Annotated in this window: 59 protein-coding genes (2 of these 59 only partly in view); 18 read left to right on the forward strand and 41 right to left on the reverse strand. The window is 63.7% G+C overall.

The genetic code is table 11. From position 1 onward, the window contains the following. Positions 1–372, reverse strand: the 5' end (the start) of a protein-coding gene (locus H0274_RS00980) for a TauD/TfdA dioxygenase family protein (RefSeq protein ID WP_226792283.1). 441 nt of this gene lie to the left of the window's left edge; only the first 372 of its 813 coding nucleotides appear in the window; its start codon is at positions 370–372; the stop codon falls past the left edge of the window. Between the two features lie 140 nt (positions 373–512). On the opposite strand from H0274_RS00980, the gene H0274_RS00985 reads away from it, so the two are divergent. Genes H0274_RS00985 through arsH form a run of 4 tightly spaced genes read left to right on the forward strand, consistent with a single transcriptional unit; the run spans position 513 to position 3,105 of the window. Continuing rightward, positions 513–842, forward strand: coding sequence for an ArsR/SmtB family transcription factor (locus H0274_RS00985; RefSeq protein WP_226792285.1), 330 nt, complete (start codon positions 513–515; stop codon positions 840–842). 16 nt (positions 843–858) lie between these two features. Continuing rightward, on the forward strand, positions 859–1,281 hold the full coding sequence (gene arsC / locus H0274_RS00990) for an arsenate reductase (glutaredoxin) (protein WP_226792287.1): 423 nt from the start codon (positions 859–861) through the stop codon (positions 1,279–1,281). Positions 1,282–1,291: 10 nt separating this feature from the next. Continuing rightward, positions 1,292–2,365 carry an ACR3 family arsenite efflux transporter gene (gene arsB / locus H0274_RS00995; protein WP_226792289.1) on the forward strand — a complete coding sequence of 358 codons (1,074 nt, stop codon included), beginning with the start codon at positions 1,292–1,294 and terminating at the stop codon, positions 2,363–2,365. Next, positions 2,365–3,105, forward strand: a complete 741-nt coding sequence (gene arsH / locus H0274_RS01000) for an arsenical resistance protein ArsH (protein WP_226792291.1) — start codon at positions 2,365–2,367, stop codon at positions 3,103–3,105. The genes arsB and arsH overlap by 1 nt, the downstream gene beginning before the upstream one ends. A gap of 6 nt (positions 3,106–3,111) precedes the next feature. Here the strand turns inward: arsH and H0274_RS01005 are convergent, their stop codons facing one another. The 23 genes from H0274_RS01005 to H0274_RS01115 form a co-directional block, all read right to left on the reverse strand. Beyond that, positions 3,112–3,465 (reverse strand): hypothetical protein, encoded by a 354-nt coding sequence (locus H0274_RS01005; RefSeq protein ID WP_226792293.1) that lies wholly within the window; start codon positions 3,463–3,465, stop codon positions 3,112–3,114. Positions 3,466–3,477: 12 nt separating this feature from the next. Beyond that, on the reverse strand, positions 3,478–4,053 hold the full coding sequence (locus H0274_RS01010; protein WP_226792295.1) for a tetratricopeptide repeat protein: 576 nt from the start codon (positions 4,051–4,053) through the stop codon (positions 3,478–3,480). A gap of 10 nt (positions 4,054–4,063) precedes the next feature. Continuing rightward, positions 4,064–4,837, reverse strand: a complete 774-nt coding sequence (locus H0274_RS01015; RefSeq protein WP_226792297.1) for a sigma-70 family RNA polymerase sigma factor — start codon at positions 4,835–4,837, stop codon at positions 4,064–4,066. After that, the gene (gene fliP / locus H0274_RS01020) at positions 4,834–5,556 is read right to left on the reverse strand and encodes a flagellar type III secretion system pore protein FliP (RefSeq protein ID WP_226792299.1); all 723 of its coding nucleotides are present in this window, start codon (positions 5,554–5,556) and stop codon (positions 4,834–4,836) included. The genes H0274_RS01015 and fliP overlap by 4 nt, the downstream gene beginning before the upstream one ends. Then, the gene (locus H0274_RS01025) at positions 5,553–5,915 is read right to left on the reverse strand and encodes a flagellar biosynthetic protein FliO (protein WP_226792301.1); all 363 of its coding nucleotides are present in this window, start codon (positions 5,913–5,915) and stop codon (positions 5,553–5,555) included. The genes fliP and H0274_RS01025 overlap by 4 nt, the downstream gene beginning before the upstream one ends. 2 nt (positions 5,916–5,917) lie before the next feature. Then, the gene (locus H0274_RS01030; protein ID WP_226792303.1) at positions 5,918–6,196 is read right to left on the reverse strand and encodes a FliM/FliN family flagellar motor switch protein; all 279 of its coding nucleotides are present in this window, start codon (positions 6,194–6,196) and stop codon (positions 5,918–5,920) included. Continuing rightward, positions 6,190–6,942, reverse strand: coding sequence for a FliM/FliN family flagellar motor switch protein (locus tag H0274_RS01035; RefSeq protein WP_226792305.1), 753 nt, complete (start codon positions 6,940–6,942; stop codon positions 6,190–6,192). The genes H0274_RS01030 and H0274_RS01035 overlap by 7 nt, the downstream gene beginning before the upstream one ends. Beyond that, positions 6,939–8,114 (reverse strand): flagellar basal-body rod protein FlgF, encoded by a 1,176-nt coding sequence (flgF, locus tag H0274_RS01040; RefSeq protein WP_226792307.1) that lies wholly within the window; start codon positions 8,112–8,114, stop codon positions 6,939–6,941. The genes H0274_RS01035 and flgF overlap by 4 nt, the downstream gene beginning before the upstream one ends. A gap of 1 nt (position 8,115) precedes the next feature. Further along, positions 8,116–8,559: a flagellar hook assembly protein FlgD gene (locus H0274_RS01045; protein ID WP_226792309.1), complete on the reverse strand. Its 444-nt coding sequence runs from the start codon at positions 8,557–8,559 to the stop codon at positions 8,116–8,118. Positions 8,560–8,564: 5 nt separating this feature from the next. Continuing rightward, positions 8,565–9,233: a hypothetical protein gene (locus H0274_RS01050; RefSeq protein ID WP_226792311.1), complete on the reverse strand. Its 669-nt coding sequence runs from the start codon at positions 9,231–9,233 to the stop codon at positions 8,565–8,567. A 188-nt stretch (positions 9,234–9,421) separates the two neighbouring features. Next, positions 9,422–9,811, reverse strand: coding sequence for a hypothetical protein (locus H0274_RS01055; RefSeq protein WP_226792313.1), 390 nt, complete (start codon positions 9,809–9,811; stop codon positions 9,422–9,424). A gap of 58 nt (positions 9,812–9,869) precedes the next feature. Next, positions 9,870–11,186, reverse strand: coding sequence for a FliI/YscN family ATPase (locus tag H0274_RS01060; protein WP_226792315.1), 1,317 nt, complete (start codon positions 11,184–11,186; stop codon positions 9,870–9,872). Further along, positions 11,183–11,890, reverse strand: a complete 708-nt coding sequence (locus H0274_RS01065) for a FliH/SctL family protein (RefSeq protein ID WP_226792317.1) — start codon at positions 11,888–11,890, stop codon at positions 11,183–11,185. The genes H0274_RS01060 and H0274_RS01065 overlap by 4 nt, the downstream gene beginning before the upstream one ends. Next, positions 11,887–12,267: a hypothetical protein gene (locus H0274_RS01070; protein WP_226792319.1), complete on the reverse strand. Its 381-nt coding sequence runs from the start codon at positions 12,265–12,267 to the stop codon at positions 11,887–11,889. Before H0274_RS01070 ends, H0274_RS01065 begins: the two co-directional genes overlap by 4 nt. After that, positions 12,257–13,444 (reverse strand): flagellar basal-body MS-ring/collar protein FliF, encoded by a 1,188-nt coding sequence (fliF, locus tag H0274_RS01075; protein ID WP_226792321.1) that lies wholly within the window; start codon positions 13,442–13,444, stop codon positions 12,257–12,259. Before fliF ends, H0274_RS01070 begins: the two co-directional genes overlap by 11 nt. Before the next feature lie 3 nt (positions 13,445–13,447). Beyond that, entirely contained in the window at positions 13,448–13,768 is a 321-nt protein-coding gene (gene fliE, locus H0274_RS01080) for a flagellar hook-basal body complex protein FliE (protein ID WP_226792322.1), read from the reverse strand. Beyond that, a complete protein-coding gene (gene flgC / locus H0274_RS01085; protein ID WP_226792323.1) occupies positions 13,765–14,184 on the reverse strand; it encodes a flagellar basal body rod protein FlgC in 420 nt (139 codons plus the stop codon). The genes fliE and flgC overlap by 4 nt, the downstream gene beginning before the upstream one ends. Continuing rightward, positions 14,184–14,528 (reverse strand): flagellar basal body rod protein FlgB, encoded by a 345-nt coding sequence (locus H0274_RS01090; RefSeq protein ID WP_226792324.1) that lies wholly within the window; start codon positions 14,526–14,528, stop codon positions 14,184–14,186. Before H0274_RS01090 ends, flgC begins: the two co-directional genes overlap by 1 nt. Positions 14,529–14,541: 13 nt before the next feature. Continuing rightward, the gene (locus tag H0274_RS01095; RefSeq protein WP_226792325.1) at positions 14,542–15,663 is read right to left on the reverse strand and encodes a flagellar basal body P-ring protein FlgI; all 1,122 of its coding nucleotides are present in this window, start codon (positions 15,661–15,663) and stop codon (positions 14,542–14,544) included. Continuing rightward, positions 15,663–16,241, reverse strand: a complete 579-nt coding sequence (locus H0274_RS01100; RefSeq protein WP_226792326.1) for a flagellar basal body L-ring protein FlgH — start codon at positions 16,239–16,241, stop codon at positions 15,663–15,665. Before H0274_RS01100 ends, H0274_RS01095 begins: the two co-directional genes overlap by 1 nt. Beyond that, the gene (locus tag H0274_RS01105; protein WP_226792327.1) at positions 16,238–16,681 is read right to left on the reverse strand and encodes a hypothetical protein; all 444 of its coding nucleotides are present in this window, start codon (positions 16,679–16,681) and stop codon (positions 16,238–16,240) included. The genes H0274_RS01100 and H0274_RS01105 overlap by 4 nt, the downstream gene beginning before the upstream one ends. Positions 16,682–16,684: 3 nt before the next feature. Further along, entirely contained in the window at positions 16,685–17,476 is a 792-nt protein-coding gene (locus H0274_RS01110; RefSeq protein ID WP_226792328.1) for a flagellar hook-basal body protein, read from the reverse strand. Further along, on the reverse strand, positions 17,473–18,183 hold the full coding sequence (locus H0274_RS01115) for a flagellar hook-basal body protein (RefSeq protein ID WP_226792330.1): 711 nt from the start codon (positions 18,181–18,183) through the stop codon (positions 17,473–17,475). Before H0274_RS01115 ends, H0274_RS01110 begins: the two co-directional genes overlap by 4 nt. Before the next feature lie 169 nt (positions 18,184–18,352). On the opposite strand from H0274_RS01115, the gene H0274_RS01120 reads away from it, so the two are divergent. From H0274_RS01120 to H0274_RS01140, 5 genes are all read left to right on the forward strand, one after another. Continuing rightward, positions 18,353–20,146: a sensor histidine kinase gene (locus H0274_RS01120; protein ID WP_226792332.1), complete on the forward strand. Its 1,794-nt coding sequence runs from the start codon at positions 18,353–18,355 to the stop codon at positions 20,144–20,146. Next, on the forward strand, positions 20,143–20,769 hold the full coding sequence (locus H0274_RS01125) for a response regulator (RefSeq protein ID WP_226792334.1): 627 nt from the start codon (positions 20,143–20,145) through the stop codon (positions 20,767–20,769). The genes H0274_RS01120 and H0274_RS01125 overlap by 4 nt, the downstream gene beginning before the upstream one ends. A gap of 43 nt (positions 20,770–20,812) precedes the next feature. Further along, positions 20,813–22,612 (forward strand): tetratricopeptide repeat-containing sulfotransferase family protein, encoded by a 1,800-nt coding sequence (locus tag H0274_RS01130; RefSeq protein WP_226792336.1) that lies wholly within the window; start codon positions 20,813–20,815, stop codon positions 22,610–22,612. 137 nt (positions 22,613–22,749) lie between these two features. After that, positions 22,750–25,149: a TonB-dependent receptor gene (locus H0274_RS01135; protein WP_226792338.1), complete on the forward strand. Its 2,400-nt coding sequence runs from the start codon at positions 22,750–22,752 to the stop codon at positions 25,147–25,149. A gap of 23 nt (positions 25,150–25,172) precedes the next feature. Further along, on the forward strand, positions 25,173–26,456 hold the full coding sequence (locus H0274_RS01140; protein WP_226792340.1) for an APC family permease: 1,284 nt from the start codon (positions 25,173–25,175) through the stop codon (positions 26,454–26,456). Positions 26,457–26,559: 103 nt separating this feature from the next. On the opposite strand, the gene H0274_RS01145 is transcribed toward H0274_RS01140, so the two are convergent. After that, positions 26,560–27,159, reverse strand: a complete 600-nt coding sequence (locus H0274_RS01145) for a TetR family transcriptional regulator C-terminal domain-containing protein (protein ID WP_226792342.1) — start codon at positions 27,157–27,159, stop codon at positions 26,560–26,562. Between the two features lie 36 nt (positions 27,160–27,195). Between H0274_RS01145 and H0274_RS01150 the strand changes: the two genes are divergently transcribed. The 3 genes from H0274_RS01150 (at position 27,196) to H0274_RS01160 (ending at position 30,485) form a co-directional block, all read left to right on the forward strand. Then, complete coding sequence (locus H0274_RS01150) at positions 27,196–28,365, forward strand: aromatic ring-hydroxylating oxygenase subunit alpha (protein ID WP_226792344.1); 1,170 nt, start codon at positions 27,196–27,198, stop codon at positions 28,363–28,365. 24 nt (positions 28,366–28,389) lie between these two features. Beyond that, a complete protein-coding gene (locus tag H0274_RS01155) occupies positions 28,390–30,003 on the forward strand; it encodes a phytoene desaturase family protein (RefSeq protein WP_226792346.1) in 1,614 nt (537 codons plus the stop codon). Between the two features lie 200 nt (positions 30,004–30,203). After that, on the forward strand, positions 30,204–30,485 hold the full coding sequence (locus tag H0274_RS01160) for a hypothetical protein (protein WP_226792348.1): 282 nt from the start codon (positions 30,204–30,206) through the stop codon (positions 30,483–30,485). 404 nt (positions 30,486–30,889) lie between these two features. Here H0274_RS01160 and H0274_RS01165 read toward each other — a convergent pair whose 3' ends face one another. Next, entirely contained in the window at positions 30,890–32,170 is a 1,281-nt protein-coding gene (locus H0274_RS01165) for a Xaa-Pro dipeptidase (protein ID WP_226792350.1), read from the reverse strand. A 154-nt stretch (positions 32,171–32,324) separates the two neighbouring features. Between H0274_RS01165 and H0274_RS01170 the strand changes: the two genes are divergently transcribed. After that, positions 32,325–33,344 (forward strand): hypothetical protein, encoded by a 1,020-nt coding sequence (locus H0274_RS01170; protein ID WP_226792352.1) that lies wholly within the window; start codon positions 32,325–32,327, stop codon positions 33,342–33,344. A gap of 10 nt (positions 33,345–33,354) precedes the next feature. Here the strand turns inward: H0274_RS01170 and H0274_RS01175 are convergent, their stop codons facing one another. The 6 genes from H0274_RS01175 to H0274_RS01195 all read right to left on the reverse strand — a co-directional run bounded on the left by H0274_RS01175 (position 33,355) and on the right by H0274_RS01195 (position 38,193). Continuing rightward, positions 33,355–34,443 carry an FUSC family protein gene (locus H0274_RS01175; protein ID WP_226792354.1) on the reverse strand — a complete coding sequence of 363 codons (1,089 nt, stop codon included), beginning with the start codon at positions 34,441–34,443 and terminating at the stop codon, positions 33,355–33,357. Between the two features lie 174 nt (positions 34,444–34,617). Further along, positions 34,618–34,746, reverse strand: coding sequence for a hypothetical protein (locus H0274_RS15580; RefSeq protein WP_264295417.1), 129 nt, complete (start codon positions 34,744–34,746; stop codon positions 34,618–34,620). Positions 34,747–34,868: 122 nt separating this feature from the next. Then, on the reverse strand, positions 34,869–35,864 hold the full coding sequence (dhaK, locus tag H0274_RS01180; RefSeq protein ID WP_226792356.1) for a dihydroxyacetone kinase subunit DhaK: 996 nt from the start codon (positions 35,862–35,864) through the stop codon (positions 34,869–34,871). A 34-nt stretch (positions 35,865–35,898) separates the two neighbouring features. Beyond that, positions 35,899–36,564 carry a dihydroxyacetone kinase subunit DhaL gene (dhaL, locus tag H0274_RS01185; RefSeq protein ID WP_226792358.1) on the reverse strand — a complete coding sequence of 222 codons (666 nt, stop codon included), beginning with the start codon at positions 36,562–36,564 and terminating at the stop codon, positions 35,899–35,901. A gap of 12 nt (positions 36,565–36,576) precedes the next feature. Further along, positions 36,577–37,302 (reverse strand): HAD-IA family hydrolase, encoded by a 726-nt coding sequence (locus H0274_RS01190; protein WP_226792360.1) that lies wholly within the window; start codon positions 37,300–37,302, stop codon positions 36,577–36,579. A gap of 12 nt (positions 37,303–37,314) precedes the next feature. Next, positions 37,315–38,193 carry a class II fructose-bisphosphate aldolase gene (locus H0274_RS01195; protein ID WP_226792362.1) on the reverse strand — a complete coding sequence of 293 codons (879 nt, stop codon included), beginning with the start codon at positions 38,191–38,193 and terminating at the stop codon, positions 37,315–37,317. Positions 38,194–38,495: 302 nt separating this feature from the next. Between H0274_RS01195 and H0274_RS01200 the strand changes: the two genes are divergently transcribed. Further along, positions 38,496–38,981 (forward strand): (2Fe-2S)-binding protein, encoded by a 486-nt coding sequence (locus tag H0274_RS01200; protein WP_226792364.1) that lies wholly within the window; start codon positions 38,496–38,498, stop codon positions 38,979–38,981. Next, positions 38,974–41,184 (forward strand): xanthine dehydrogenase family protein molybdopterin-binding subunit, encoded by a 2,211-nt coding sequence (locus H0274_RS01205; RefSeq protein WP_226792366.1) that lies wholly within the window; start codon positions 38,974–38,976, stop codon positions 41,182–41,184. The genes H0274_RS01200 and H0274_RS01205 overlap by 8 nt, the downstream gene beginning before the upstream one ends. A 317-nt stretch (positions 41,185–41,501) precedes the next feature. On the opposite strand, the gene H0274_RS01210 is transcribed toward H0274_RS01205, so the two are convergent. Both H0274_RS01210 and H0274_RS01215 read right to left on the reverse strand, forming a co-directional pair. Continuing rightward, positions 41,502–42,098, reverse strand: a complete 597-nt coding sequence (locus H0274_RS01210; protein WP_226792368.1) for a nucleotidyltransferase family protein — start codon at positions 42,096–42,098, stop codon at positions 41,502–41,504. Further along, a complete protein-coding gene (locus tag H0274_RS01215; protein WP_226792370.1) occupies positions 42,095–43,021 on the reverse strand; it encodes an XdhC family protein in 927 nt (308 codons plus the stop codon). Before H0274_RS01215 ends, H0274_RS01210 begins: the two co-directional genes overlap by 4 nt. Positions 43,022–43,054: 33 nt before the next feature. Between H0274_RS01215 and H0274_RS01220 the strand changes: the two genes are divergently transcribed. After that, entirely contained in the window at positions 43,055–44,050 is a 996-nt protein-coding gene (locus H0274_RS01220; protein WP_226792372.1) for an ABC transporter substrate-binding protein, read from the forward strand. 137 nt (positions 44,051–44,187) lie between these two features. Here the strand turns inward: H0274_RS01220 and H0274_RS01225 are convergent, their stop codons facing one another. Beyond that, complete coding sequence (locus tag H0274_RS01225; protein ID WP_226792374.1) at positions 44,188–45,645, reverse strand: NAD-dependent succinate-semialdehyde dehydrogenase; 1,458 nt, start codon at positions 45,643–45,645, stop codon at positions 44,188–44,190. A gap of 121 nt (positions 45,646–45,766) precedes the next feature. On the opposite strand from H0274_RS01225, the gene H0274_RS01230 reads away from it, so the two are divergent. Together H0274_RS01230 and H0274_RS01235 are read left to right on the forward strand one after the other, a co-directional pair. Next, positions 45,767–46,804: an amidohydrolase family protein gene (locus tag H0274_RS01230; RefSeq protein ID WP_226792377.1), complete on the forward strand. Its 1,038-nt coding sequence runs from the start codon at positions 45,767–45,769 to the stop codon at positions 46,802–46,804. Positions 46,805–46,919: 115 nt separating this feature from the next. Next, complete coding sequence (locus H0274_RS01235) at positions 46,920–48,044, forward strand: CaiB/BaiF CoA transferase family protein (protein ID WP_226792380.1); 1,125 nt, start codon at positions 46,920–46,922, stop codon at positions 48,042–48,044. Between the two features lie 856 nt (positions 48,045–48,900). Here the strand turns inward: H0274_RS01235 and H0274_RS01240 are convergent. The 6 genes from H0274_RS01240 to acs all read right to left on the reverse strand — a co-directional run. Beyond that, positions 48,901–49,797 carry a hypothetical protein gene (locus tag H0274_RS01240; RefSeq protein WP_226792382.1) on the reverse strand — a complete coding sequence of 299 codons (897 nt, stop codon included), beginning with the start codon at positions 49,795–49,797 and terminating at the stop codon, positions 48,901–48,903. Between the two features lie 158 nt (positions 49,798–49,955). Further along, a complete protein-coding gene (locus H0274_RS01245; RefSeq protein WP_226792385.1) occupies positions 49,956–51,002 on the reverse strand; it encodes a hypothetical protein in 1,047 nt (348 codons plus the stop codon). Between the two features lie 69 nt (positions 51,003–51,071). After that, positions 51,072–51,914, reverse strand: coding sequence for a class III extradiol dioxygenase subunit beta (locus H0274_RS01250; protein ID WP_226792388.1), 843 nt, complete (start codon positions 51,912–51,914; stop codon positions 51,072–51,074). A 4-nt stretch (positions 51,915–51,918) separates the two neighbouring features. Then, on the reverse strand, positions 51,919–52,320 hold the full coding sequence (ligA, locus tag H0274_RS01255; protein ID WP_226792391.1) for a protocatechuate 4,5-dioxygenase subunit alpha: 402 nt from the start codon (positions 52,318–52,320) through the stop codon (positions 51,919–51,921). 72 nt (positions 52,321–52,392) lie between these two features. Further along, positions 52,393–53,046: a hypothetical protein gene (locus H0274_RS01260; protein ID WP_226792394.1), complete on the reverse strand. Its 654-nt coding sequence runs from the start codon at positions 53,044–53,046 to the stop codon at positions 52,393–52,395. Between the two features lie 22 nt (positions 53,047–53,068). Continuing rightward, positions 53,069–54,555: the 3' portion of an acetate--CoA ligase gene (gene acs / locus H0274_RS01265; RefSeq protein WP_226792397.1), read on the reverse strand. The gene runs 475 nt beyond the window's last position; only the last 1,487 of its 1,962 coding nucleotides appear in the window; its start codon lies beyond the right edge, outside the window; the stop codon is at positions 53,069–53,071.

The following is a 54,555-nucleotide window of genomic DNA, read 5'->3' on the forward strand; positions in this document are numbered from 1 at the left end:
GGGTGGGACAGTGTGGAGATAGAGGACGGAGCCGAGCGGCGGTTCTTCGTCGCAGCTCATGTCGCTGTGCCACGCTTCGCCCGCGACATATTTGGAATCCGCATCGGCATGGATGGCGACGATTTCCGGATAGCCTTTTACGGACCATGCGGCGGCGGCCTTGCCGATATGGAGCGGGCCGAAGATCCGCGCAAAATCGCGGTGCGCCTCATGCGTCAGCGGCTGGTCGCGGAAGAAGATCACCAGATAATCGGCCAGCGCCTGCCGCAGGGCGGCGGCCATTTCCTCGCTCACCGGGGCAGTGATGTCCACGCCGGCGATGATGGCGCCCATGTGGGGGGTGAGCAATTCGACGTCGAAAGGCAGGTCCATCGGCAGGCTTTGCTCCGTTCTGATATGGGGCGAACCTGCCTTGTCGCCCGCGCGCATTCTTGATGGGCCACGCTCAAATTCTTTCCGTCTGTGCCAAGACGAGGCTTGCATCCGGAAAACGATTCGATATTTCTCGAAATATGGATTCGTTTACCGCTCTCGACGCTCTTTCGGCCCTCTCCCAGCAGACAAGGCTGGAGGCGTTCCGTCTGCTCGTGCGGCACGAGCCTGAGGGCCTGCCTGCGGGCGAGATTGCGCAGGCGCTGGAGGTGCCGGCCAATACGCTTTCCACTCACCTTGGCCTTCTTGCGCGGGCAGGGCTGGTCACGGCCGAGCGGCAGAGCCGCACCATCCGCTATCGTGCCGATCTGGCAGGGCTGCGTGCCCTGATGGTCTATCTTGCCAAGGATTGTTGCGGCGGAAATGCGGAACTGTGCCGCCCGCTGCTGGCCGAACTCGATTGCTGCTGAAGGACGGAAATCCGAAATGGACGTGGTGATTTATCACAACCCCGAATGCGGGACTTCCCGCAACACGCTGGCCATGATCCGCAATGCCGGGATCGAGCCGCATGTGGTGGAATATCTCAAGACGCCGCCATCGCGCGCCATGCTGGAAGGGTTGATCGAACGGGCGGGGATCGCCCCGCGCGCCTTGCTGCGCGAGAAAGGGACGCCCTATGCCGAGCTTGGGCTCGATAATCCGGACCTGACCGATGCCCGACTGATCGACGCGATGATGGAACATCCGATCCTCATCAATCGCCCGCTGGTGGTCTCGCCGCTGGGGGTGAAGCTGTGCCGCCCTTCGGAAGAAGTGCTGGACCTGCTGCCCGCCCAGAACGGCGCCTTCGCCAAGGAAGATGGCGAGCAGGTGGTGAACGCCGCCGGCAATCGAATTTCCGGCTGAGGGATACATCATGACCGCAACCGCCGCGCGGGCCCGGCTTTCGTTCCTCGATCGCTATCTCACCTTGTGGATATTCCTCGCCATGGCGCTGGGCGTCGGGCTCGGCTCCGCATCTGAGGAACTGCCTAGGACGATCGAGAGCCTTTCCTGGGGCAGCACCAACATTCCCATCGCCATTGGCCTGATCCTGATGCTGTTCCCGCCGCTGGCGAAGGTGAAGTATGAGGAACTGGGGCGGGTGTTCCGCGATACGCGGATTCTGGGCCTGTCTTTCCTGCTGGCCTGGATCGTCGGCCCGGCGCTGATGTTCACGCTGGCGGTTACGTTCCTTGGCAATTCGCCGGAATATATGACCGGCCTGATCCTGATCGGTATCGCGCCATGTATTGCCATGGTGCTAGTGTGGAACCAGCTGGCGCATGGCGATCCGCAATATGTCACCGGGCTGGTGGCGTTTAATTCGCTGCTCCAGATCTTCTTCTACACTCCCTATGCTTGGCTGTTGCTGACAGTGCTTCCGCCTGTGTTCGGGCTGGAATCGCATGTGGTGCATGTGGAATTCGCCACCATCGCCAAGGCAGTGCTGACCTATCTGGGCGTGCCCTTTGCCGCAGGCTATCTGGTGCGGCGGACCTTGATCGCCCGCAAGGGCCTCGATTGGTACGATCATCGCTTCCTGCCTGCGATCAGCCCGGTCACGCTGATCGCGCTGCTCTTCACCATCGTCGCCATGTTCAGCCTGAAGGGCGGCGAGATTCTGGCCCTGCCGATGGACGCCGTGAAGGTGGGGGTGCCGCTGGTGATTTTCTTTGTGACGATGTTTCTGGTCAGCTTCGCACTCTCGAAGCTGGCGGGGGCAGATTATCCGCGCGCGGCGGCTCTGTCCTTCACGGCGGCTTCGAACAATTTCGAACTGGCGATCGCGGTTTCCATCGCTGCGTTTGGCTTGGCTTCCCCGGTGGCCTTTGCGGCCGTGATCGGCCCGCTGGTCGAGGTGCCGGTGCTGATCGCGCTGGTCAATGTCGCCTTGTGGATTGGCCGTCGCTGGTTTGCCGACACGATGCCGGAAGGGGAGCGGGTGTAATGAACCGTCTGCGCGACCTGCCAGATCCGGCCAGCTTCCCGGCACTGAAACCGGAGTATCTCCACCGTTTGCCGGCAGAAGGGCTGGGCAGCCTCAGTCCGCCGCCGCGTATCCTGCTGCTCTATGGCTCGCTACGCGAGCGATCCTATTCACGGCTGGCAGTGGAGGAGGCCGCGCGGCTGTTGCAGCTGTTCGGCTGCGAGACGCGGATTTTCGATCCCTCAGATCTGCCGCTGCCCGATCAGGTGGCGGGTGATGATCACCCGGCGGTGCACGAACTGCGTGAGCATTCGTTCTGGTCCGAAGGGCAGGTGTGGTGCAGCCCGGAACGGCACGGCCAGATCACCGGGGTGATGAAGGCCCAGATCGACCATCTGCCGCTCGCCTATAAGGGCCTGCGACCCACTCAGGGCCGTACACTGGCCGTGATGCAGGTCTGCGCCGGATCGCAGAGCTTCAACAGCGTCAATACCCTGCGTATCCTCGGCCGCTGGATGCGGATGGTGACGATCCCCAATCAGTCGAGCGTGGCCAAGGCTTATGAGGAATTCGACGAGGCCGGGCGGATGAAGCCGTCGAGCTATTATGACCGCATCGTGGATGTGATGGAAGAACTGGTCCGCTTCACCGTGCTGCTGCGGCCGCACGCGGCGCAATTGGTGGACCGCTATTCCGAGCGCAAGGATCGCGGTGAGCCGGTGGATACGCCGGTGGAAGCGGCGGGGCTGGCGCGGCCCTAGGCTGCCCTAAACATCCCCTCGGACGCCCTTTATTGCTTCGCCGAGCAATTTCGCAGCTTGCGGATCTGCCGCGATGATGCGGTGGACCTCGCCAGCCATATGTAGGAAGGCAGGATCATTCGCTGCTGCTTCGCCGAATTCGTCCACAAGCAGAGCGGAGATCAGTGTGCGGGCGAGGTCTTCATCCGAAAGATCGTCGGCACGCAGCACTGCTTCCACCCGGCCAGCAGCGGGCGAGCGACGCTGGACGCCGGTGGCCGAACTGGCGCTGCCCTTGCGAGCGCGACCGGACTTGTCGAGGCGCTGCAATTGCTGTCGTAACAGCAGCAGCACCTGATCGACTTGGTTGATGCGGGTCATCGTGCCTGCCCGTCAGTGCCGGGTCGGGCCGCCGGGAAACTGGCCGAGCAGCAGAGAAGTGGCGGAAAGGTCGGAGGCTTCTCCTTCGCCCTCCTCCCCCTGTGTTCCGCCAGCCTTCATCGCCCTTTCGCATTCGGCCATCAGCAAGCGAATGTCGCCATTGAGCGGCTCGTTCTCGCGGTTGAGTGCGATGCCTTCCCGCATCCGGGCAAGTGCAGGCTCGAATTCGTCACGCACCAGATGGGTCAGCCCTTCCACGAATTTGCGCAGATAGGCATCTTCCGGCAGGCGCAGCAGCGGGCCCCAGCTGGACAGGGCCCGGTCCACTTCCCCTGAAGTCAGTTCGAAGAAGCCCAGCTGATAGCGGGCAATCGCAAAATCGGGCGCCAGTTCCACAGCACGGGCCAGCGCGGCATGCGCCTCGCGGGGCTCCTTTCGCCCGGCCAGGATCGATCCGCGCATGAAATGCAGGCGCGGGTCTTGCGGGAAGCGTTTCAGCGCCGCATCCACTGCCGCCAGGTCTTCCGTATCGCTGGCCTGCATCTGCCGCACCAGCGCGGCCATATCCTCGTCGCCGCACAATTCCATCTTCGTTCTCCTAACGCAGCTTTGCGGTCATTCCCCGGAGCCTGTCCAGAGCGGCCTTGTGTATTTGCGATACCCGCCCTTTGGTGACGCCCATCAGCACGGCAATCTGCTGAAAGCTGACGCCATTGCGGTAATGCTGGCGGATCACGAACTCCTCACGCTCGGGCAGGCTATCGACCAAGGCTCGTACCCGGCCCTGCAGATCGCGCCAGGCGAGGCTCTCATACGGAGTGGGGGCGGGATCGGGGATTGCGTGCAATTCCGGCTTCCGCTCTCCTTCCAGCATCAGCCCCAGGGCGATGGCGGCGGACAAGGCGGATAGAGCGGCAAGGGCATCGAGAGGCTCGCCACCGCGGTCCTGGAGCGATTTTAGCCGCTCCCGTTCGATCCGGTGGCGAAAGTGGCGCTGTGCTGCCCCTTCGCTCACCTGCGCCAGATGATTGGCGATGTGTCCCCTAATGCGCAGGCGGGCGAAGGCTTCGAACGGTACCCCTCGCGCGGCGTCGAAGCGACCGATCGCCTGTATCAGTGCTTCATAGGCCAGTTGCTCCACATCTCCGCGTTCATAATTGCCGCGGGCTCGCCGGGCGAATTGCGAGGCGGCGAGGCGAGCGGCGAATGGGCGATAATGTTCGAACAGGCGGTGGCGATTCTCCGGACCGGGATCGTCGCCGAAGCTGCGCCAGAGGGCCGCCTCCACCCGTTCCGGCCGCAGCAGCAGCTCCACGCCGCGCAAGGGTGTCCTGCCGCCGCGCTTGTCCTCGCGATAGCCGCCGGCCCTCATGTGAAACTGCCGAGCAACCCTTCCAGCACAAGGCTCCACCCGTCGATCAGCACGAACATCAGCACCTTGACCGGCAGGGATATGGTGGCCGGGGGCACCATCATCATGCCCAGCGACAGCAGGATGCTGGCCACAACCAGATCGATCAGCAGGAAGGGCAGCAGGATCACGAAGCCGATGGTGAAGGCCACGCGCAATTCATTGAGCATGAATGCCGGTGTTAGCTTCAGCAATTCGACATCTTGCGGCGTGGCGGGAAGTGGGCTGCCCGACATGCGATAGACCATCTCCAGATCGCTATCGCGCGTGTGGGCCAGCATGAATTCGCGCAGTGGCTGCGATCCGCCTTCCAGCGCTTGCGTGAGTTCCAGAGTTCCGTCCAGCAGGGGCTGGAGGCCTTTCTGGTTCACTTCGGTGAGGGTGGGGCCCATCACGAATGCGGTCATGAACAGGGCAAGGCTGGTCAGGACCGCATTGGGGGGAGTTTGCGGCATGCCGAATGCGTGGCGCACCATGGACAGAACCACCACGATCCGGATGAAGCTGGTGGTGCTGATCAGGATCGCGGGGACAATCGCCAGGACGACCAGGATCACCCCGATCCTCACTGCCTCGGTAGTTTGCGGAGCACCGCCGGCGCTCGCCGCAAAGGCGGGGCTGGCGCCCAGTGCGGCGCAGACTGCCAGCGTGGGCGCGATCCATTGCCGGGTCCGCATCATTGCGGCCCTCTCAGAATGGTGGCGCCGCTGGCAGTCACTGCCAGCAGCCAGGTCTCCCCGTCACATTCGACCAGGCATAAATCCGCCGTGGGGCTGGCCCGGCGCGTTTCGATCACGCTGATCCTTCGGGCCGATGCCTGACCACGCCGCTGGAACAGCGCGGAAGGGGCAATCGGCCCGCCGCCACGCTGATGGCGCTTGAGTAGCAGTACCGCGCCAAAGGCCAGGGCAATGCAGAAGGCAAGGGCGAGCAACATTCGCAGCCACGGGATGTCGGGGGAAGATCCTCCCGCCAGTTGTCCTGCCAGCGCCGGTGCGGGCAGAGCAAGCAGCGTAAGGGCAAAGGCGGCGCGCATCATGCCTATCCGCCGATCTCGGTAACGCGGATAGCGTATTTATTGTCCACGCTCACGATCTCGCCCCGGGCGATGACGCGGCCATTCACGCGGACTTCCGCCGCTTCCGTCAGCATGCGGTCCACCGGCACCAGATCGCCTTTGGCCAGCGCGGCAAGCTCCGCGACCGAAAGCCGGGCTTCTCCCAGGATCACTTCCAGATCGACTTCGACATGATCGATCAACCGAGGAGGCAGTTCGGCCTTGCGGGCCGGTTCGAGGGTATTTGCGTCGTCATCTACCATTGCGTTGCAGGCCTTGTGAGCTGGAACAGAAGCCCGCTTTCGCCCGGCACGAGGGCAAGCGCGCCACTGGCGGCGGGCATATTGTCGATCAGGGCATCGAGCGGGGCGGCGAGAGGAGTGTCGAGGGCAAGGACATCGCCAACCTCAAGCGTTTGAACCTCGGCCAGAGCGAGGCGGCTGCAGCCGAGCCTTGCGCCGATGCGTAGCGGCTGCGGCTCCAGCGCGGGGCTGCGCGGGCCGAGTGGCGCGCGCTTGCGGCCCGAACCGGCCCAACCGCGGGCGAGCAGCGCCAACACACTTGCCCCCGCCTCGATCCTGAGCAGCAGGTCTCCATCCGCCGATGTAACGGGCAGGGTGAAACCTTCGGCCGAATTGCCCTGAGGCAGGGCGATGTCGAGCAAGGATCCAAGCGCGGCCAGCGACCTTTCGACCAGACTCTCAATCACCGCACGGTCCTGCGGCGTTCGCAGATCATGTTCGGCAAGGCCGCGGCCCAGCAATTGTGAGCCAAGGGCCAACCGTCCTTCCTCATGCAGCGCCAGCCGGAATCCCCGACCTTCATACGGGGATGTAAAGCCGAGCATAGTGGGGCCCTGCTCCAGTCTTTCCCAGCGCGGCGGCATGCACGGCCGGGCGGCGGCGAACCATTCGCCCGCCCATTCCTGCACGCAGCGCGCCACCGGCTCCGCGGTGCGGGCATCCAGCAAGGCGCTGTCCGGCAGCCAGAGAAGGGGAGTGGCGGTCATCCCTGACCCCGGATGCCGAAGAGCTGCTGGATCATATCATTGGAGACACTGATGATTTGCGATGACGCCTGGAAGCCGCGCTGGATCAGGATCAGTTCGGCGAATTGCGATCCCAGATCGACATTGGAGGCTTCCAGCCTGCGGCTGAGGACTGTCCCCACGCGGCTGTCTTCTGCGGGCAGATATTGAACCTGGCCAAAGCCATTATGCGCGAACAACCCGCTGCTGCGCTGTTCCAGCGTCTGCGGATCGCGGAAATCGGCCAATGCGATGGTCCCCAGTGCCTTCTTCTCTTCATTGCTATAGGTGATTTCCAGCTCGCCCTTGGCGTTGACGGCCAGCTTGGTGACCGATCCCGTGCCATGCCCGTCCACCTCGGCAGCGCGCAGCGAACTGACTGTGCCGGAGGAGAAAGAGGAGACGCGGGAGAAATCGAACTCCACCGAAAGCCCGCTGGCGACTTCCTCGAAAGTCAGGGTTCGCGTGGCGGGATCGGCGACACCGGCAATGAATTTCAGCGTCTTGGTGCCGATCTCTGTCCCTTCACCATCTGTGACCTTGACAGTCCATTGATCGAATACGGTTTCTTCGCGGGAGAATTTCAGCGTCCAGAGATGCTCTTTCCCGCGCTCGTCGAACACTTTGACGTCAGCAATGGAAAATTCGGTGGCGGTGGAAGAAAGGTTGTCGGCGAATTCGATCTTCGTCGTCTCTTCCGGCGGACTGGTGCGAGAGGCATCGATGTTCAGGCTTACGGGCCGTCCGCCATTGTCGAGTACGGCCAGCCGATAATCCGTCCCGGAAAGGACGATATAGCCCTCATCATTCACCATGAAGCTGCCTGTACGGGTATAGAGCGTCTGGTCCCCGTCGAGCAGAACGAAGAAGCCCCCACCGTCGATTGCCAGATCGAGATCCCGGTCGGTCTGGCGCAATTCGCCCTGGCCGAAATTGAGCGAGATGTCCTGCAGGCTAACCCCGTGGCCCGCCTGGCTGCCTGACGAGGTGTAGTCCAGCCCGCCAGAACTGCCCGAACCATAGACATCAGAGAAGCTGACGTCCGATGCCTTGAACCCCGTGGTGTTGAGGTTGCTGACATTGTTGCTTACGGTCTTCAGCCCTTCGGAATAGGCGTTAAGCCCGCTCAGCCCGATATAGATTGATCCGAACATGTCAGTTGGACTCCCTGATCTGCGAGACCGCCCCGAGACTGATGTTCGAGATGGTCTGGTTATTGGCGGTCTGAATGGTGAGGGTAGGACCTTCCTGTCCGAAGGCGATGGACGTGACCTTGCCGGTCAGTACGGTATTGCCAGCCGGGATCTCGACAATCCGGCCCAGCAAGGTGGCGGCTTGCGAGGTCGATTGCGCCGAAACGAGCGCCTGCAGGCTCTCGGACATTTGCTGGGTTTGCTGAATCTGCGAGAATTGCGCGAGCTGGGAAACGAACTGGAAATTGTCCATCGGCTTCAGCGGATCCTGATAGGTCAGCTGGGTAAGGACGATCTTCAGCAGATCCTCGAACCCCAGGCCAAAGGCGTCCGTCGCGCTTTGCGTGGTCTGGGAAGAGGTCGCGGCGGAGGACCCTCCCAACGCATCGATCGGATTGCTGGCCACCTGTTCTACCCTTTCGCGACTTCATGGATGACGATGGCGGAGCTGCGGTGTCCGTGACTTTCCAGCAGATGGGTCAGCGCGGTTTCCAGCGCCCTGCGTTCGTTTTCGGCCAGTTTCGGCAGGCGCAGGATCAGTTGCAGGCCACCTTCCGTCCTTACGAGCTGCGCGCCAAAGGGAGAGGTTTGACCGGAAGGCATGGCCACCAGAGGCTCATGCGCTGCGCGCTGGCTGTCTCGGGATTGTGGCAGTTCCGGCAGGGGTATGGACTGGCGGGGCTCAGGCGCAGCGCCGGTGCCGGTGCCGGTGGTGGGCATAGCCCGGCCCATATTCGCCGCTGACAGCCCCCGGGCGGTCAGGGTGTCGGATGGTTGCGGTGAAAGTGCTGGCTGCTCAGGTCGATAGTGCGGTGTCTGTGGCCCCTGCAGGTCAGGCGCGATAGAAGCCACGGGAAGCTCCTTCGCGATTGCATTATCCGGGCGGGCTGTTGTGGCGCCAGGCGGTATGGCTGATGTTTCCACGCGGCTGGAAAGGCTGGGTTGAGTAAGGCTCTCCGAGTGGCCGCCGGGCAAATTCAGCGCCATTTCCACCAGCAATCTCGCGGCGCTGAAGGCCTCGGCGGGTGCGCCGGGCGAGGGCGCCAGCGCGGCAGCACGGCGGGCTTGTTCCTCCGTCAACTCGCCGTGTCGTGAGGGGAGGAAATCAGGCGTGAGATCAGGCTCCTCGCGGGTGGCGAGCAAGGACGCAAGCAGATCGGAAAATGCGCTCGCTTGCGTGCCCGAGTCAGTCCGGACGCCCGGTATAGAATTTGACAGCTGCCCCTGCTGGGGGGCGACTTTTTGCGGGAATGCCGGGAAGGATATGGTCATGCTCTTCCTCCTCTGGGCCGAGCACGCAGGCCGGCTATCTCAAGCGTGGCTGCCTCGTCGCGCTTCTCGGCTATCCGACGGGAAACCTTGCGCAGCAATGCGTGTGCCCGTTCCTCCCGCGCATGTTCCTGCCGCCACTGTTCGCGCCGCTCGGCCTCCTGCTTTTGGCAGTCGCGGGATTGGGCAGCGGTAATTTCGCTGCTGGCCGAGAGGTCTCCCAGCACGGCAAGGGCGATGCGCCATTCTGCGAAATCGAGGGCGTCGGCATCCTGCAAGGAGGCGACTTCGCTTTCCTTCGCCGCGATTTCGCGTTCCTGCTCAGCAAGTCTTGCCTGCGCCTCGCCAGTCGCAGCTTGTGCTTCGGCCAGCTCGCCCTGGCTGGCCATGGTCTTCAGGGCCTGTAGCGAGGCGACACGGCCAAGCCGATGGTGAAAATGGCAGCCGCTACGCATGGCTGCCCGCCGCCAGAATCCGGGCGAGCGCTCCGGTGGTTTCCGCCAGTTCGCTATGCTCCTTCGCCTTCTGGATCAGGAAGCCGGCCAGAGCGCTTTGCAGGGAAATGGCACGGTCGATCCGCTCGCTGGCTCCGCTGCGGTAAAGGCCACTTTCAATCATCGGCCGCGCCTCCTCATGCGTGGCGATCAGGGAATGGGCTTCTCCGCACAGCGCGCTTTCCCGTTCATCGAGGAGATCGCCAGCAAGGCGGCTGACGCTGCGAGACAGGTCAATTGCGGGGAAATGGCGTTTTTCCGCTAGTTGCCGGGAAAGAACGATATGGCCGTCCAGCACGGACTTCATCAGTTCCACCACGGGATCGTCCACATCGTCTGTCTCGCTCAGAACGGTGAACACTGCCGTTATCGCGCCGCTGCGGGCCGCGCCGCAGCGTTCGACCAGACGCGGAAGGGCGGAAAACACATTGGGGGTCAGACCGCGCGCGCTGGGCGGCAGGCCCGCTGCGAGGCCCAACTCTCGTAAGGCATGGGCCACTCGCGTGATGGAATCTACCAGCAGCAACACATGCTCGCCTTCGTCACGCCAATGTTCCGCGAGGCCGACTGCCTGCTCGATCGCGCGCAGGCGCAGGCTGGCGCTCTCATCGGCAGTGGCCGCCACCAGTGTCGATCGCGCCATGTTCGGGCTTTCCCGAAGCATGCGCCACAGCACATCCACCTCGCGGCCACGTTCTCCCACCAGGCACAGCACCACCCGGTCGCAGCGGGTCTGGCGGGCGATCTGCTCGAGAAGGCTGGTCTTGCCAACTCCGGCAGCGGCGAAGATGCCGACGCGTTGGCCCATTCCCAGCGGAAGCAGCGCATCGATGGCGCGGATTCCCGTTTCGATCCGCTCACTCTGGGCTGTCCGGTCAAAGGGGGCGAGGGGCCTGCCGGCACGCTTCTGTCGCCGCTCGGGCCAGATCGCGCCCAGGCTGTCCAGCGGGCGGGCCAGGGCATCTATCGCGCGACCGCCGAAACCCGCGCCGACGGGAATATCCTCCGCTCCCGGCGCGCGCGCTACTGTGGCGCCGAGTGTCAGCCGGGGCGGGTGACCGATTGGAACCAGCCGCAGGCGTTCCGACTCCACCGCAACCACTTCGGCCAGCATGGGCGCTGCCCCGGCGGCCTCCACCTCGCAATAATCACCCACGCTGGCGACTGGGCCGTCCGCCTCCAGAAACTCGCCATTGATGCGCAGGAGGGCCCCTGTAGCGCGGGTGAATTCTGCGCTTTCCAGGCGACGCACGAAGGGATGGGCCTTCATGGTTCCGCTCCTGCTTCTGCTTGCGCGAGCTGGTCGAAATAGACGCTCAGGCGTTGCCATTGGCCGGCCAGCCCGATGTCGAGCGAGCCGAGCCGGAGGTCGACCTTGCAGTCGCCGGGCTGGAGCGTGTCGTCGGCAATTACGGCAAGCCCGGGAAAGCGCTCCCCAAGTGTCGCAAGATCGTCGGCTGAGCGGAAATCGCGGCCGGAAACCCGCACCTGCCGTACCATGTCCCTTTGCAGGGCGGAGAGGTGATATGTCAGCGTGGCACGCAGCAGATCGGCCTGAAGCTCCGCTTCCCCGAACACGCGCTTCAGGGCCGTTCGGCTCAACTGCAGTGCCAGGGTCTCGCAATCCGCCAGGATTCTCTCCCTGGTCGGCTGCAACCTTTCCAGCGATGCGGCGAGCATATCCAGCCGGCGATTTTCCTCGCCTGCCACATGATCCAGCCCATCCTGCCGGCCCCGCTCGAAAGCCGCTTCCTCGCGCTGGTCTGCTTCCGTTTCCATCTGCGCTATGCGGTGTCGCAAATCGGCGATCGCGGCTTCCAGTTCGATACACTGCCGATCCAGCGCCTCGTCCGGTTCAGGCATGTCCGGGCGGGTCAAAAAGGGCTCGGCCTGCCGAGCTGCGGGCAAGGCTGCTTCCAGCGGCCGCAGGGCCCCCTGCATATGGGCGTCGCCTGCTTTGAACAGCCCGCTCACAGCCTGTTCCTCAATTCGCGCCATAAGGAACGGAGGCCTTCGCCCGGTATCCTGGGTGCGTTGATCCTGCCCTGCGAGGAGACGATCTGTTCCTGGCCCTCCAGCAGTGCGGAGCGCACCGCCGGGGTTAGCTGGGATGCAAGCCGGCCGTCATTCTCGCAGGCATCCAGCAAAGCGGCGAGCCATGGGGAGTAGGCACGGAAACGGCGGTTTCGCGCATCGGCATCCGCTTTTTCGCGCTCCGCAGCAGCCAGCAGGCGCTCGAAGGCAAGCCGCTGAGAGGCTTCCATGCGATGCATTATGCCCTGCTGGTCACCCACCGGCAGGGCATGCCAGCGATTGAGCCACGCGGCCATGTCAGCGGCCTCACTCTCCATTGGGCGCCCCCTCGGCCATGGCGATTTTCTCGCCAAGCAGTTCGGCAAAGCTCTGCTGTTCTTCCGGCGAAAGCCGGCTGCGGCGGCGCAATGCGATGAGGAGGAGCACGATGGGTACTGCCAGCAGGGCCCATAACCACGAACCGCCCAGCCAATCGCCCGCGATCATGTGTTCCGGCGCAACGATGGGGGAAAGCGCAGGTTGCTCCGGCGGGGCGACGACGAGTTCTGCCGGGCCGGGCGTGGCCAGATCCTCCAGCGGCCCGGTCTCGAAACGCAGGACATCGCCATTGCCCGGTTCCAGTCCGGCGGTTTCGCCAATGGCGGATTGCAGCATGTCGCGATCTTCGGTGCCCAGTTCCATTTCGGTTCGCAGGGCAATGCGAAGGCTGAAATTCCGGGCGTTCGGGGTTTCGTCGCTGCTTGAGGGAACAGCCAGAACCCTGATGTCGAACGGCATGCCGGGAATGAGCTTCTCGGCCACGCCGCGAATGCGGGCGCGGTAATATTCTTCCAGCGCCGCGCGTTCGTCGAGCTCGCCATGCATTCCGGCATCATCCACAGGCAGGGGGCTCAGCAACCTGCCGCGATGGTCCAGCACGGCCACTTCCCGCGCCGGCAGGTCTGGGACAGCGGAAGAAACGAGCTGCTGAATGCCGGTAACGCGTGCGGGTTCGAGCGTGGCGTTTCCTGCGGTCTGCAAGGTGACCGCTCCTTTGGGGCCGGCCTGGTTTGCGCGGAACAGCGTGCGTTCGGGCAGGGAGAGGTGGACACGGGCAAAGGCGATCCCGTCCATCCCCATGATGGTGCGGGCCAGTTCGCCCTGCAAGGCGCGCTGGTAGTTCACCTTTTGCGCGAATTCGGTGAGGCCCATGTCGCTTTCATTGAACAGTTCGAAGCCCACCGTACCGCCGGTCGCGACACCCGATCCGGCCACCAGCACGCGCGCACGGCCGATGTCGGCTTCCGGCACCAGAAGGCGGTGGCCGCCATCTTCTAGCCGGTATTCGATGCCCTGCTTTTCCAGCACGCCGACGATTTCCGCGGCATCAGCTTCGCGTAAGTCTTCGTAGAGCATGCCATAGCCGGGGCGCAGGAAAACGAACCAGACGATAGCCAGCACGGCGACCACGCCTGCGAAAATTCCGCCAATCAGGAGAATCTGCCTGCGTTCCATGCGTCAGAGCTGCATGTTCATGAGTTCACGATAGGTCTCCACCAGACGGGTGCGGACCTGTGTCGCGAGTTCGATGGAAAGGCGCGCTTCCTCCAGCGCGATGGTGACCTGATGAACGGGCACGGAATCGTCGAGTGCGAATTGCCGCACCAGTTCGTCCGCATGGGCAACCTTGTCGTTGACCGCATCCAGCCCGGCAGACAGCACGGACTGGAAGCTGGCGCCGCCGGTGGTGGATGCGGGGAGGGCAGGCAGCCCCAGCCGCATGATCTGGGGTGGGCCATCCGACAGGCCGAGCGCAGCGACAGGGTCCAGCGCGCTCATGCCTGTTTCCCGATCTGCAATGCGCTGGAATAGATCTGCTGCGCAGCGGCGAGCGCCACCAGATTGGCTTCATAGGCGCGGGCGGTTTTCACCATCAGCGCCATTTCGCCGGCGTGGCTGACATTGGGGTAGGACACATAGCCATTGGCATCGGCCTGAGGATGGCCGGGCTCATAGACCCGGCGTATCCCGGCACCGCTTGGCTCCACGCCATAGGCGCGCACGCCTGCGGGGGCGTGTTGTCCCTCCAGCACTGTGCCGAAGTTTCCGGCGGGGCCGGAAAGCAGTGTGAGAGGCTGAAAGCCCGTACCGTCCGCCGCGCGCGCGGAATTCATATTCGCCAGATTGAGCGCGATGATTTCCATGCGACGCCATTCGACATCCAGCCCGGTGCGGCTGATCGCAATCGCGTCCATCACTGGCCTCCCGTCATGGAGAGGCGGGCGAGCTGCATCTGGCGGCTTAGCACATCGACCAGCGCCGCGTAGCGCAAGGCGGTTTCGGAGGCGCTGGCGAGTTCCAGATCGAGGCGCATCCCGCCCTGACCCGCGCGGCTCATATCCTGTTCGAATTCGGGGCGGAGCTGGCGGACGGCCTCTGGCCCGGCTTTTGCTGCATCACGCAGCCGCCCTTCGAAATTGACGCGCAGCGGCGTGTAATTGGGCGAGTTCGCATTGGCGACGTTCTGCGAAATGGCCGAGGCGCGCAGGGCGAGCCCATCCAGCGCCTTCACTACGAGCAGGGCGGAAAGCTGGTCCATCCCCATGTCTCCTTTATTGAACCACGATGTCGGCATGCAGCGCGCCTGCGGCCTTGATCGCCTGCAGGATGCTGATCATGCGCCTGGTATCGACCTTCGCCCGGGCAAGCCCTTCCACCAGTGAACCCACGGTGGTGTTGGGAAAGCTCATCACGGCGTCATTGGCGCCCTGATCCACTGCCAGCTTCGTGTTGGTCACGATCAGGCTGGACACATCATTGGCGAAGCCTGCGATGAAGCTGGGCTGGGAGGCGTAATTTTCGGTGACGATGGTCACCTTGATGTCCCCCTGGGAGATCACCACGCTGGAAATCCGCACTCCGGACCCGGCCACCACCGTTCCGGTGCGTTCATTGATCACGATGCGCGGAGAAAGGTCGGGCGTGACGGCGATATTCTCGATCCGGGAGAGGAAGGCGGCCAGTTCGGCCGACCCGCGATCATAGGCGATCACCACCTCATCGGCATTGCGGACGGAGGCGATGGGGCGGCCGAAGCTGGCGTTGATCGCCTCGCTGACCCTCTGGGAAGTCGTGAAATTCGGTTCGGAAAGCAGGAAGGAAACGGTGCCCTGTGCGGAAAGCAGGCGGGCATCGACGGGGGCTTCCACGGTCGCGCCGCCGGGCAGCACCGCGCTGGTGGGATAGTTGCGTTGCTGCCGGTTGAGATTTGCTTCAAAATCATAGCCGCCCGCCGTCAGCGCGCCCTGTGCCAGCGCATAGGGGCGCTGATCGGGGCCCATCAGGGGCGTCATCAGCAGGGTTCCCCCTGCAAGGGAGCGGGCATCGCCGATGGAGGATACGATGGCGTCAATCCGGTCTCCGGCATTGGCGGAGGCTGGTAATGTGGCGGTTACGATCACTACCGCGACATTGCGGCTGTTGATCTGTTCCTCGCTCACCGAGGTGCCAAGGCGGGAAAGGACATTGCGCAGCGCCAGCCGCGTTACTTCGTTACGGCGCGTATCACCCGAGCCGGAAAGACCGGTGACGAGGCCGTATCCGATCAGCGCATTATCGCGCCAGCCATCGAATCTGCCCAGCCCTTTCAGCGCTACTTCCTGTGCGCTCACAGGCATCGAGACGGTGAACAAAGCCGCCAGGGCAAGCGCATAGAGGGAATGACGCAAACCCATCAGCCGATCCCCAGCAGGCTGAAGAGCCGATTGAGCAATCCCGGCTTCGCGCTGCGGCTGACGAAGCCCTTTCCGTCATAATCGATCTGGGCATCGGCGATGCGGGAGGAGGGGATGAGATTATCCGCGCTGATATCCTGCGGGCGGATGCGGCCGCGCACGGCGATTGTGGTTTCCTCGCCATTGATGAGCATCTGCTGGCGACCTTCGATCACGAGATCGCCATTGGGAGCCAGTTCCATGACATTGGCCGAGATCTGCGCCACGAATTGTTCCGCGCGGACCACTTCGCCGCGCCCGGAATAAGAGCCGCCGAACTGGAGCGAAGCGTTTTCGTCAATCCCGCCGGCCTGCAGCGAGCCTCCTGTCTGCGACTTGCGGGAGGAGTTGTTCTGCAGGCTGCTGCTGGCGCGGGTGGTTTCCAGGATCAGGATGGTCACGGCATCGCCAATGCCCATGGCCTTGCGATCGCTGGCAACGGCAGGCCAGCCGGTGCCGCGATAGAGCTGCTCGGCCTGCAAGGAGGTGGAGGGCAGCATCGCGAGAATGGCCAGCGAGAAAAGGGCAGGGCGGCTCATTGGGCGCCCGCGCCATCCACGAAGTGGGCGGACAGGACCTGCCCGTCGCCTGCTTTCACGAAGCCGCGCCGCCCCGCACGGATGGACCGGATTGCGCTGACTTCCCGTTCCACGATCACCGGGCCCGTGCGGACCACGAGTTGCAGGGTGCTGCCGGCTGGGGCGATGGCGCCGGGCTTCAGCACCAGTCTGCCGAGGTAAGTGCCGGCGGATAGATCTTCCACGGCCATGGGCGCATTCTCGCCTCGGTCGAAGGCGAGTGGCAGGTGCGGTTGTTCCTCCCGGCAGGCCACAGGCTCGGCCAACTCCGCAGTCAAGAAATCCCCCGCCGCAACTCCTTGCAGAAGAGCGTGGCAACTGCCGACCTGCGCCTGCGCAAGCGCGGGTCCGCTCAGGCAACAGGCCATGATCGCCATTATCGCGAATGTCCCCCGGATCATGGCCTATCGCCTGAGCGTGTTGGTGATGGCGGCAAGCTGGTCCGCCGCCTGAAGGATCTGTGCGTCAGCCGCGAAGGCGCGTTGCACCATCAGCATCTCCACCATCTCGGCGGAAAGCTCGACCGTGGACTGCTCCACGCTGCCCTGCACGATCCGCCCGGCGCCATCCTCGCCAGGACGGGCATCGATCAGGCGCGCGCCCTCAGTGGGGCGATAGAGCCCGTCATCGAGGCGTTCGAGAGCGGATTCCAGCTCGGGACGGACCAGCGACACCTGCCCGATCTCGGTGATTTCATCATCCGCATTGCGCACACTCACCAGGCCATCCTGCGTAATGCTGAGTTCCGTCGCGTCATCAGGCACAGCGATGCCTGCCTGCAGGGGGATTCCGGCGGAAGTGGCCAGCAGGCCGTCCTCGTTCACCCGCAGCCGTCCGCCGCGCCAGAACAGGGTTTCCCCGCCCAGCCCGGCCAGTTCCACAAAGCCGCGCCCGTCAATCGCGAGGTCCAGGGCATTGCCGCTGGGCTTGAGCGTCCCTTGCGCAAAGATCATTGTCTGCGGCACCATCCGCACCCCGGCAGAGCCCGATAGCGCGGCAGCGGCATCTGTGCCCATTCCCGCGCCCACACCTTGGCCTTCCGTCCCATCTGCACTGCGGGCCAGCACTTCTGCGAAGTGCGCCTCGGTGCGCTTGAAAGCGGGCGTGTTGACGTTGGCGATGTTGTTGGCGTGAACTTCCAGCGCGCGCTGCTGTGCCCTGAGCGCGACGGCGCCCACTTCGAATGCCCCGTTCATCGCCCGCTCCTGCTGAAAGTGGTGATCGCCTGGCCGATCAATTCATCATAGAACTGCATCACCCGCCCGCCGCTTTCGGCCTGGCGCAGGCTGGCCATCATCGCGACCATCTCGTCGCTCATCGTCACATTGGATTTTTCCAGGAAGCCCTGGCGGATCTGGGATGTTTCCGCTTCGCTCATGGCCGGTTCCGCCGCCGCGAAGGTGGCCCCGCCCAAGGCGGTAAGAGCAGCCGGATCGCCTGCCTCATAGATCCCGATGCGTGCGGTGGGCAGGCCGTCTTCCAGCACGGTGCCATCCGCCAGCACGCCGAACGAGGTGCCGGCCAGCGCCAGATCGCCGCCGCCAGCTTGTTGCAATAGGCGGCCCGAAGGATCGGCCAGCAGCCCATCCTCATTCAGCGCGAAGGAGCCGCCGCGTGCATAGACATAGGCTTCCCCCTCCCGCAGGCGGAGGAGGCCGGGTCCGTTGATCGCAAGGTCGAAGAGGCTGCCGGTTTCGGCAAGGCGGCCCTGTGTGAAATCGACATAGGTCTTCTGCGTGGGCAGCAGGCTGTCTGCATTGCCCACGTTGCCCAGCACTTCGGCAAAATTCACCTGCCGCTTGAAGCCGCTGGTGGAGGCATTGGCGACATTCTGCGCCGAGGCTTCCAGCTTGCGCTCCGCCGAAGCCAATATTGCCGAAGCGGAGTCCACGAGACCCGGCATGTTTCCCCCTGAAGGACAATTCCGTCGAGGGACTGAAAGCCGATCGGCCCGCCCTATGGGAATGCGCGACAGCTCCACTCCGGAGGTTTAGCGGCAGGGTGCCTCGTCCATCCCGGCCGGATCAGGGGCGATATTCCGTGCCTGGCCCTCGGAACGCCATTCATCCGGAATGGACGCGCCCCCAACAGGGCGGGGCCCAATCGGTAGGCTGACCGCGTCGCCGGTGCAGGCCTGTCACAGTCTGCCCGATCCTGCGCGCGCGAATCCCTTGTGCATTGACCGGCGCGCGAAACATGGCATCCCCATCGCCGGCTGGGACAGGGTAGCAATCGGCGTGATACGCGAGATATTCGAGCATAGATCGAGCCGGGTTATCGCCGCCGGGCGCATTGCCCTTGCCCTGCTGTTTGTGCTGTGGATGTGGGTCGATCCGGATCAGCCGGTGCGTGGCGACGGTCTCGCTTACGGCCTGCTGGCTCTCTATCTCGCCTATGCGCTGGCCCTGTTTGCCGTGGCGTGGGGGGATTGGTGGCTGGATTACCGGCTGACCATTCCATCCTTCCTGGGCGACAGCGCGATGTTCATGGCATCGCTCTATTGCACGGAAGGGGGGGAGGCTGATTTCGTCAGCTCCTATTTCGCGTTCTTTTCCTTCATGACCGTCTCGGCGGCCTTGCGCTGGAACTGGCGCGTCACTCTGGCCACGGCGGCCGGGCTGAGCCTGCTTTATCTGGCGATGGGCCTTTTCCTTCACCCCGGCGACTCTGTCGATGTGCTGGCGAAATATGCGCGTCGGGGCAGCTATATGGTAGTGCTCTCGCTGCTGGTGACGTGGTTCACCCTTCAGCGCGCCGCACCGATGGTCGGCAGGTTCTCGCTTGTTCCGGCCGTGCAGGGCGTATCGCCTCATGAGGCAGCCCTTGCCTATGCAATGAAGGCATCGGGTGCCACGGGCGCTGCTCTGGCCTGGGAAAGCACGGAGGAGCCGGGCTGCACTCTCTATCTGGCGGGCACAATCGACCCGGGGGTCAGGCATGTCCCGCCGGGGGTGATCGATCTGGATGCCGATGGCGATCCGATGTTGTTCGATTGCCAGCAAGGGCGGGCCTTGCGGCTGCTCCCGAGTGGAGGCTTCGTGGCCCATGGCCAGTCGCCCGGACCGGCCCTTGCGGAATATCTCGGCGCCATTTCGGGGCTTTCCTTTCCCATTGCAGGGACCACGGGGCAGGGCCAGATCGTCCTCACCGGAATTCCGGGCCTGTGCCGCGACCATCTGGAACTTGGCCGTGCCCTCGCGCGGGAGATCGGGCACGGAATCGACGAGGAGGAGATCACTTCGCTCGCCCGGGAAACGGCGGCGATGCGGCTGCGTGGGAATATCGCGCGGGATCTGCATGACAGCGTGGCCCAGTCGCTCGCCGGGGCCGGATACAGGCTGGCTGCGCTGCGGCGGCAGGCGGGCGCGGGCAAGGATATTTCCGACGATCTGGAGGCTGTTTCGCTCAGCCTGCGAGACGAGCAGGCGAATCTGCGGGAGATTATCGAGCGGCTGCGCAATGACGAGGTAAGCCCCGGCACGCGCAACCTCGGGAGCGAACTGGAACGCCTCACCAACGCGCTTGGTCGCCATTGGGGAGTTCATCTGAATTACGAGGATCGCGGCGAGGCGCTGATCGTTCCGGCGTGGCTTGCCTTCGAGATTCAGCAACTTGTGCGCGAAGGGGTGGCCAACGCGATGCGCCATGGCGAGGCCGGCACCATCTGGGTGAGGATTGCGCGGCGGGAACGAAACATCGAACTGACTATCGAGGATGATGGAAAGGGCTTTCCACGGGGCGAGGAAACGCGCATGCCGCGCTCGCTTGCCGAGCGTGTGGGGGCGCTGGGCGGGACAATAAGGGTCGCCTCCATGAATGGCGATACGAGAGTTGAGATCGAATTGCCTGTGGGAGGGCTCAAATGACTAGGATCGTGCTTGCGGACGATCATCCATTCCTGCGCGCGGGTGTGGAAGACGTACTGGGCGGTTATGGGATCGATATCGCCGCTTCGGTCGATACGGGTGAGGCCGCGCTGGACGCCATCGAGCGGGAAAACCCCGATGTGGTTATCCTGGATGTGCGCATGCCGGGGCTGGGCGGCGTGCCCGCGCTGGAGGCTCTGCGCGCGCGTGGGGATGAACGCCCGGTGATCCTGCTGACCGCCGAACTGGAAGATGCCGCGCTGCTGAGCGCAGTGAAGGCCCGGGTGGACGGCGTGGTGTTCAAGGACGGTGCGGAAGTGCGCCTGCATGAAGCCATCGAGACGGTGCTGGCCGGTGAGCGCTATATCGACCCGCCGCTGATGCAACGCGCGCTGGATCTGGCCATCGAAAGCCCGCGCACTTCGCCGCTCGCCGCCCTTTCCCCGCGCGAGCTGCGCATTGCGGAGGCGGTTTCGAGCGGTATGCGCAATCGCGACATTGCCGAGGAAATCGGGACTACCGAGGGATCGGTGAAGGTCTATCTCCACCGCATTTACGAGAAGGTGGGCGTCAGTTCGCGGACGGAGCTGGCCGTACTCGTCCTGCGGGAGAAAGGCGCCTGAGCGGGGGCTTACGGGCCGTGACCGGGCGTGTTATCGCCCGGTCATGACCGCTCACATCAATCCGGCCGAAGCTGCCCGGCTTGTCGAACAGGAACCGGCGCAGGCCGTGATGCGATTGCGCGATGCGGTGGCGGCCGATCCGCGCAATGCGGGGGCCTGGCGCCTGCTGGCGCGGGCCTTGCGCAACGTGGGACAGGAAGAGGATGCGGCGGAGGCCGACCTCAATGGCGTGCGCGCCACGGCCTTCGAGCCGGAAATGGTGGCCATCGCGGCGGCCATGCTGGAAAACGACCTGCCCCAGGCCGAGGCGCGGCTGCGCCAGCGGCTGAGGGCGCAGCCGACGGATGTGGCGGCGATCCGCCTTATGGCGGAACTGGCTGCGCGGATCGGACGGCTGGCCGATGCTGAAAAGCTGCTGCATCGCGCGCTGGAACTGGCGCCGGGATTCGTGGCGGCGCGCGCCAATCTGGCAGGCATCCTTAACAAGCAGCATCGTTATGCCGAGGCGATTGCCGAGCTGGACATTGTTGCTGCCGCGGGGGGCGATCTGGAAAGCCGCAATCTGCGCGCGGCGGTGCTGGGCCGCACGGGGGACTATGAGGAGGCCGCTCGGCTCTATGGAGAACTGACGCAGGCATTCCCCGGCCATGCGCGCATCTGGATGAGCTATGGCCATGTGCTGAAGACCATCGGGCGGCAGGATGATTCCATTGCCGCCTATCGCAAGGCGCTCGAATGCCAGGCCGATCTGGGGGAAGTCTGGTGGAGCCTCGCCAATCTCAAGACCGTGAGCTTCGATGAAGGTGATGTGGCCGCGATGGAGGCTGCGCTCGCCGGCGATCCGCCTCCGCTGGAAGAGGATCGGCTGCATCTCCATTTCGCGCTCGGCAAGGCCTATGCCGATCATGGGGAGATCGAACCGTCCTTCCGCCATTATGCCCAGGGCAATGCCATGCGTTCGGCCCAGTTGGGATATGATGCGGGGGTCGTTTCCGCGCAGGTGGACAGCGTCATCGCCACTTTGACTCCGCAATTCGTCTCGGAGCGGCAGGGTTGGGGCGATCCCGCGCCGGACCCGGTCTTTATCCTCGGCCTGCCGCGGGCAGGCTCCACCCTGATCGAGCAGATTCTGGCCAGCCATTCCCAGGTGGAAGGCACGATGGAATTGCCGGACATTCCCGCCATGGCCATGCGCGAGGCGCGCGCCATGGGCCTGCGCCCGCAGGACTGGCCCGATGCCGTCGCCGCGATGGATGCAGGCAAGCTGGCCGCGCTGGGGGCAGAATTTCTCGACCGCACGCGCATCCAGCGCAAGACGGACAAGCCGTTCTATATCGACAAGCTGCCGAACAACTGGGCCTATGCTGGTTTCATCCATCTGATCCTGCCCAACGCCAGGATCATCGACGCCCGGCGCCATCCGCTCGATTGCTGCTTCTCCAATTTCCGCCAGCATTTCGCCAAGGGGCAGGGCTTCACTTACGATCTGGCCGATATCGGAAGATATTACGCGGATTATGTCCGCGCGATGGATCATTACGACCGGGTGCTGCCGGGCCGCATCCACCGTGTGATCCATGAGGAATTGCTGGACGATCCCGAAGCTGTGGTGCGCGCCATGCTGGCCTATCTGGGCCTGCCGTTCGAGGAAGCCTGCCTGGAATTCCATCGCAACCGCCGCGCGGTGCGCACCGCCTCCAGCGAACAGGTCCGCCGTCCGATCAACCGGGACGGGGTGGGCCAGTGGGTGCCGTATGAAAAATGGCTCGGCCCGCTGCTGCAATCACTGGGTGACCTTACGGAAACCTATGGTCGCAAGGCGGGGCGAATTGTTACGGCGTGATGGCCGCATGTGGCAAAAATGTCATAGTTCCCGAAAATGGGATTTTCCAAGGCCGCGTCAACGCATGCGCTATTGTCACTAATGTAAAAAACTGGCGCATTCGCTCCTGCAGCATATGCATTATGTGGGGGTTTAAGATGCGAATTCTTCCTTCGTCCAATCGCCGTCATTTGGCCATTGCCCTCTTCGCTACGAGTTCGCTGGTCGCTGTCGCTCCAGCCTCCGCCCAGGATGATGACAACGCCATCATTGTGACCGCCCAGAAGCGGGAACAGAACCTTCAGGATGTGGCCGCTTCCGTTACCGCGCTTGGCACCGCCAAGCTGGAGGAATTGCAGGTCAACGATCTGCAGGATGTGGTGAAGTTCCTCCCTTCCGTTACCGTGCAGAGCAGTGGGCCCGGTTTCTCCCAGGTCTATTTCCGCGGTGTGGCCTCGGGCGAGAATGCCAACCATTCCGCGTCGCTGCCCACAGTGGGTACCTATCTGGATGAAATGCCCATCACCACCATTCAGGGTGCGCTGGACATTCACGCCTACGACCTTGCCCGGGTGGAAGCGCTCGCTGGCCCGCAGGGCACGCTTTACGGCGCCAGTTCCATGGCCGGCACGATCAAGATGGTCACCAACAAGCCGGATTACGGCAAGACCTATGGCTCGGTTGATCTGGAGCTGAACACCGTGACCAGCGGCGGGATCGGCGGCATTGCCGAGGGCTTCCTCAATGTGCCGATTACGGAGAATGTCGCGGCCCGCATCGTGGGTTGGTACCGCAAGGACGCGGGCTATATCGACAATATCCCCGGATCGCGCGTCTATCCCTCGCTTGAGGCGAATTACGGCACGGCGGCAGCCACGCAAACCAACGCGCCTTACGTCAAGGAAGATTATAACGACGCTGAAACCTATGGCGCCCGCCTGGCTCTGGGGATCGAGCTGGACGATAACTGGACACTGCGCCCTACGGTGATGGGACAGGTGCAGACGACCAATGGCAATTACGCCGAGGAACGTAGCAGCGCGGTGACCGGCCATTACCAGACGGTCCAGTACAATCCGGAACACAGCAAGGATAAATGGCTGCAGGCGGCCCTGACGATCGAGGGCAAGATCGGCAATTGGGATCTCGTTGCCACCGGCGGCCATCTTTGGCGCGATGACGAGACGTCGCAGGATTATTCCGACTACGCCTATTTCTACGACTCTCTCTATTACTCGCTCTACGGTTCGGGCTACATCGTTCCGGATAATAACGGCGATCAGGTCAGCCCTAACCAGTATGTCGAGGGCAAGGACAAATATCGTCGCCTGTTCGGTGAACTGCGCGTCAGTTCACCTGCCGATGCGCCGGTTCGTTTCATTGGCGGTATCTTCGGGCAGAGCCAGACCCACTATATCACGCAACACTATATCATCGACGATATTGCCGATGACATTCAGGTGCCGGGCACCGTGGACAATATCTGGCTGACTGCCCAGAAACGCGTCGATCGCGATCTTGCCGCCTTTGGCGAGCTGAGTTTCGATGTGACCGACAAGCTGACGCTGACAGGCGGTGGCCGTGTCTATTACTACAAGAACTCGCTGGAAGGCTTCTTCGGCTACAACAATCCGGGCTTCAGCTCGAACCCGCAATATCTGTGCGCCGCTCCCTCCACCGTGCCGGGCGCGCCCTGCAACAATCTGGATAAGTCGACTTCCGACACCAACTTCATCCACAAGCTCAACGCGACCTACAAGGTCACCGACGATGTGATGGTCTATGCAACCTGGTCGCGCGGTTTCCGGCCCGGCGGCATCAACCGGCGCGGTATTCTGCCGCCTTACGGCCCGGATACGCTCGACAATTACGAGATCGGGTGGAAGACGCAGTTCGGCCCGGTCACCTTCAATGGCGCGATCTATCAGGAAGACTGGAAGAACATCCAGCTGTCCTTCCTGGGGCAAAGCGGCCTTACGGAAATCCGCAATGCCGGCATTGCCCGCATTCGCGGCATCGAAGGCGACTTCACTTATCGCCAGGGCGGGCTGACGCTGACGCTCAGCGGCAGCTATAATGACGCCGTGATCCGCAAGGATTTCTGCTACATCGTCAGCGAGGATTTCGACTGCTCGCTTCCCGCCGGCAATTACGTTCTCGCCCCGGCCGGAACGCAATTGCCCGTGACGCCGCAATTCAAGGGCAATGCCATCGCCCGCTATGAATTCCCGCTGGGCGAGTGGGACGGCCACATCCAGATTGCCGCCAGCCATATCGGCAAGCGCCGCAACGATTTGCGCGATGTGGAAAATGCGCTGCTCGGCAATCTCAAGGCCTATACCACCGCGGATGTCAGCCTTGGGGTGGATGCTGGCAAATATCGTGTCGAACTGTTCGCCACCAATCTGTTCAACGCGCATGGCGTGGTGAACAGCGGAACCCAGTGCCTCGAAGGCGTGTGTGGCGATACGCTCGGCCTGACGGCGGGCGGCGGCGTATTCTACGATTACGTCATCAAGCCCAGGCTGGTAGGCATCAAGGTCGGCGCGGACTTCTAGGCCGCCCACGACGGGGAGAGCGAATGACGCAACATGGGCCGGGGCCGGGCCGCAAGCTCGGCCTGATGGCAGCGATCGCACTGGTCATGGGCAACATGATCGGATCGGGCGTCTTCCTTCTCCCCGCCAGCCTCGCGCCCTATGGCTGGAACGCCGTGGGCGGGTGGATCTTCACCATCGGCGGGGCGCTGGTGCTGGCCTATCTGCTGGCCCGGCTGACCCGCGCCGTGCCGGGGGCCGGCAGCGCAACCGGCTTTGTGGAGGCGGCCTTCGGGGAAATACCGGCCTTTCTGATCGGCTGGATCTACCTCGTCTCCATCTGGACCACGGTGGTGGCCATCGCGGTGGCGGCGGTGAGCTATCTTTCCAGCATTGTCCCGGCCCTATCCGCAGGCACGGGGCGCCCGGCCATTGCCGCGCTGGTCCTGCTCTGGGCGATGACGCTGATCAATCTGCGCGGCACCCGGGCGGCGGGCTGGTTCCAGATCGTCACCCTTGCATTGAAGGTCGTGCCGCTGGTGGTGGTGATCGTGATTGCGGGCGGCTTGTTGGTGAGTGGCGGAGGAGACATCGCGCCCTATCGGCCCGAGGCGATCAGTTTCGGCCAGGTGAGCGGAGCGGCGACGCTCACCTTGTGGGCCTTGCTCGGCTTCGAATGCGCCAGCCTTGCCGCCGCGCGGGTGGAGAACCCGGAAGTCAACGTGCCGCGCGCCACCCTGTGGGGCACGGGGCTGACCGGGTTGCTCTATCTGCTGGTCTGTTCCGCCATCGCGCTGATGCTGCCCGCGGACATCGCCGCCACATCGCCCGCGCCGTTTTCCACTTTCGTCGAGCGATACTGGGCCGCCGGGCCTGCCGCCGCCGTTGCGGTGTTTGCGGTGATCAGCTGCATCGGCGCGCTCAATGGCTGGGTGCTGCTGCAAGGGGAACTGCCCCGCGCCATGGCGGTGCGCGGTCTGCTGCCCCGCCGCTTCGCCGCGACCGACGCCCATGGCACTCCGCGCCGCGCGCTGATCGTGTCGTCCGTGCTCGCCAGCCTGTTCGTGCTGATGAATGCCAGCAAATCGATGCAGGGCCTGTTCGAGTTCCTGCTGCTGCTGGCCACTTCCGCCACCTTGTGGCTCTATCTTGCCTGTTCGCTGGCGGCGTGGAAGCTGGGCATTGCGCGGATCTTTGCTGTGGTCGGTATCGCCTATTCCCTGTGGACCCTGTGGGGCGCGGGAGTGGAGGCCAGCGCGCTCAGCCTTGTGCTGATGCTGGCGGGGCTGCCTGTCTGGTGGTGGTCCCGGCGGGAGGGGCGGGCTTAACCTCCAATTCGTCATTCCCGCGAAAGCGGGAACCCAGCAGCAACGGTGGAACTAGGTTCCCGCTTTCGCGGGAATGACGAAATTACGGAAGGGGAATAGCTACCTACCCCAGCAAACTATCCAGCCACTTTTCCGCCAGCTCCTCCGCTTCCGCTTGCGTGAAGGGCGCGTCGCCCAGCGAGAGTTCCAGCCACAGCCCGTCGATCAGCGCCGTCAGCGCCACGGAGGCGAGGCGCGTGTCGGCAAGGGCAGGGCGGTATGCGCCGATCAGCTGCTCCAGCCCGGTGCGGAAATCGCCATAGACCTCGGCGCGCACGGCGGCGATAGCGGGATCGCTGCGGGTCAGGCTCCAGAAGGCGATATAGGTGGCCAGCAGTTCCGGCGTGGAGATCGGCGGGCGGAAGCTGGCGGTCAGATAGGCCAGCAGCCTTGCGCGAGGATCATCGCCCGCCTGCGCCACCGCCGCTTCCAGCGCTTCCCCGATCTGGCGGCCGGTCCAGCGATAGGTTTCCGCGATCGCATCCGAGACGCCGCCGAAATAGTGCCGCAGCAGGCCAGGCGAGACGCCTGCTTCGGCGCAGATCGTCCGCACGGATACGCCCGCCGCGCCTTTTTCCGCCAGACAGCGCGCGGTAGCCTCGATCAGGCTTTGCCGCCTTTCATCGGGCGCGGCGCGGGTGAATGTGGCTTGCCGGGCAGTCATGGGGTTGTTATACGATCGTATAGCAAGGAAGGTGGCATGGCAACTCTGCTCCAGGAACAGACCAGCAATTCCGATCCGCTGGAAGGCTGGAGCCTGCCGGCCTGGACCTATCACGATCCGGAATTCTTCGAGCTGGAGAAGGAGCGGGTGTTTGCATCATCATGGCAGGTGGTTTGCCACGTCAGCGACATTCCGAACACCGGCGATTGGCATGGGCTGGAATATATCGGCGAAAGCGTGATCGTGGTGCGCGGCAAGGATGGGGAGGTGCGGGCCTTCACCAATGTCTGCCGCCATCGCGGATCGCGCATTGTCGATGGATCGAGCGGTTGCGCGAAGAAGCTCGTCTGCCCCTATCACGCCTGGACTTATGAACTGGACGGCAAGCTGACCGGCGTGCCGGATAGCGCATCCTATCCCGGCCTCGATAAATCCGCCCATGGCCTTGCCCCGGTCAGCATGGAAATCTGGCGCGGTTTCATTTTCGTTCGCCTGAAGGACGAGGGCCCTTCGGTCGCGGAGATGATGGCCCCCTACGAGGCGATGGTTGCCCCTTATCGCTTTGAGGAATTGAAGGCGCTGGGCCGCGTGACCATGCGCCCGCGCGATGTGAACTGGAAGAATATCGGCGATAATTATTCGGATGGCCTGCACATTCCGGTGGCCCATCCCGGCCTGACCCGGCTGTTCGGCAAGAGCTATGGCGTGGAGGCGACGCCGCATGTGGACCGCATGTGGGGCGATATGGAAGATCGCCCTTCGGAAAACTGGTCGGAACGGGCCTATCAGCGCCTGCTGCCGCCCGTGCCGCATCTGCCTGAAGCGAACCAGCGCCACTGGCTCTATTTCAAGCTCTGGCCCAATGTCGCCTTCGACATCTATCCCGATCAGGTGGACTTCATGCAGTGGCTGCCGATCAGCCCCACCACCAGCCTGATCCGCGAAATCAGCTATGTGGTCGACGATGACCGCAGGGAAATGCGCGCCGCGCGCTATCTCAACTGGCGCATCAACCGGCTGGTGAATGCGGAGGATACCGCGCTGATCACCCGCGTGCAGCAGGGCATGTCGTCGCGCAGTTTCTCCATGGGGCCGCTGTCCGACAAGGAAGTGTGCCTGCGCCATTTCTGCGCCCGCATGCGCGAAACCATTCCCGAGGCCCGCCTCGAACAGCAGCCCGCCCGAGGCTGGAGCCATGCCCGGTAAGCCCGGCGCCGAACGGAGAAGCGAATGACCAAGCGTTACGATGCCGTGATCATCGGCGCGGGCCACAATGGCCTGACCTGCGCCTTCTATCTCGCCCAGGCGGGGCTGAAGGTGCGCATTGTGGAACGGCGCAACGTGGTTGGCGGCGCTGCGGTGACCGAGGAGTTCCATCCCGGCTTCCGCAATTCGGTGGCGAGCTACACCGTCAGCCTGCTGCAACCCAAGGTTATCAGGGACATGCGGCTGGAAGCTCACGGCTATCGCGTAATCGAGCGGCCCATCTCCAACTTCCTTCCGCAGGAGGATGGGGGATACCTCAAGTTGGGTGGAGGTTTGGAAAAAACCCAGGCCGAGTTCCGGAAATTCTCCGATCACGACGCCGAAACCCTGCCTGCCTATTACGATGCGCTGGAAGTGGTGGCCGAAGTGCTGCGCGGCCTTGCGCTGAAGGCCCCGCCCAATGTCGGCGAGGGATTCCGCACCCTGATCGACGGTGCGCTGCAGGGCAGGGGGCTGGCCAGGCTTTCCCTCAGCCAGAAGCGCGACGTGCTGGACCTGTTCACCAAGTCCGCTCGCAGCTTCCTCGATAGCTGGTTCGAGAGCGAGGCCGTGAAGGCCGCCTTCGGCTTCGATGCGGTGGTGGGCAATTATGCCTCGCCCGATACGCCGGGCAGTGCCTATGTGCTGCTGCACCACGTCTTTGGCGAAGTGAACGGCAAGAAGGGCGCATGGGGCCATTCGGTGGGCGGCATGGGCCAGATCACGCAGATCATGGCCAAGGTGTGCGAGGCCAGCGGGGTGGAGATCAGCCTGGAAAGCCCCGTGGCGCAAGTGCTGGTGGACGGCGACGCCGATAATGGCAGGGCCGTGGGCGTGAAGCTGGAAAGCGGCGAGGAAATCGCTGCATCCCGCGTGATCGCCAATGTCGGGCCCAAGCTGCTCTATGACCGGCTGATTGCCCCTGCCGACCTTTCGGAAGAATATCGCCGCCGGATGCGGGGCTTCAAGGCCGGTTCCGGCACCTTCCGCATGAATGTGGCCCTGTCCGAATTGCCCGACTTCACTTGTCTGCCCGGAGTAGGCGAACATCATCAGTCCGGCATCATTCTGGCCCCGACGCTGGATTACATGGACGAGGCTTTCCTCGATGCGAAGCGTTACGGCTGGTCGAAGAAACCGATCGTGGAAATGCTGATCCCCTCCACCGTGGATTCCACGCTGGCGCCGGAAGGGCAGCATGTGGCCAGCCTGTTCTGCCAGCAATTCGCCCCCGAACTGCCCGACGGCAGAAGCTGGGACGACGAGCGCGAGGCGGCGGCGGACTGCATCATCGACACGGTGGAAGCCCATGCGCCGGGCTTCAAGGCCAGCGTCATTGCCCGCGAGATCCATTCGCCGCTGGACCTTGAACGCAAGTTCGGCCTGATCGGCGGGGACATCATGCATGGCAATATGAGCCTGGATCAGCTGTGGTCCGCCCGTCCGGTGCTGGGCCATGGTTCCTATCGCGGGCCGATCAAGGGCCTCTATATGTGCGGCGCGGGCACTCATCCGGGCGGCGGTGTGACCGGCGCGCCGGGCCATAATTGCGCTCAGGTCGTGATCGGCGACAAGGGCGGATACGGGCGGTTTCTCTGAAGCGGCCCCTTACCTAAACCGGGCCCGCCCAATCCGGGCCCGCCCAATCCGGGCAATGCCAGTCCGGGCGAAGGTGACGCGCAAAGGCCGGTGAAACCCTGTGACCTTCCGCCTTCCTCACGGGGTGGGCGGGAGGCGCGGTCTATCCGGCCGAGATGGCCGAGAAGCGCGGAATTGTCCGCCTTGCGCGAGGTGCCGACATGCTTTCCCCCATAGATCACCGGCTTGAGCAGACCGAAAAGCGCGCGCTGGAGGCGTTCCTCACCTGTGACCTTTCGTCGTCCTTCCTGTGGCGCTTTGCCGAGCACCTTGTCCCACGCAGCGGCAAAGCTGCCCGCACCGGGCTTGCCGCGCAGGCGATAGGCCGTCTCTCGCGCCAACTTCACCTGGCGCGCCGCCTTGGCGACGCAGCGGGTGATGGCCAGCGCGGCAAGGAAGGCCGCCTGCCGGGCAGGCGTCCACCCATCGGCACGGGCGCGTAGGGGCACGGGGGAGAAAGCCGGCACGCGGGAGTGGCGGGCGCGGCGGGGCGATTGGCGGGAATAGTGCTTCATCCGCCAGCTTTGGCCAGATTTTGGCGATGTAGGAAAATGGTTTTGGGAGTGGCGGGATGTTGCTCCCAACCTCCGTTCGTCCTGAGCTTGTCGAAGGACGCGGGAAACTGCTCGCCTAGCATTCCGGTTTATTGGGAAAGCTTTGGAGTGTGTCCTTCGACAAGCTCAGGATGAACGGGTGTGGGTGTTAGGTGAGAAGGTCCACGGGGTGGGGGGTGTTGGAACGGTGCATATCCCATTTTCGTCATTCCCGCGAAAGCGGGAACCCAGTTCAACGGTTGCTGCTGGGTTCCCGCTTTCGCGGGAATGACGAAAGGAGGGGCGAGTAGCTCCTACCTGTACCGCACGCCCTGTTTGATCACCCCGCTCACGCTTTCCAGCACCCGCACATCCTTCAGCGGATCGCCTTCCACGGCGATAATGTCCGCCGACTTGCCGGGCGAAATCGTGCCGAACTCGTCCTGCTTGCCCATCAAGGTAGCCGCATCCACCGTAGCGGAGCGGATGGCCTGCAACGGGCTCATCCCCCATTGGACCATATAGGCGAATTGCCGCGCATTCAGCCCGTGGGGATAGACGCCCGCATCGCTGCCATAGCCGATCTTCACCCCCATCTTCACGGCCTTGGCGAAGCGTTCGCGCTGGGCGAGAGTGGTGTCGCGGTTCTTCTGGAGCGCTTCCTCGGGCCAGCCCTCCGCCGTGCCGGTCTCGTCGATATAATCGCCGTTGAACACGTCCATCACCAGCCAGACGCCCTTGTCCCTGGCCATTTGCAGCCCTTCATCGTCGATCAGGCTGGCATGTTCGATCGAATGGGCGCCCGCGCGGATCGCGGCCTTCAGCCCTTCGGCCCCGTGGGCATGGGCCGTGGCGTAAGAGCCGTGGGCCTTCGCCACGTCCACGGCGGCGCGCATCTGGTCTTCCGTCAGTTCCGGGGCGTTGACGTCCGTATTGAGCGCCAGCACCGCGCCGGTGGCGATCAGCTTCAGGAAATCGACACCGTGGTCGAACAGATATTCGGCCTTTGCCCGCGTTTCCTGCGGCGTGGAGGAGACGCCCAGCCGCATGTCGGGCGGAAGCTGATCGTTGGGCATCACGCCGTTCAGCTCGCCCCCGCCGCCCGGCGTGGTGATATAGCCGCCCGCCACAAACATGCGCGGGCCGGGCACCCAGCCTGCGGCAATCGCATCGCGCAGGGCCACATCGGTCAACCCGCGATAGGTGCCGACATCGCGCACCGTGGTGAAGCCCGCGCGCAAGGTGGCCCAGGCGTGGCTGGCGCCGATCAGGGCGGTGGCCTGCGGCGATGTCTTGATCGGCGCGGCGGTGTCGGCGCTTTCGGTGACGTCGGCCAGATGGGTGTGCAGGTCGATCAGGCCGGGCAGCACTGTATAGGCGCTCCAGTCCACTCTCTCCGCGCCTGCGGGAACCGCTCCGCAGGTTTCGATCCGCACGATCTTGCCGTGATCGGTCAGGATGCACTGGCCCGAGAGTTCCTGCCCGCTTTCGACATCGAGCAGCTTGCCCGCCGTCACGTAAAGCGACTGTGCGGCAGCCGGGGAGGCAAGGAAGGGCAGGGCGGAAGCGGCGAGGGCCAAAGCGGTGGGCTTCATGGAGGGGAGGCTATCGCGAAGTGCCGCGCAGGGCCAGTTATTTTACGACTGTGCAACAAGGCGGTGGCACCGTGCTTTTGGACTTTGTCAATCGAGCTTGGCTCGCGGGGATTTTCGGTTAAGCTCCTCTCATAAAACATAGGGAGAGAGCGGCATGTCTGGCAGGACATTTGTTTCGTTGATTGCGCTCGCCTGCCTTGCGGCGGGCGTTCCGGCGCTGGCGCAGCAGAGCGAGGAGGAAGTGGGCGTGCCCCCGGCAAAACAGGCCGGGTGGAAAGTTCCGCGCACATCCTGGGGCGATCCCGATCTGCGCGGCACCTGGCCGCTCGATCTCGGCAATACGCCGATGCAGCGCGCCCCGCGTTTCGGCACGCGCAAGCTGATGACCGAGGAGGAGTACCAGCAGGCCGCCGATGCCGCCGCCCAGCTGCGCGGGCTGGCCGATCAGGAGGATCAGGCCAACAAGCTTGGCTCCGGCAATTGGTTCGAAAGGGGGCGCGCGCTCCGGCAGACCTCGCTGATCGTGGAACCCGCCGACGGCCGCATCCACATGAACGAGGAGGGCAAGCGCCGCGCGGCGGGGATGAAAAGCAGCTGGTCCGAAAAGGAGTTCGACGGGCTGGACGATTTCAACTCGCTCGATCACTGCATCACGCGCGGCCTGCCGGCCAGCATGATCCCCTTCCCCTATAATAACGGCGTCCGCATCTTCCAGTCGCCCGGCCATGTGGTGATCAATCTGGAACTGGTGCACGAAACGCGCATCATCCCAGTGGATGGCACGCCGCAATTGCCGGGCGAGTTGCGCCCCTGGCTCGGCTCTTCACGCGGGCATTGGGATGGCGATACGCTGGTGGTGGAAACCCGCAATTTCAACGGCAAGGTACCGATGGTGATCGTGGGCCCCACCAATCAGCCGATCCCCACCAGCACGTCCATGACCATGGTGGAACGCTTCACCCCCGTCTCGCCCGAGCAGATCTATTACGAGGCGTGGATCGACGATCCCGAAGTGCTGGCCCAGCCTTTCAAGATGGGCTTCCCATGGCGGCGTGACGACAGTTACCAGCCCTTCGAATATGCCTGCCACGAAGGAAATACGCTGGTGCGCGGCTATATCCTGTCCACCAGCCCGCGCTATGCGGAATACCGGCGGGAGCGGGGCGGGGAGTAGGACTCCCCGTTCAGCGCCTCGGCGCGAGCTTGGCGATCAGGCGGGCAAGCCAGCGGCAAAACCGTTCATTATGCAGGCAGACGCCGCCTGCCACGCCCAGCATCGCGCCCAGCACCGTATCGGCAAGGCGCGCGATGATCAGCGGGGTGGCGCTCGTCTGGCCCAGGGTGCTGGCTTCGGCCAGCAGGATCGCCAGCGGAGTGATGAAAACGGCAGCCAGCGCATAATGGCGCACGATGATCGTCTCCACGCAGAAGGTCAGCAGCGCGATGGCCAGCGCCAGATGCCATGGCTCGGTGATCAGCTGCATCAGCCCCCACACCGCTCCCAGCCCGGCCAGAGTGCCCACGATGCGCTGCAATTGCCGCAGCCAGACCGCACGTAAAGTGGCGCCCTGCAACACCGCGATGCAGCTCACCGGCACCCAATAGGGCTTGTCGAAGCCCAGCAACTCCGCAAGTGCTAGCGACAGTCCCACGAAAGCGGCCACGATGACTGCGGGGGCCAGCACCTCCACGCCCAGATCATCGGGAGCGGGCCCAAGCGGCAGGGGATCGCGGTGGCGCAGGATATGCAGCGAATAGAAGAAGGCGATACAAACCGCGCTGAGGCTGCCCAGTGCGAAAACGCCCAGATGCAGCGGCAGTTCGGCCAGCGTTCCGGAAGCATAGGCGCCGATGGAGGCCGTCATCACAAAGAACAGCGGCCCCGGCGGCCCCACCCGGTAATAGCGGCAGCCCATGGTCACCAGCAGGGCCACCGCCGCGATCAGCGGCACACGCAGGGCGGGCAGGACATGGCCGATCTGCCCCAGCGCATAGCAGGCCATCATCGCGCAGGCGGCGGACATTACCGCCACCATGCGCAGGTCCAGCCGCGTGCGCGGCAGATAGACGATGGTCATCGCCCCGATGGAGGCGATCGCGCCAAAGCCCGTCTGCCCGATCAGTGCGCCCACCAGCACCGGCAGGCCCGCCGCGAGCGCAATGGCGAAGGGCAATTGCCACGGCCTGTCACTCTCCCGCCCGGCGAACACATCCGCGATCTCGCGGCGCAGCAGGGAAGGGAAGGACGGGCGCGGGGGTTCGGCGTGGGGCATTGAGGGTGGTTTATGCGGGAAGGGGGCGAGGGTCCATGGAGCAGTGGGATGTAAGGGGACTGGCCATCCTTCATCACCTTAAATCGTCATTCCCGCGCAAGCGGGAACCCAGCAGCAACCGTTGATCTGGGTTCCCGCTTGCGCGGGAATCACGAAGGTTGGGAATAAGCTGCTTTACCCCGCCAGCCCCGCAAACATTTCGGGCCGTAGCGCGATGAACAAGGCGAGGATTCCGCCCAGGCCGAGGCCCATCAGAGTGCCTGTGGCCACGCCGCGCCAGATCATTTTCCGTTCGGTTTCCATTTGGCTCTCCCGCTGTTTTTCGGGATACTATCATGGCCGGGCCTGATTGCGCAAACGGCCCCCCAACGAAAAACGCCCCGAGGTTTCCCCCGGGGCGCTTTGCTTTCAGCCTGAAGGCTGGATCAGAAGATGCGCACGGCCACTTCGGCGGGAGCGTCGAGATATTCCTCGAGCTGGCCGTCGAGCTTGAGCAGGGTCAGCGAGGCGCCGGCCATTTCGAGGCTGGTGCAATATTCGCCGACATAGTTGCGCACCACGGTCAGGCCTGCCTGCTCCGCACGCTCATGCGCGCGGGCATAGAGCACGTAGAGTTCGCTGATCGGCGTGCCGCCCAGGCCGTTGATCATCAGGGCCACGCGGTCGCCCGACTTGTAGGGCAGATCCTGCGCCACAGCGTCGAACAGTTCGTCGGTGATGGCGTCGGCATTCTTGATCTTGTCGCGGCGACGGCCGGGTTCGCCATGGATGCCGATGCCGACTTCCATTTCGTCGTCGCCGATTTCGAAGATCGCGGTGCCCTTTGCCGGGGGAATGCAGCTGGTCAGCGCAACGCCCATGGTGCGGACATTGGCGTTCACCTTTTCGGCAACGGCCAGCACGGTGTCGAGATCGGCACCGGCTTCGGCGGCAGCGCCGCAGGCCTTGATGACGAAGAAGTTGCCGGCCACGCCGCGGCGGCCCACGGTGTAGAGGCTGTCTTCAACCGAAACGTCATCGTTGATGATGAACTGCTTGACCTTGATGCCTTCGGCTTCGGCCATTTCGCAGGCCATGTCCCAAGCCATGCGGTCGCCCTGGTAGTTGTTCACCAGCACCAGCACGCCGGCATCGGTGGCAACCGACTTGATGGTTTCATAGCAGGCGTCCACCGGCGGAGCGGCGAAGACGGGGCCCTGGCACGCAGCCGAGAGCATGCCCGGGCCGACGGCCATGATGTGCGCCGGTTCGTGGCCCGAGCCCGAACCCTGAACGACCGAAACCTTGTTTTCCGCCGGGCGGTCCGTGCGCTTGATCAGCTGGAATTCGGGGACGAATTCGAGCAGGCCCGGATTGGCCAGCAGCACGCCCTTCATGAATTCGGGCACGAAGTTGGCGGGTTCATTGACGAATTTCTTCATGAGATATTCCTCTCCGTGGAATAGACGAACGGGATCAACGGTTCAGTTCGGCGGCGGTGGGGGTGTAATCCACGCCGTAATGCTTGCACCAGTCGTAAAGGATGGTGGCAACGCCGACGATGCCCGGATCGGGGGTGTTGGCGCTGCGCTCGCCCACCTGGCTGGCGCGGCCGCGATGGGCCACCAGATTGCGGGTTTCGTCAATCGCCTTGTCGGCCACTTCGGTCACGGCCTTCAGCACGGCGGCAGCGTCGCCAGCGGGGGCCAGTTCCTTCATTTTTTCGGCAATCGGGATCAGCGCGTCGAGCAGGGTCTTGTCGCCCAGCTTGGCGCCGCCGCGGGCCATGATGCCTTCGACGGCGGCATTCACCATCGCGGCCAGCTCTTCGAGGCTGACGCTGGTCTTGTCCTTGCTGGCCATGCCCGCCTTCATGAAGCCGGTGCCCCAGATCGGGCCCGAGCTGCCGCCGACATGCTTGGAGCAGAGCATGCTGATCTTGAGCAGCATGGCGCCGATGGCGCTCTTGTCCAGCGTGGGCAGGTCAGCCTTGATCACCTTGAAGCCGGTGGCCAGCGAGGTGCCGAAATCGCCGTCGCCGGCGAGGCCGTCGAGGTCCGAGAAATAGATTTCGTTCCGGATGACCGTGTCGGATGCGACGTCGATTGCCTTTTCAACCTGTTCGATCGTGATTTCAGTCATGCTTTCTCTCCCTCAGGCCGCCGCCTGCGCGGCCAGCCTGCGCAGATCTTCGATAGTGATGTTGATGTTGGGTTCATCGCCCAGTTCGGGCACGACCTGCGCCGCCTCGGCGAAATCTTCTTCCATCGTATAGGTGCTGGTGGTGATCAGCGTGGGCAGGCCCGCGCCGGTGGCGGCCAGCAGGCCGTTACGGCTATCCTCGATCACGATGCAATCGCCGGCCGGAAGGCCCAGCGTTTCCAGCGCCAGCAGATAGATATCGGGCGCGGGCTTCTTCTTGGCCACCACATCGCCCGCATGGACGAATTCGAAGGCGGCCTTGCGCTCGGCCCCGAACAGGTCGAGCACCGCGTCGATGAACTTGGGGTTGGAAGTGGTGCATACGCCCAGCCGCACGCCCGCCTCGATCGCTTCGTCCACGATGCGCAGGATGCCGGGGCGAACCGGCAGTTCCGTCACGATTTCGGAAGTGATGCGCGTCTTCGTCTTGTGCAGATCGATGATCAGCGCGTCCTTGGCTTCATCCGTATCGGCGCCTTCCGGCCAGCCGAATTCGTCGAAATAGGCGCGCATGCGTTCCTTGCCGCCAGCTACCAGCAGCAGGCGGCCATAGAGATCGACATCCCATTCCGCATCGATGCCATGTTCGGCAAAAGCGCGGTTGAAGCCGACACGGTGCGCGTCGCGCTCCGTATCCACCAGAACGCCGTCACAGTCGAAAATCAGTGCCTTGACCATATCCGACTATCCTCAGCCCAGCGTGGAGAGGAATTCGGAACCGCGGCCCTTGCCGCCGAACTTCTCGATGAAGCCGCTGAACATCGTCTTGCAGGCCTGATACTGGGCATCCATCACGCGCAGCGGCTCGAAATCGGTGGGCTTGGCGGTGTGGTAATCGACGAAGCTCTGCACCCAGACATGCTTGAGGTTGGTCGAGATATTCACCTTGGCCGCGCCGCGTTCGATCGCCTTGGCGAAGGTTTCGTCCGACAGGCCGGTGCCGCCATGCAGCGCCATCGGGGTCTTGGTCAGGCTGTTGATCGCAGCGATGCGATCGAAGTCCACCACGGGCTCGCCCTTGTAATAGCCATGGGCGGTGCCGACGGCGCAGGCGAAGGCCGACAGGTCGAGAGCGGCGCAGAAACGCGCGGCATCTTCGGGGTCGGTCAGGACGGAATCGGCCTCGTCCACCACCATGTCGTCTTCAACGCCCATGATCTGGCCCAGCTCGGCTTCCATGCCCACGCCATACTTCTCGGCGATTTCGCGGACCTTCAGCGATTCAGCCAGATTCTGCTCGAACGGCAGTTCCGAAGCGTCGATCATGATCGAGGTCCAGCCCGCCTTGGCGCAGGCTTCGATCATCGGGATGTCCTTGCAGTGATCGAGATGCAGCACCACCGGCACCGGCGAATCCTCGGCCACGGTGCGCACCCAGCTCACGATTTCCTTGTGGCTGAAATATTTGATCGTCTTCGCGGAGGTCTGGCAGATCACGGGAGCGTTCAGCTCCTCCGCGGCCTTCACCATCGCCTTGGTGGTGTTGTAGTCCACAAGATTGAAAGCGGCGACTGCATAGCCGTTATCCATTGCGTGACGGAGCAACGGCTTCATGTTCACCAGGGGCATTCGGGTGTCTCCCTATCGAGTTGCAAAGCTTCTTGGCGCGCACAGGCAGGCGATTCGCGCCGGACTTGTTAGCCGGAATGCTCGCTCCCTGTCTCGTATTTGAGGCCCAGTGGTTGATTGAGTCCGCTTTGTCCAGACTCTAAGGCTCCGGGCTTTAACGGGGCTTAAGCCAAACCGTATCTTGTGTTGCAGCGGCGCGGAACCTTGCTAGTCTGGATGTGTTACCGTCGCGGGGGCTTTGTAACCCCGCGCGGCGCGGTGCTGCCCTGCTGGGGCGGTGGCCTTTTCAAGGGAGAAGCACGATGGCCGTCAAGGTCAAGATCAATGGGGAAGTGCGCGAGATTGACGCGCCGGAAGATATGCCGCTGCTGTGGGCACTGCGGCAGGAACTGGGCATGGTGGGCACCAAGTTCGGCTGCGGCAAGGCGCTGTGCGGTGCCTGCACCGTGCATGTCGATGGCGTCGCCACGCGGTCCTGCTCCACGCCCATCGGTTCCATTGGCGAGAGCGAGGTCACTACGGTCGAGGCTCTCGGCCAGACCGATCTGGGCCGGGCCCTGCAGGAAGCATGGCTGGAAGAAGACGTGATGCAGTGCGGCTATTGCCAGGCCGGCCAGCTGATGAGCGCAACCGCGCTGCTGTTGCGCAACCCGGAGCCCAGCGCCCGCCAGATCGACGCGGCGATGAGCGGCAATATCTGCCGCTGCGCCTGCTACACCCGCATCAAGTCCGCCATCACGCAGGTCGCGGAAAGCGGCGTTGCGAAGAAGGGGAAAGCAAATGCCTGAGGCCATCGCACTTTCCCGCCGTACCCTGCTCAAGGCCAGCGTCCTTTCCGGTGGCGGCCTGGCGCTGAGCGCCGCCATTCCGATGGTGGCCCGCGCTGCTGCCGTCACGGGCGAGGCACAGGGCACGCTGAACGCCTTCGTCACCATCGCGGCGGACAATACCATTACCATCGTCGGCAAGAATCCCGAGATCGGCCAGGGCATCAAGACCATGCTGCCCATGCTCATCGCGGATGAAATGGATGCCGACTGGGATCAGGTTAAGATCGTCCAGGGCGATACGGATGCGGCCAAATATGGCCCGCAGCTGGCTGGCGGCAGCTTCGCCACTCCGATGAACTGGATGCCGATGCGCCAGGTGGGCGCGGGTGCGCGCCAGATGCTGCTCGCGGCGGCCTCGCGCCGCTGGGGCATCGACAGCGCCAAGCTCACCACCAAGCTGGGCAAGGTGATCGATCCGGCCTCGGGCCGCTCGCTGACCTATGGCGAACTGGCGAATGACGCGGCCGGCGTGGCCGTGCCCGATCTGGCCAAGGTTCCGCTGAAGAACCCCAAGGACTTCCACATCATCGGCCGCGCCATTGGCGGGATCGACAGCCCCAAGATCGTCCGGGGCGAGCCGATCTTCGGCGTGGATACCCAGCTTCCCGGCATGGTCTATGCCGCGTTCGAGCGTTCGCCCGTATTCGGGGCCAAGCTGGTTTCGGCCAATCTCGATGTGGTCAAGGCCCAGCCGGGCGTGATCGATGCCTTCATCGTCAAGGGCAACGGCAATGCCGAGGAACTGGTCGATGGCGTGGCGGTGATCGCCAGGAACTGGTGGATCGCCGATCAGGCCCGCCAGAAGCTGGAGATCAAGTGGGATAATGGCCAGTGGGCCAGCCACTCCAGCAAGGGCTATGACGCCGCCGCACGCAAGCTGATGGCCGATGCCAAGCCGCAGGAAACGCTCGCCAGCCATGGCGATGTGGATGCGGCCTTCGCTTCCGCCGCCAAGGTGCTGGATGCGGAATATTCCTATCCCTTCCTGGCCCACGTGCCGATGGAGCCGATGAACTGCACGGCCCTGTGCCATGCCGACGGTTCGATGGAGATGTGGGCCCCGTCGCAGACGCCGCAGGGCGGGCAGACGGGCGTGGCCAAGATGCTGGGCCTCACGCCCGACAAGGTGAAGGTGCACATCACGCGCATGGGTGGCGGTTTCGGCCGTCGCCTGACGAATGATTACATGCATCAGGTTGCCGCCATCGCCAAGCAGATGCCCGGCAAGCCGGTCCAGATGATCTTCAGCCGTGAGGATGACGTTCGCGGGGACTTCTACCGCCCGGCGGGCTGGCACCGCCTGCGCGCCGCGCTGGACGACAAGGGCAAGCTGATCGGCTATGACGATCACTTCATCACTTTCGAAATCCCCGGCCCGGGCGCCTACAATCCGGCCGCCATGTCGAAGGATGAATTCCCGGCCAAGTTCGTGCCCAATCTGCGTTACGCGCAGACCAAGATGCAGACCGCCGTGCCGATGGGCGCCCTGCGCGCACCTACGTCCAACGCCATGGCCTTCGTCATGCAGAGCTTCCTCGATGAAGTGGCGCAGGCCGCGGGCAAGGATCTGCCGACCCTGCTGCTGGAAATCGTGGACGGGGCCGAGAAGGAACCGGATTCCATGGGCTTCATGGGCCCTTCGCCCGGCTTCAACCCGGCTCGCCTGCGCGCGGTGACCAGGAAGGCGCTGGAAATGTCCGGCTGGGGCAAGACCATGCCGGCAGGCCACGCGCTGGGCTTCGGCTATTACTTCAGCCACATGGGCTATTTTGCCGAAGTGGTGGAAGCCAGCCTCGAAGGTGGCCGGATCAACGTCCACAATGTATGGGCAGCCGGTGACGTGGGCAGCCAGATCATCAATCCGCATGGTGCGCTGAACCAGGTGCAGGGTTCGATCATCGACGGGATCGGCCAGGCGCTGGCCCTTGCGATCGAAATCGAAGGCGGTGCGGTGAAACAGTCCAACTTCCACGATTACCCGATCCCGCGCATGCCCGTCACGCCGAAGATCGAGGTGGAATTCGTGAAGAGCGACAATTCGCCCACCGGCCTTGGCGAACCGGCCCTGCCGCCGGTAATCCCGGCGCTGACCAATGCGCTGTTCGCGCTGACCGGCAAGCGCATCCGCAGCCTGCCGATCGATGTGAAGCAGCTGGCTTGATTGCTGATCCTCTCCCCTCGTGGGAGAGGATACGATGGCTTGGGCCTGAAAGGGCCTGGCCGCAGTTGGAGAGGGGTCGGTCCGCCGCTCCTCTCCAAGCTTTGCTATCTCTTCCGCAAGGAGACCAGTAGCTCCTGATGCTTCCTCAAGCGTCACCCTGAACTTGTTTGTGCAAGCACAGCTTCGCTTCCAGGGCCCATTTCTCCGGATATGGCTGCCGCTCGTGGGGAGGGATGGATGCTGAAACGAGTTCAGCATGACGAAATGGAGGGCAAGGCAGTGGTCTGATTATGTGGTTGCGTGCGAGACAGCCGCATTCAGCTTCCACCACCCATCTCACCCACCAGCGCCTCCAGCTCCGCCACGGTATCGACATCCCGCAATTCGCGCGGATCGATTTCCAGCACCCTTACGCCACTCGCTCGCAGCAGCGCGCCTGCGCCCCTGTCTCCGCCAAGCGCGGCGAGGGCGGCAAAGCTTATGGCCGGGAAACAGGCGGGAATGCCGGGGTGGCCGTCCGAATGGCGCACGCAGGCGGGGGTATCGGTGCAGGCATTCACCAATGCGCCAAGCGTCGCAATGCTGACCAGCGGCATATCCGCCGCCAGCAGCAACAGCTTTTCCGCACCGGCCTCCGCCGCATGGCGCGCCGCGAGAGCGACTGAAGTGCCGAGCCCTTCCGTCGCATTCGGATTGGCGAGCAACTGAGCCAGTCTCTCCGCTTCGGCTTCCCGCGCGAAAGCGGGCGCATCGGGGCTCACCACGATAAGGGGCTCACCCCGGTTCAGCGCGAGCACCGCATTCAGCGCATGGCTGCCCAGTCTCCTGCCCGCCAGCATGGCATCCAGCTTGCCACCGCCGAAGCGCCGCGCGCTTCCCGCCGCCAGCAGCGCGATGGCGACTTGGCCGCTCATTGGTGAGGGTGCAGTGCCTCATAGGCGCCGACCACATCCGCCAGCACGGAAAGGGCCAGCACCGAGGAATCGCGCGCCTTCGGGATCAGTCCGACCGGGCTGCGCAGCCGGGCCAGCGCTCCTTCCTCCACGCCGCCTGCCTTTAACCGCTCCAGCCGTGCCATGCGTGCCGGGGCGCCGCCCTGTGCGCCGACATAGAAGGCATTGGTGCCCAGTGCCCATTTGAGCAGGGCATATTCCCATTCGTGATCGTGGAACAGCAGCAGGATCGCGGTCCAGGGATCGGCGGCCCATGTGCCGTCCAGCAGATCGGCGGGCACCTTGTCGAGCGAGAGGTGATTGCCGGCCTCGCGCCATTCCGCCTCGATCCCCTGCGTAGTGGCGAGGTTTACCAGCGCCGAACATTCGGACCCCGCACCCAACACCAGCAGGCGCAGCGGCGGCATGTAAAGCCGGCTGCGCAGGAAGGCGGGATCGGCGTCAGCGGGTAGGGGCAGGGTAAGCTCCGCGCCTTGCCGGGCTGCCAGAGTGGCCATGCAGTTCTGCAGCGCCGCCCGGTCCGGCGCGGGCTCGATCAATATGTCCAGGCCCGAACCGCAGGGCAGGCGAAAGTCGATAAAGGGCGATCCCTTGCCATAACGCAGCAGCCGCGCGCCGCCATTCTGCCCGCTTGCCTCCATCGCCTCGACGGCCTGATTGGCAAGCTCGGCATTCAGGCAATTATCGGCAAGGTCGCCCGCAATCGTGCCGTCGGGCGCCACAGCCAGCTGCGCCCCGGTGCGGCGCGAGAAGCTGCCGTCGATCGCCACGATGGTGCAGAGGGCGGCAGGCTGGTTCGCGGCGAAGGCGAGGGCGTCATGATCGCTGGACATGGTGGGCCAGCGATAATCGGCTGCGGGGGTTCCCGCTACAGGCAATTGCATTCATAGTCCCCGGCAACAAAAGAAGGGGAGATCATGCTGAATTCCAGGCGAAAGGCGGCACTGGCCGCCATTGCGGCGGTTTTGACGATGGCGGCGCCCGTGCAGGCTCAGGACGATCCCGGCCCGATCGCGATTCACGGCAACAAGCAGACCTTCGAGATCGCGCCCGTGCTGCTGGCGGCGGAGAAGTTCTATCCGGGCGATGCCAGCGTGAAGATGGGCGGCATTCCCAATCTGGTGGGCGAGCCGATCATTCCCGGTTTCGGGGAGGAAGGCCTGGCCGATGTCGCCACTCACGCCGAAACGCAGGCCCTGCGCTATTCCGTGCGGCATCCGGATTTGCGGATCATCCTGAATGTCAGCCAGGGGCTGTACCGGATCGTGGCGCGGCGGTCTGTCGGGATCGAGGAAATTGCCGATCTCAAGGGCAAGCGCATCGTCACCGTGGCGCCCACTTCGGCAGGCTATTTCCTGCAACGCATGTTGCAGACGGCCGGGCTGGGTTTTGGCGATGTGCAGATCGTGCCCCTGCCTTCGGGCACGCCGCTATCCGGCATGACAGCCCTGTTGGCGAAGGGCGAGGTGGATGCCGTGGTGATCTGGGAACCGGAGAGCGAGAACGCCGCGCAGGTGCTGGGCGACGATTTGACCGAGTTCCACGGGGACGGTGTTTATGCCGAATATTTCAACCTCAACAGCACGGCAGGCAATCTGGCCGATCCGGCCAAACGAGCCAGGATCGTCGCCTTCGTGCGCGCGGTAATGGATGCGGCGGAAGAAGTGCGGCGCGATCCGGCCGAGGCGAAGAAGCTGGTTGAGGCAGCGGGCGGTTTTCCCGCCGATCAGGTGGAACGCAGCTGGAAACACCATGCCTTTCCGGCCAGCTATCCTGCGGACATGCTGGATGTGCTGGTAACGGAGGAACAATGGCTCGCCGCGCAGGACAAACGCAATCCGCGCAGCCGCGAGGAACTGGCGAAGCTGATCGATATGAGTGTGTATGAGGAGGCGCTGGCGCTGGGGAGGTGAAGGGGGAGGGGGAGGGCCGTCTCCACCCTCTTTCCCCAGATCTATCACTCGATCCGTTCGTCCTTCGACACGCTCAGGACGAACGGAGGTTGGGGGCTGGGGCTGTTCAGGGAAGGGGCAGTGTCGGCCAAGGGCCCTCAAAGCCCGCCCTGCGCCACATATTTGAGGTTCAGATATTCCATGAGCCCGTGGAGCGAGCCTTCGCGGCCCATGCCGGACATCTTGATTCCGCCAAAAGGCGTGCAGGGCAGCGAGATTGCGGCGTTGTTCACGCCCACCATGCCGGTTTGCAGGCTTCGGCTGGCGCGGGCGATGGTGGCGGTATCCTGCGCGCAGACATAGGCGCAGAGGCCGAAGGGCGTGTCATTGGCCATGGCCACGCCTTCTTCCAGCGTGTCGAAAGCGATGATGCCCGCCAGCGGCCCGAAGGTTTCCTCCCGCGTCAGCAGCGCGTCGCGCGCCACGCCTGCGACCAGGGCAGGCTGGGCGAGGCGGCTGTTGGCCGTGCCGCCACCCGCCAGCAGATGCCCGCCGCGTTCCAGCGCGTCCTGCAAATGGCGGTCCACCTTGGCCACGGCGCGTCCGTCGATCAGCGGGCCGAGATCGGTTTCCTCGGCAAAGCCGTCACCGGGGCGCAGGGCTTCGATCTTGGCCTTGAAGGCGGCCAGGAAGCGGTCGAGAATGCCGCTTTGCACATAGATGCGGTTGGCCGCGATGCAGGTCTGCCCGGAATTGCGGAACTTGGCGATCATCGCGGTTTCGATGGCGATGTCGAGGTCGGCATCGTCGAACACCAGCAGCGGGGCATTGCCGCCCAGTTCAAGGCTCATGCGCTTGACCGTGGGCGCGCAGGCGGCAGCGAGCATCGCGCCCACGGCAGTGGAACCAGTGAAGGAGAGCTTGCGCACCACCGGCGATCCGGTCAGCACTTCGCCCACTTGCTGGGCATTGCCGGTCACGATGCTGAGCGCGCCCTTGGGCACACCCGCCTCCAGCGCCAGCCGCGCGATGGCGAGCGCGGAGAAGGGCGTCAGATCCGCAGGCTTGGCCACTACGGTGCAGCCTGCCGCCAGCGCCGGGCCCAGCTTGCGGGCCAGCATGGCGAAGGGGAAGTTCCAGGGCGTGATCGCGGCGCAGACGCCCACCGGCTCGTAATCCACGGTGAAACGCTTGCCGGGCAGGGGAGAGGGGATGATCTCGCCAAGGGCCGTATCGGCATGGTCGGCGTAATATTTGATGTAGCCCGCGCCATTGTCGATCTCGGCCCGAGCCTCGCGGATGGGCTTGCCGTTCTCGCGGGTGATGATGCGGGCCAGGTCTTCGCGGTTCGCCGCGATCAGATCGTGCCAGCGGTTGAGGATCTTGCCGCGCTCCACCGCCGGAAGGCCGGCCCAGCCGGGCAAGGCATCGGCGGCGGCATCCACGGCCTGCTGCACCTGCGCCTGATCGAGCGAGGGCACTTCGCCGATTACGTCCAGCGCATAGGGATCGTCCACCGCGATCGGGGCGGCATTGCCACGGCGCCATTCGCCGCCCACCAGCGCCTCCTCGATCAGCAGATCCGCATTGTCGAGTTTCCCGCGTGTCACGCTCATGGCCTCTCCAGCTCCCTACAGGTGCAGCGCCGGTCTAGCCCTTTGGCTGCTTCCTATAAAGGGCCGTTGCACTTGGCCTCCACCTATCCATAAGGTGCGGCGGAAAGAGGAGAGCAAGCCGATGGCCAAGAAAATCCGCAAGATCGCCACCGAAGAAGCATGGTCGATTCCCGAAGTTGCCGAGGAACTGAGGAAGGTCGCCAATTCGCCCAGCCAGAGCCTGGACAAGCTGCTGGTGAAGGGCATCTACGATGCACCCGCCGATACCAGCGGCTATGGCAAGCTCGATTTCCTCTCCGGCCTGACCGACATCGAACAGCATCGCCTGCCGCAGATGGACGAATATGGCGTGGACATGCATCTGCTGGCGCTCACTGCGCCGGGTGTGCAGATGTTCGATGCCGATACGGCGATGGACCTTGCGCGGCTGGCGAATGACCGGCTGGCGGAAGTATGCCGCAAATGGCCCACGCGCTTTGCCGGCCTTGCCAGCTTCGCCCCGCACAGCCCGAAACGCGCCGCGAAGGAGATGGAGCGCGCGGTGAACGAGCTGGGCCTCAACGGCTTCATGATCAACAGCCACACCTATGGCGAATATCTCGACGATCCGAAGTTCTGGCCGATCCTGGAGGCGGCAGAGGCGCTGGATCGCTGCATCTACATCCACCCGCGCGCGGCCAGCGATACGCTGAAAGGCCCGTTGCAGGATTACGGGATGGACAGCGCCATGTGGGGCTACGGCGTAGAGGTCGGCACCCATGCGGTGCGCATGATGGCTGGCGGCGTGTTCGACGCCTTTCCCAGGCTGAAGATCTGCATCGGCCATATGGGCGAGGCAGTGCCGTTCTGGATCTGGCGCATCAACTTCATGAACAGCCGCGCCCAGACGGTTGGCCGCGCGAAGAAGACCCAGCGCAGCATGGCGGAATATTTCCAGGACAATTTCGTCATCACCACCAGCGGCGTGGAAGATCCGCTGGCCCTGCGTTATTCGATCGACAAGCTCGGCATCGATAATGTGATGTGGGCCATCGACTATCCCTATCAGCCGCAGGAACCGGCAGTGGACTTCATCGACAGCTTCCCCTGCACCGAGGCGGAGATGCATGCGCTGTGCCACGGCAATGCGGAACGGATCTTCCATATCGATCCGCTTTGAAGTTCCGGGCTTGCCTGAATCGTCATTGCGAGCGAAGCGAAGCAATCCAGGGCGCGACGCGTGACGCTCTGGATTGCCGCGGGGCTTCGCCCTTCGCAATGACGAGGTTTACTGAATGACCAGACCCGCTCCCCTTCAAGGCATCAAGGTAGTCGAATTGGCCCGTGTTCTCGCCGGACCATGGGCGGGGCAGATCTTCGCCGATCTCGGCGCGGATGTGGTGAAGGTGGAAAGCCCGCAGGGCGACGATACGCGCGAATGGGGCCCGCCCTTTATCGAGAATGCCGATGGCACGAAGGACGCCGGCTATTTCCATGCCGCCAACCGCGGCAAGCGCTCTGTCACGGCCGATTACCACAAGGCGGAAGACCTGGAGATGGTGCTGGGCCTGATCCGCGAGGCGGATGTGGTGATCGAGAATTTCAAGCTGGGCGGGCTGAAGAAATACGGCCTCGATTATGAGAGCCTCAGCAAGATCAATCCGCGCCTCGTCTATTGCTCAATCACCGGCTTCGGCCAGACCGGCCCCTATGCCCCGCGCCCCGGCTATGATTTCATCATTCAGGGGATGAGCGGGATCATGGATCTGTCCGGCCTGCCCGATGGCCCGCCGACCAAGATCGGCGTCGCCTATGCGGACATCATGACCGGGCTCTATGCCGTGATCGGCATTCAGGCCGCGCTCCACCAGCGCCAGCATACGGGGCGCGGCCAGCATGTGGACCTTGCCCTGTTCGATGTGATGGTGGGCACCATGGCCAATCAGGCGATGAATTACCTCATCACCGGCAATGCGCCGCACCGCATCGGGATGAGCCATCCCAATATCGTGCCCTATGACGGTTTCCCCACCAGCGATGGCTGGGTGATCGTGGCCGTGGGCAACGACACGCAATTCGCGCGCTTTGCCGAGGTGCTGGGGCTGGAAGTGCGGCCGGAATGGCAGAGCAATCCGGACCGCGTGGCCCATCGTGCTACTCTGGTGCCGCTGATCATCGAAAAGACCCGCCAGTGGACCCGTGACGCCCTGCTGGCCGCGCTGGAGCAGCACGGTATCCCGGTGGGCCCGATCCACGATGTGGGCGAGGCCTTGCGCGATCCGCAGATCGAGGCGCGGGGCATGGTGCTGGATATGGAGCGGCCTGACGGCACCCATATTCCGGGCCTGCGCACGCCTATCGTGTTTTCAGACGCGGACCTCGCGCTAGGCAAGCCTTCGCCCATGCTGGGGGAGGGGTAGGGCCAGCCTCCACTGTCACCCCGGCCTTGTGCCGGGGTCCAGCTTTCTAAGAAAATAGCGGGATCCCGGAACAAGTCCGGGATGACGAGTGGTGCATCATTGGCACGCCATATTGACATTGCGAACCATTTGGGTTATATGGGCCCAGTGACGGGTTGCGGGGGCGGTAGCGCTTCGCTCCTCTCCCGCGCCGGGTCGGCGCTGTCTGCAGAGCCGGGCCAGATGGACAGGGTGGATGTCAACGCCCTGTCCGGCCCGCTGGACCAGCGCCCGCAACAGATGCGTGGCCGGATGATGTTTCGCCCCAGAGGAACATCTCCGCTCAAGGGAAGGCTCACTTGCGAGCCCTATGCCTTCCCCGCCATGCAACTCAGGGCCGAGCAGACAAGTTTGCCGCGATACTTCGCCTGCCATTCGCATATCAAACAACGCGCAACAGCACCGCTCGCCAGAGCGGGCGCCTGACAGCACCGGCCCGGCCCCGTCCGCTCTCGGTTGTCCCTGCCCCCGGCGTAAGTCCGCATTCGCCAGCGGAGGGATCGGTGTGTCCGGTTCATTTGTCATCCCGGGCTTGACCCGGGATCCCGCTTTTTGGCGCTCGCAGAGGCGCGAAGGCGCTGAGTTTTAGGTTCAGGGAACACTCCCTTCTATCGTCATTCCCGCCCTTCGACGCCGCCTGCGGCGTCGCTCAGGATAAACTGCCGCAAAGCGGCAGGCGGGAACCCAGCAGCAACCGTTAAAACTGGGTTCCCGTGTTCTGCCTTCGGCAGTGCTTCGCAACCGCGGGAATGACGAGATTTGAAGTTGGCACTTCGTGTCCAGCACTCCCGGATAAAGTCCGGGAGGGCGAGTTGGGCTATTGCAAATTGATCCCCGGATTGCGCAGGATCGCGCCATTGTCATCCGCCTGCGGGCCGGGAATGACGGTGAGCGTGTGGACTGCGCGGATCTTGCCGTCGATGAAGCGGAATGTATGTGAATCCGGGCCGCCGTTCTTGCTGTCGCCGAAGCGGCAGAAGATGTTGATCACGCCCTTTTCCTCATCCACCAGATAATCGCGATTGGTGATGTAGAGCACGCCCGGCGGCATGCCGATTTCGCAGGATGCGTGGGGATCACTGGTGCGGTTGGTATAGGCGCCGCCTTCCAGCCGCGCACAGGGCGTGCCCCAGGGGATGTCAGTGAACTTGTCGGCAAAGCCATCGAGATAGGCATTGGCGCCGCGGATCATCTCGGAAGGCGGCGTCTTCTGATATTTGAACAGAGGTTCCCAGTCTTCCTGTTTGGAATATTTCAGGAAGGCATTGGCATTGAACAGCCAGTCACCCTTCCTGGTGACGAGGCTGTCCACCCGGATCACCTTGCCTTGATGCATGTAGAGCCGCGTGCCGATGATATATTGGACCGGCCCTTCGGTGACGACCAGCTCCGTAAAGGCCTTGCAGCGCTTGTCGTCATGGAAGCTCAGCGAATGGGCCACGGGCAGGGCGGTGTTCCACAGGCCCTTGTCCTGTTCCACCGTCTGCATGTCCTGCAGGTAATGCGCCTTGGGGTCGAGCGGCAGTGCTGCGAGGCTGCCCTTGCGCTGGCCTTCCACATAGGCGGCAGTCGCGGCCTTCAGCTCGTCGCGCGTACAGCTGGGCTTGTCCTGCAGGCGGGCCCATGGGCTGGGCGGCGGGCCGTTCTGGGCCATGGCGGGTGTGGCGGTGGCGGCCACGGCCAGCAGGGCGGCGGCGGAAAGAATGTGCTTCATGACTAATGCCCCTTCAAATTACGCAAACCGTCACCCTGAACTCGTTTGTGCAAGCACAGCTTCGCTTCCAGGGCCCATTTCTCCCCCGCGCTGTCATCACCCGGATGCACGATGGATGCTGAAACAGGTTCAGCATGACGAGAGGAGAAAAAGAGAGATTACCGAACGTCCTGAATCTCTTCGGAGCGGCCCTGTTCATAGGTGCTCCAGCCCGAATTGATCCCATAGGGCCCACGAATGAAGATCGCTTCGATCCGGCTGATCTGGCCCTTTTCGATCTTGAACAATTCGCCTAGCTGCCAGGTCCAGTTGATCGGGCGGTGATCGAAGAAGCCGAAGGCGAAGGCGATGCCGCGCTCCCGGTCCACCGCCACGAAGCGGCGGTCGCGAATGCCGGTGACAGTGCCCTTCAGCGCCACCTCGAACTGCTTCTTGCAGCTCATCCGCTCGCGCTTGCCGGTTTCGGGATTAGGATAGTTGGCCAGCACATCCATGCCGTTTTCGAAGCGGATGCAATCGTCGGTGAAGGGGTAGTAACCCTTGCCGTCATTGCGCTGCAGGCCTTCGAAATAGGCATTGCCCACCGCGATCAGCTCGGCGCGGCTCATGCGTTCCTTTTCGGGAATGGCCTGCGAGAAGATCGGGGCAGGCGCGCCCATCTTCTCCACCGCTTCGCCCGTGGCGGGGAAGGGATTGCTGGAACCGGTGACGGCTGCTCCGCCGATTGCACGGTCGGGCCGGGCGGCGATCTGTTCCACTTCGGTGATCTTGCCGCCTTCGATCCGCAGGCGCAGGGCCAGTCCCACCAGTTCCGGCGGGCGCGCCGCGCCGGTGGCCGAGCTGGAGGCAGTTTCCTTCACCGTGCCGAGGAAGGCGACCTGCTGCGTCTCAATATCGGGAACATAGAGCTTGTACTGGCCCACCCCGCTGGCCGTGGCCCACAGGCCCTCGCTGCCGAAAGGCAGTTCGATGCCATTCTCCGTGAAGCGGACATTGGTGGCAAACAGATCAGGATCGACCTTATGCGCCGCCATGGCCGCCAGATAGCGGTTCACGAAACCTTCCAGGCAGGCGCGCTGGCAGGTCTGGACGGGCTCTGGCACGCCTGCCACCTGCGCGGAGGCGCTGGTGGCAAGGGTGCTTGTGGCAAGGCTGCTGGCTGCAAGAGCAAGGGCGGCAATCGCCCTGCGAACAGGCTTCTTCATGATTTCCCCTCTTCCCGGTAGGCCCCTTTGCGGGGCTTATTGACTAAGTCCTACCGGAGGAGAGGTTTGCTAGTCCAGCGGTTTGAGAACCACGTGGCCGACGGCGGTGTTGGACGCGGGAACGTGGTAGAAACGGTGAAGCTCTTCCACCTTTTCGCCCAGTGCCGCGCGCATGATCAGCCACATGATCAGCTCGATCCCTTCGGAGCCGGACTCGCGCAGATAGTCGAGGCGAGTGATCTTGCGCAGATCGTCCGTTCCGTCGATCAGCTTGTCGAGAAATTCATTGTCGAAATCCGGGTTGATCAGGCCCGCGCGCGGGCCCTGCAACTGGTGGCTCATGCCGCCCGTGCCCCAGATCTGCACGTTGAGGTCTTCCGGGAAACAGGCCACCGCATCGCGGATCGCGGCGCCCAGCTGCCAGCAGCGTTCGCCCGAGGGCGTGGGGAACTGCGTGACGTTGACTGCCAGCGGGATGACCTTGCAGGGCCATTCGCTGACCCGGCCGAACATCAGTGAAAGCGGCACGGTCAGCCCGTGGTCCACATCCATCTGGTTCATGATGGTGATGTCGAAATTGTCGATCACCAACTGTTCGGCGATGTGGCCGGCCAGATCGGTGTTGTTATACACCATCGGCACGTCGCGGCGGCCCCAGCCTTCATCGGCCGGTTCGAATTCCTCGGCAAAGCCCAATGCGAAAGTAGGCACGATGTCGAGCATCATGGCGCTGGCATGGTCATTATAGCACAGGATCACCACGTCGGGCGTGTTGTCCTTGATCCATTCCTTGGCCCATTCATAGCCGTCGAAAACGGGCTTCCAATATTCGTCCTGATCGCGTCCCTGATCGAAGGCCGCGCCGATGGCGGGCACGTGGCTGGTTGCGATGCCTGCGGTAATCTTCGCCATTGTGTCAGTTCCCCTCGCGGATGGAGCGCTGGCCCTCGGGGCTGCGGCCCCCGGCGCGCATCATCGCGGCATATTCGTCTGCCGTCATGCCGGTCATGGAACCGACAGCCTTCTGGGTGCTCCACCCATCGGTGTTGGAGAGCTTTACGAGGAAGTAGATATTGCCTCCCAGCTCGATGAGCTGGTTGAAGTCGCGGTCCAGCACGGCCTGTTTCTGCTCGTCCGACATGCGGAAAGTGTCGAGATAGGCGCGCTCGTCATTCTTGAAGCGCTTGCGGTTTTCCGCATCCATTAGCGACATGCAGAATTTGTGAAGATGATAGGCCTGGCGCGAGCGCCGGGCAGTAAAGACGGTCGTACCGGGAATGTCCTCGAGATCCTCGAGGGGATATAGGCGTTCGCGCATAGGGCCTCTCCTGCAGGGGGGCGTTAGGAAAGTTACCAGAGGTGCCCGCGCCCTGCCAGAGCACGGTCAACCTCAAGTTGATGTGGGAAGGCCGCGCCAGTGGCGCAGGAGCAGGGCCATGGCAAGCGGAAAGGTCACTCCCCAGGCCGCCGCAGGCCAAATCAGTGCAGGAACGAACATCTGGAAGGCCAGAAAGGGCAGGATCGCCCCGTTGGCGATCATTACCCATTTGACTGCGCGGGCGCCGGGTGTGTCCGGCAGGCCGAAAGCGGCGATCAACGTCGCCGCGCTCATCAGCGCATAGCCCAGCAGGTCCACCGCGAAGAGGAAGGACTTATAGGGCACGAACAACAACAGCTCGATCCCCTGCGTATCGCCCGCCGCGATCCTCGGCCCGACGAAAGTGAGCTGTACAAAATAGACCAGCCCGGTAAGCGTGGCATAGATCACCGCGAAGGCCAGGCCAGACAGGGTGAATGCCCGCCGATCTTCCGGCGTCGCCTGATGCAGTGCCGCCATCGTAACCACGAAAGCCGGACCGAGCAGCAGCGAGGGCGTGAGCAGCAGCGCAATGCCCAGCGGCGTGCTGGCGGCATTGGGCCCGCCTGCCGAACCGAGCAGGCCCGCCCATTCGAAGAATTGCGCGACAATATAGGCCAGGCTGAAGGCGAGGGTAGCACCGGTCGCCCAGATGCCCAGGCGGCGGGTGGAGGGCGAGACATACATCTGGCGCGCCCTCCCTTTCGCCTCAGGCTTGTGGCCTGTTCGCCAGCAGATCGTCCACCACGGAAGGGTCGGCCAGTGTCGAAATATCGCCCAGATTGCCGGTGTCGTTCTCTGCGATCTTGCGCAGGATGCGGCGCATGATCTTGCCGCTGCGGGTCTTGGGCAGGCCGGGCGCGAACTGGATCACGTCGGGCGTGGCAATGGGGCCGATCTCGCGGCGGACCCAGGCGACCAGTGACTTGCGCAATTCCTCGCTCGGTTCCACCCCCGCCACGCAAGTGACATAGGCGTAGATGCCCTGTCCCTTGATATCGTGCGGCATGCCCACCACGGCGGCTTCGGCCACCGCATCATGCGCCACCAGCGCGCTTTCGACTTCCGCCGTGCCCATGCGGTGGCCGGAAACATTGATCACGTCGTCGATCCGCCCGGTGATCCAGTAATAGCCATCCTCGTCCCGGCGGCAGCCGTCGCCGGTGAAGTAATAGCCCTTGAAGGTGCTGAAATAGGTCTGGAAGAAGCGCTCGTCATCGCCATAGACGGTGCGCATCTGGCCGGGCCAGCTATCGGTGATGACCAGCGCGCCTTCGCAGGGGCCTTCCAGAATATTGCCATCATTATCGACGATGGCGGGCTGCACCCCGAACATCGGCTTCGATGCGCTGCCGGGCTTGAGCGCGGTTGCGCCGGGCAGGGGGGTGATCATGTGGCCGCCCGTCTCGGTCTGCCACCAGGTGTCCACGATGGGGCAGCGGCTGTCGCCCACCACGTCGTAATACCAGTTCCACGCTTCGGGATTGATCGGTTCGCCCACCGAACCCAGCACGCGCAGCGACTTGCGGCTGGTCTTCTTCACCCATTCGTCCCCCTCGCGCATCAGGGCGCGCATGGCCGTGGGGGCGGCGTAGAAGATTTCGACCTGATGCTTGTCCACCACCTGCCAGAAGCGGGAGAAGTCCGGATAATTCGGCACGCCCTCGAACATCAGCGAGGTGCCGCCGTTCAGCAGCGGGCCGTAGACGACATAGGAATGGCCGGTGACCCAGCCGATATCCGCCGCGCACCAGTAGATCGGGTTGCTGCCGTCTTCATGCGGCTGATAGTCGAAAGTATATTCATGCGTCATGCCCGCCCAGACGGCATAGCCGCCGGTGGTGTGCAGCACGCCCTTGGGCTTGCCGGTGGAACCGCTGGTATAAAGAATGAACAGCGGATCTTCCGCATTCACTTCCACCGGTGGGCAGGTGTGGCTGCCGGCAGCGATGGCATCGTGCCACCACACGTCCCGCCCATGCTCCATGTGAACCAGGGCGCCGGTATGCTTCACCACGATCACGCGGCTGACATTCTTGGCGTGGTGTTCCAGCGCCTCGTCCACATTGGCCTTGAGCGGGATTTTCTTGCCCCCGCGCAGCCCTTCGTCGGAGGTGATGACGATGGTGCTGGCGCAATCGTCGATCCTTCCGCCCAAAGCCTCGGGGCTGAAGCCTGCGAAGACGATCGAATGGA

It is taken from the genome of Fulverythrobacter ferritrahens (genome assembly GCF_020539485.1).
GTDB classification, from domain to species: Bacteria; Pseudomonadota; Alphaproteobacteria; order Sphingomonadales; family Sphingomonadaceae; genus Andeanibacterium; species Andeanibacterium ferritrahens.

Bases quoted from the DNA above. Each gene is read 5' to 3' on its own strand.
- H0274_RS01170 (WP_226792352.1), top strand. From the start codon at position 32,325: ATGTCTGGCAGGACATTTGTTTCGTTGATTGCGCTCGCCTGCCTTGCG.
- H0274_RS01225 (WP_226792374.1), bottom strand. From the start codon at position 45,645: ATGAGCGTGACACGCGGGAAACTCGACAATGCGGATCTGCTGATCGAG.
- ligA (WP_226792391.1), bottom strand. From the start codon at position 52,320: ATGCGCGAACGCCTATATCCCCTCGAGGATCTCGAGGACATTCCCGGT.
- H0274_RS01220 (WP_226792372.1), top strand. From the start codon at position 43,055: ATGCTGAATTCCAGGCGAAAGGCGGCACTGGCCGCCATTGCGGCGGTT.
- H0274_RS01070 (WP_226792319.1), bottom strand. From the start codon at position 12,267: ATGGAGAGTGAGGCCGCTGACATGGCCGCGTGGCTCAATCGCTGGCAT.
- fliE (WP_226792322.1), bottom strand. From the start codon at position 13,768: ATGAGCGCGCTGGACCCTGTCGCTGCGCTCGGCCTGTCGGATGGCCCA.
- H0274_RS01110 (WP_226792328.1), bottom strand. From the start codon at position 17,476: ATGAACGGGGCATTCGAAGTGGGCGCCGTCGCGCTCAGGGCACAGCAG.
- arsH (WP_226792291.1), top strand. From the start codon at position 2,365: ATGAACCGTCTGCGCGACCTGCCAGATCCGGCCAGCTTCCCGGCACTG.
- H0274_RS01115 (WP_226792330.1), bottom strand. From the start codon at position 18,183: ATGCCGGGTCTCGTGGACTCCGCTTCGGCAATATTGGCTTCGGCGGAG.
- H0274_RS01015 (WP_226792297.1), bottom strand. From the start codon at position 4,837: ATGAGGGCCGGCGGCTATCGCGAGGACAAGCGCGGCGGCAGGACACCC.
- H0274_RS01215 (WP_226792370.1), bottom strand. From the start codon at position 43,021: ATGCAATTGCCTGTAGCGGGAACCCCCGCAGCCGATTATCGCTGGCCC.
- H0274_RS01165 (WP_226792350.1), bottom strand. From the start codon at position 32,170: ATGAAGCCCACCGCTTTGGCCCTCGCCGCTTCCGCCCTGCCCTTCCTT.
- H0274_RS01190 (WP_226792360.1), bottom strand. From the start codon at position 37,302: ATGGTCAAGGCACTGATTTTCGACTGTGACGGCGTTCTGGTGGATACG.
- H0274_RS01260 (WP_226792394.1), bottom strand. From the start codon at position 53,046: ATGTATGTCTCGCCCTCCACCCGCCGCCTGGGCATCTGGGCGACCGGT.
- H0274_RS01060 (WP_226792315.1), bottom strand. From the start codon at position 11,186: ATGAAGGCCCATCCCTTCGTGCGTCGCCTGGAAAGCGCAGAATTCACC.
- arsB (WP_226792289.1), top strand. From the start codon at position 1,292: ATGACCGCAACCGCCGCGCGGGCCCGGCTTTCGTTCCTCGATCGCTAT.
- H0274_RS01025 (WP_226792301.1), bottom strand. From the start codon at position 5,915: ATGATGCGCGCCGCCTTTGCCCTTACGCTGCTTGCTCTGCCCGCACCG.
- H0274_RS01155 (WP_226792346.1), top strand. From the start codon at position 28,390: ATGACCAAGCGTTACGATGCCGTGATCATCGGCGCGGGCCACAATGGC.
- H0274_RS01205 (WP_226792366.1), top strand. From the start codon at position 38,974: ATGCCTGAGGCCATCGCACTTTCCCGCCGTACCCTGCTCAAGGCCAGC.
- H0274_RS01250 (WP_226792388.1), bottom strand. From the start codon at position 51,914: ATGGCGAAGATTACCGCAGGCATCGCAACCAGCCACGTGCCCGCCATC.
- H0274_RS01175 (WP_226792354.1), bottom strand. From the start codon at position 34,443: ATGCCCCACGCCGAACCCCCGCGCCCGTCCTTCCCTTCCCTGCTGCGC.
- H0274_RS01195 (WP_226792362.1), bottom strand. From the start codon at position 38,193: ATGCCCCTGGTGAACATGAAGCCGTTGCTCCGTCACGCAATGGATAAC.
- H0274_RS01035 (WP_226792305.1), bottom strand. From the start codon at position 6,942: ATGACCGCCACTCCCCTTCTCTGGCTGCCGGACAGCGCCTTGCTGGAT.
- H0274_RS01200 (WP_226792364.1), top strand. From the start codon at position 38,496: ATGGCCGTCAAGGTCAAGATCAATGGGGAAGTGCGCGAGATTGACGCG.
- H0274_RS01210 (WP_226792368.1), bottom strand. From the start codon at position 42,098: ATGAGCGGCCAAGTCGCCATCGCGCTGCTGGCGGCGGGAAGCGCGCGG.
- H0274_RS01135 (WP_226792338.1), top strand. From the start codon at position 22,750: ATGCGAATTCTTCCTTCGTCCAATCGCCGTCATTTGGCCATTGCCCTC.
- H0274_RS01100 (WP_226792326.1), bottom strand. From the start codon at position 16,241: ATGAGCCGCCCTGCCCTTTTCTCGCTGGCCATTCTCGCGATGCTGCCC.
- H0274_RS01055 (WP_226792313.1), bottom strand. From the start codon at position 9,811: ATGGCCAGCCAGGGCGAGCTGGCCGAAGCACAAGCTGCGACTGGCGAG.
- flgC (WP_226792323.1), bottom strand. From the start codon at position 14,184: ATGGACGCGATTGCGATCAGCCGCACCGGGCTGGATGTCGAATGGCGT.
- fliP (WP_226792299.1), bottom strand. From the start codon at position 5,556: ATGATGCGGACCCGGCAATGGATCGCGCCCACGCTGGCAGTCTGCGCC.
- H0274_RS01095 (WP_226792325.1), bottom strand. From the start codon at position 15,663: ATGGGTTTGCGTCATTCCCTCTATGCGCTTGCCCTGGCGGCTTTGTTC.
- H0274_RS01130 (WP_226792336.1), top strand. From the start codon at position 20,813: ATGACCGCTCACATCAATCCGGCCGAAGCTGCCCGGCTTGTCGAACAG.
- H0274_RS00985 (WP_226792285.1), top strand. From the start codon at position 513: ATGGATTCGTTTACCGCTCTCGACGCTCTTTCGGCCCTCTCCCAGCAG.
- H0274_RS01230 (WP_226792377.1), top strand. From the start codon at position 45,767: ATGGCCAAGAAAATCCGCAAGATCGCCACCGAAGAAGCATGGTCGATT.
- dhaK (WP_226792356.1), bottom strand. From the start codon at position 35,864: ATGAAGAAATTCGTCAATGAACCCGCCAACTTCGTGCCCGAATTCATG.
- H0274_RS01120 (WP_226792332.1), top strand. From the start codon at position 18,353: ATGGACGCGCCCCCAACAGGGCGGGGCCCAATCGGTAGGCTGACCGCG.
- H0274_RS01235 (WP_226792380.1), top strand. From the start codon at position 46,920: ATGACCAGACCCGCTCCCCTTCAAGGCATCAAGGTAGTCGAATTGGCC.
- H0274_RS01145 (WP_226792342.1), bottom strand. From the start codon at position 27,159: ATGACTGCCCGGCAAGCCACATTCACCCGCGCCGCGCCCGATGAAAGG.
- H0274_RS01140 (WP_226792340.1), top strand. From the start codon at position 25,173: ATGACGCAACATGGGCCGGGGCCGGGCCGCAAGCTCGGCCTGATGGCA.
- H0274_RS15580 (WP_264295417.1), bottom strand. From the start codon at position 34,746: ATGGAAACCGAACGGAAAATGATCTGGCGCGGCGTGGCCACAGGCACT.
- H0274_RS01240 (WP_226792382.1), bottom strand. From the start codon at position 49,797: ATGAAGCACATTCTTTCCGCCGCCGCCCTGCTGGCCGTGGCCGCCACC.
- H0274_RS01150 (WP_226792344.1), top strand. From the start codon at position 27,196: ATGGCAACTCTGCTCCAGGAACAGACCAGCAATTCCGATCCGCTGGAA.
- H0274_RS01125 (WP_226792334.1), top strand. From the start codon at position 20,143: ATGACTAGGATCGTGCTTGCGGACGATCATCCATTCCTGCGCGCGGGT.
- H0274_RS01005 (WP_226792293.1), bottom strand. From the start codon at position 3,465: ATGACCCGCATCAACCAAGTCGATCAGGTGCTGCTGCTGTTACGACAG.
- H0274_RS01160 (WP_226792348.1), top strand. From the start codon at position 30,204: ATGCTTTCCCCCATAGATCACCGGCTTGAGCAGACCGAAAAGCGCGCG.
- arsC (WP_226792287.1), top strand. From the start codon at position 859: ATGGACGTGGTGATTTATCACAACCCCGAATGCGGGACTTCCCGCAAC.
- fliF (WP_226792321.1), bottom strand. From the start codon at position 13,444: ATGGAACGCAGGCAGATTCTCCTGATTGGCGGAATTTTCGCAGGCGTG.
- H0274_RS01090 (WP_226792324.1), bottom strand. From the start codon at position 14,528: ATGGACCAGCTTTCCGCCCTGCTCGTAGTGAAGGCGCTGGATGGGCTC.
- flgF (WP_226792307.1), bottom strand. From the start codon at position 8,114: ATGTTCGGATCAATCTATATCGGGCTGAGCGGGCTTAACGCCTATTCC.
- H0274_RS01010 (WP_226792295.1), bottom strand. From the start codon at position 4,053: ATGGAATTGTGCGGCGACGAGGATATGGCCGCGCTGGTGCGGCAGATG.
- H0274_RS01105 (WP_226792327.1), bottom strand. From the start codon at position 16,681: ATGATCCGGGGGACATTCGCGATAATGGCGATCATGGCCTGTTGCCTG.
- dhaL (WP_226792358.1), bottom strand. From the start codon at position 36,564: ATGACTGAAATCACGATCGAACAGGTTGAAAAGGCAATCGACGTCGCA.
- H0274_RS01245 (WP_226792385.1), bottom strand. From the start codon at position 51,002: ATGAAGAAGCCTGTTCGCAGGGCGATTGCCGCCCTTGCTCTTGCAGCC.
- H0274_RS01030 (WP_226792303.1), bottom strand. From the start codon at position 6,196: ATGGTAGATGACGACGCAAATACCCTCGAACCGGCCCGCAAGGCCGAA.